This is a genomic window from Planktotalea sp. (genome assembly GCF_965659345.1).
Lineage (GTDB): Bacteria > Pseudomonadota > Alphaproteobacteria > Rhodobacterales > Rhodobacteraceae > Planktotalea.
In genome coordinates, this window is the sequence record NZ_CBFHVK010000023.1 from 861 (window position 1) to 42,085 (window position 41,225).

Sequence of the window (41,225 nt, forward strand, 5' to 3'; positions counted from 1 at the left end):
GCCTAAGACGGCGGGGAGGCTCATTCGGTTGAAAGAAGAGCGCAGGACCCAGCACGCTGGGCGGGATGCCATAAGACTGCGCAACATAGCGAGGGGTCATCCATGGCGCGAGCGTTTGATCCTGATGGCGTGGATCGTTCCAATATATCGCGGCAGTGACCGCCTTCACCCCGAAATATACCGCTACGCAGAGCGCAGAAATGAATGCCAACAAAGCTATACGGTGTTGCGACCACAGTAATTTCAATCGAGGAAGCATGAGTCTCAGGTCTTTTGTAGCGTCATTTCACTTACCTTAAGTACAGGCTGCACAGCTGACGCACTAGGCCAATATTACCAACGCTTATCTGCTCTCATCCGACCCCATCTTCCGCTCGAGCCAGCGCACGAAGAAGCTGATGATCAACACCAATACCAAATACTCCAAAATCAGCAGCGTATAAATCTCCAAAGGACGGTACTCTGTTACCACTAGCTCATTGGCGCGACGGGTTAATTCCTGCATCCCGATCACCGACGCAAAAGCTGACATTTTTACGATGTAGATGAATTGGTTCGCCAAAGGCGGCAATATGCGGCGGATCGCTTGGGGGAGGATTACATAACGCATCGTTTGGCGGTAATTCAAACCAACGGTTTTCGCCGCCTCTGTTTGCCCCTTCGCGATGGATTGGATTCCAGAGCGGTAGATTTCAGCAGTGAACGCAGAATCAGAGATGGCCAAAGTGATAATCGCGCCCCAGAAGGCGTCGATGCTGACGTTGATGCCCATGGATTTGAGCACCACAGGCAATCCATAGAACACCCAGAACAGCATCGGCAGCAAAGGAATGGCGCGCACGAATTCGATGTAGATGCGCGAGGGCAATCTGATCCAGCGGTTGCTCGACATGCCGGGCAGTGCGACCATCATGCCGATGATCATCGACATGGCCGCTGCGATCACGGACAAAAGGATCGTTGCGCCGAAGCCGTTCAGCAAGAAGCGGATGTTGTTGTAGCCAGAGGTCGTGCGCGGGTCGATGACGTACCAGCCCCATGTCCCAGGGGCTGAACTACAGCCCGCCACAAAGATCAGGCAGCCGAACAAAAAGATATTTCGTGTGTTCATAAGGGTCATCCTTAGTGCTGCAAGATTTGGCTGAGGAACTGTTTGCAGCGCTCGGTCTTGGGCGCTTCGAAAAATTCGGTGGGCGTGCCTGTCTCAATCACTTCACCGTGATCCATAAAGATCATTCGATCCGCCGCGCGTCGTGCAAATCCCATCTCGTGGGTGACAACGATCATCGTCATACCCTCCTCGGCAAGGTCGACAATCACGTCGAGCACTTCGGAAATCATTTCGGGATCAAGCGCCGATGTCGGCTCATCAAAGAGCATGATCTTGGGTTCCATACACAAGGAGCGCGCAATCGCGACGCGTTGTTGCTGGCCACCGGAAAGCTCGCTTGGCTTCTTGTGCGCTTGATCAGGAATGCGCACGCGCTCAAGGTATTTCATCGCGCGCTCTTCCGCGTCCGCTTTGCTCATTCCGCGTGCTTTCATTGGGCCAAGCATCAGATTTTGCAGGATCGTGAGATGCGGAAACAGATTGAACTGTTGAAAGACCATGCCAACCTCAGAGCGGATAGCGTTGATGGATGCGTTGTCGATCATTTCGATACCATCAACGACGATGCGGCCGCTGTCGTGCTCTTCCAACGAATTCACGCAACGGATCAAGGTGGATTTGCCAGAACCTGACGGGCCACACACAACAATACGTTCACCGTGGGCGACTTTTAGATCAATGTTTTTAAGCGCCTGATAGTCGCCGTACCACTTGTTGAGATTGCTAATTTCAATAGCATCGCCCGTTTTACTCATCCTGCGCTCCTTGAAGTTCGCGATAAACGATTTAAAACATGTCAACAGAAATTGACACTCACAAAAGCGCTTTCCGCGCGAAGGTATCGGAGAAAATGATGAACCTATTCAAAAAATTGGGCGTTGTAGCCGCCTGCATGACGGCGCTTGTCGGCGCACCTGCAAGCGCGCAATCAGCTTTGAACGAAATTCTGTCGGGCGGCGTTCTGAAAGTCGGCACAACCGGTGACTGGAACCCGATGTCTGTGCGCGACCCGGCGACAAACTCTTATGTAGGTTTCGACATCGATGTGATGACGCAGCTGGGTGCGGACCTTGGTGTTGAGGTTGAGTTCGTACCAACGGATTGGAAAACACTGGTGAACGGCGTTGTCGCGGGCAACTATCACATGACTGGATCTGCTTCGATCAGCCCTGCACGTCTCAAAGCGGCAGGTTATTCCAACAGCTATATCTCTGTTGAGATCTTGCCGTTCACAACAGCAGACAAAGCAGATCGTTTCAGCAGCTGGGACAGCATCAACATGGCGGACGTCAAGGTCGCCACAACACTGGGCACGACATTCGAAAAGCTCGTACGCGAGTGGTTCCCTGATGCGCAAATCACAGTCGTAGAAGCGCCCGCACGTGGTTATCAAGAAGTGCTGTCAGGCCGTGCGGATGTTTTCATCACATCCAACATTGAGGGCTCAACGCTGGTGAAAAAGTTCCCGAACGTGCAGCAGGTTGCTGTGGAAAGCGCGCGCGCACCAACGCCTATCGCGATGTTGTTGCCACAAGCTGACCAAGTTTGGATCAACTACGTGAACTCATGGGTTGAGCTGAAAAAGACACAAGGCTTCTTTGAAACAACAGCGGCGAAATGGGGTCTGTAAAAGACTTTCGTTTTAGCAACTGGCTAAGTTAAGTTGAACCGCGGCTCCCATTAGGGCGCTGCGGTTTTTCGCATTTAAGGGCGCGCGTATGAGCAACGATCATTTTCGCATCGATATGCATTCGCACTATTACGGCGGTGGTTTGCGAGAGGTGATTGCAGCCCGTGACAAACGACCTTTTCTGCGCGAAGCAGAGGACGGATCATTGAATATGATTGCGATGAACGGCGCGTTTCCGTTTACCGCAGATTACTATGATCACAGGGTTGGCCTTGCGCAGATGAAAGCCCAAGGACTGACCCATCGTATGCTTACTTTTCCAGGCGCATTGGGGGTTGATCTGTTACCCGCAGAAGAGATCGCAACAGCAATCTATGCATTCAACGACCATCTTGCAGATCTTGGCACAAAAACTGATGGCGCTCTCATCGGCCTCGCAGGCGTACCGCTTGCAGATATGGATCTCGCCTGTGCTGAGGTGATCCGCATTCGCCGTGACCTCGGGTTGATCGGGATCATCCTACCGTCAAATTATTTCAACACGCTCGGTGACATGGAAGAGATGCGCCCCCTGCTTGAGGCGGCCAACACATATGGTTGTCATATTATGCTGCATCCGGGCCTAAAAGTTGGAGAGGAACCCCCTGCCCGCCCAAGTGATCATATGCAATATCGCCTGTCTGCGCTTGATCTGCAAAACAGTGCCGCACAGGTGGCATTGACTGTGATCCTCTCCGACATGCTCGATGCTTATCCTCGTGTGACGTTCCAAGTGGTGAACCTTGGCGGAACGCTTCCTTTCATCTTTGAGCGGCTTGAGAGCATCGCACGCCACCGCAATGCTGACGCGCCTTTCCCGACAGAGCGTTTGCGCCGGATCTGGTACGATTGCGCCTCTCTCGGCCCTCGCGCGCTTGAGGCAGCAGTCAAACTTTTTGGCGCAGATCGCATTATGCTCGGGTCTGATTATCCGATCTTCAAGGATGATCCTTATGCCCACGCGCTCGCCCCTGCTGAGTTGAGCCCGCAAGACATTCAACAGATTGCTTGGAAGACGGCGCATGATCTTGTTACACACTTAGAGACCCTACGACAAAACAAGTAACGAATCTGTATTGCTGACCTTGCAAAGATGGTGTTTGCTGCGAGTCATAAAGTTGCGGTGCCAAAGCATGGTAAAACAGCAAACGAAATTTTCTGGGAGGAAAAACAAAATGAAACGTAGAACACTAATGAAAACCAGCTTGGTTGCCGGCGCGCTCGCGTTCAGCCTTGGTGCGACAGCGGCGTTTGCCGAAACAGTAACGCTGCGCATGTCCACATGGCTGCCACCCAAGCATCACCATACTGCGACAACCCTGCCTGCATGGATCGCAGCTGTGGAAGAAGCATCCGGCGGTACGCTTAAGATCAAGATCGACCCAGCGCCGATCGCAAAGCCACCAGGCCAGTACGACGTTGTGCGCGATGGCGCGGCAGATATGTCCTATCACGTTGTGGCGTACACACCTGGCCCGTTCGAAATTCTGCGCGGTGCAGAGCTTCCGTTCCTGTCACCAAACGGCGAAATCGGCAGCCAGGCGGCGTATGACTGGTATGACCGCAACATCGGCTTCGACAAAGAGTTCAAAGACGTCAAAATCATCACCATGTTCGTGCATGGCCCGGGTGCGATCCACTCCAAAGAGCCAATCAAAACGCTTGAAGACCTCGCAGGCGTAAAGCTGCGGGTTGGCGGTGGCGGTGTTCGCATGGGTGAAGCACTTGGCGCGACGCCAGTGGCTCTGCCAGCGACACAAGCGTATGAAGCGATCCAAAAGGGTGTTGCAGATGGTGCAATGTTCCCATTCGAGTCCATCGGTGGTTTCCGTTTGGGTGAGCTGGTGAACTATCACCTCGAAATTCCTGGTGGTCTGTACACAACACCATTCGCTGTGATGATGAACCCTGCAAAGTTTGACAGCCTGTCTGATGAGCACAAGAAAGTGCTGACAGACCTTGGTGGCGTTGCTGGTGCGAAAATCTTTGGCAAAGGCTGGGATGACGCGGACGCAGTGGGCCGTAAACTTGCAGAAGAGCAAGGTGGCGTATTCCACAAGCTTGAGGGCGAAGAGCTTCAGCGCTGGAGCGACAAGATTGCATTCATGAATGATGCATGGGTCGAAAAAGCAAACGCTGCGGGCCTTGATGGCGCAGCTCTGCTGGAAGACTTCAAAGCGACAGTTGCCAAGTACTCAGGCACTAACTAATCGCTAAAGTGAAAATATGGCGCCAGACCAGCTCTGGCGCCATTCTTTTTCGTGAGGGGCCCCCTTGGAAAATCTGTTGAAATCCTTGTCCAAAGCATTGGCCGCATTTGCTTGTGTCGTGTTGATTGCAGTGATGCTGATCACCTTTGTTGATGTTGTTGGGCGTTATTTCTTTAACGCTCCGATCACCTTTGCGGTGGAAATGATACAACTGGGCATGGGGCTTTTGGTGCTCTTTGGTCTTGCGATAACAACGCTTGATCGCGGGCATATCGCGGTAGACGTGCTTGATACTGTGGTGCCTAAAATTGTGCAGCGCATATTTGCGATGATTGCTGCGCTCAGCGCGGTGGTGTTCATCACGCTTGTAGCCTGGCGCCTTTGGGACCGTGGCATAAAATTCTATGAAGACGGGCTTGCAACAGACGTTCTGTTCCTTCCCGTCTGGCCGGTCGTGATCTTGATGGCCTGCGCCGCAAGCGTTGCTGCTTTCATCGCACTTGTGCAATTCTTCATTCCTAGCATTCAGGGCCACACACACCCGCTAGCCCCAGATTTGGAAGACTGATGGACCCGATTACAATTGGCACGCTGACGTTCATCGTTCTCTTCGTTATGCTTATTCTCACTGTACCTATTGGCTTTGCCATGGGTATTTGTGGCCTTGCGGGTATGTCGATGATTATCGGCTTTGGCCCGTCTTTATCGCTCTTTGGTACGACAGTTTACGAAACGACCGTGACCTACGATCTTTCGATCGTGCCACTGTTTGTCTTGATGGGTGCGGTTGCATCGCGCTCTGGCCTGTCCAAAGAACTCTATGGTGCGTTCAACGCTTGGATGGGCGCGTTTCGCGGTGGTCTTGCGCTCGCAACTGTTGGCGCGTGTGGAGCATTTGCAGCGATCTGCGGCTCTTCCGTCGCAACGGCTGCGACAATGTCCAAAGTCGCACTGCCTGAAATGAAACGCTACAAATATGGCGAAAGCCTTGCCACAGGGTCTGTCGCTGCGGGCGGCATCATTGGTATTCTTATTCCGCCTTCTGTTGTGCTTGTGCTTTACGGTGTTCTAACGGAAACCTCGATCGGGGATCTGTTCATCGCGGGCTTTCTACCTGGTGTTCTCACCATCCTTGGGTTCATGCTGGTCATCGTCATTGTGACACGCATTTATCCTGACATCGGCCCTGCTGGTGAAAAAGCCACGACGAAAGAAAAGTTCGAAGCACTTGGCCGCACGTGGGCGATTATTCTGCTTTTCGCTATCGTCATCGGTGGCATCTATTTCGGCGTGTTCACCCCTACTGAGGCCGCAGGGATCGGCGCTGTTGGCGCCTTTGTTATCTCCGCCCTCAGGGGCCGCATGACCTTGGCCAACACGCGCGAAGCGTTGATGGAGACGGTGACGACCACCGCGATGATCTTCACCATTCTTATCGGTGCTTTGACACTGAACAATCTGATGGTCTTCTCCGGCATCGCAGCGGCGCTGTCTGGCTTTGTCTCTGGTCTTGATATGCATCCTATGGCGATCATGGCGATCATCTTGTTGATGTATCTTGTGATGGGCTGCTTCCTTGATGCGCTTGCGATGATCCTTTTGACGGTGCCAATCTTCTTCCCGATCATCACAGACCTTGGGTTTGACCCGGTGTGGTTCGGCATCATCGTTGTGATGGTGGTAGAGCTGGGCCTGATCACACCACCGATTGGTATGAATGTTTTTGTCATCAAAGGCATGGTGCCAGACGTCAAACTCTCCTCGATTTACATCGGCGTGATCCCCTTTGTGATTGCACAATTCGTCCTGATCATTCTGGTGTTTCTTGTACCCGGCATTGCGCTCTGGTTGCCTGAAACAGCGGCGTCTTTCCGTTAGGATAAACCCATGTCTGACCCTTGCATTATCTGCGTTGCGATCACCGGCTCTGTGCCCACGCAAGCGGACAATCCGGCAGTGCCTGTTACGCTATCTGAACAGATCGAAAGCACTCATGCGGCTTACGAGGCGGGCGCAAGCATCGCCCATTGCCATGTGCGCGATGACGAGGGCAAGCCAACTGCCGACCCAGATCGCTACGCCGCGCTGATGGAAGGCATCAAGACGCATTGCCCTGATATGATTGTGCAACTCTCTACTGGCGGGCGTTCTGGTGCAGGTCGGGAACGCGGCGGTATGTTGCCCCTGCGTCCAGAGATGGCATCGCTCACCGTAGGCTCCAACAACTTCCCAACACGTGTGTATGAGAACAGCCCCGATCTGGTCGATTGGCTTTCCTCCGAGATGATCAAATACAACGTAAAGCCCGAGATCGAAGCCTTCGATCTTTCCCACATCTTTCACGCCGCTTTGATGCACAAACGCGGGCAACTTGTAGGCACGCCTTATGTGCAGTTCGTGATGGGTGTGAAAAACGCCATGCCCGCAGATCGCGCTGTGTTCGACTTCTACCGCGCGACTGTTGAGCGTCTCTTCGGCGCTGATGCGCCATGGTGCGCTGCTGGTGTCGGTCCTCAGCAAATCGTGGTGAATGAGTGGGCGATTTCCACAGGCGGCCACGCCCGTACGGGCCTAGAGGACAACATCCGCCTCGACAAAAACACCCTCGCCCCGTCCAATGCCGCTTTGGTTCAACGCACCGTTGCACTGTGCGAGAAATACGAACGCCCTGTAGCAACAACTGCTGAGGCGCGGGGTATTTTGGGGCTTTGAGCGGTACAGTTAAGACCGTCTAGGCTTACATATTAGCCATTATACTGCACAAGTCTCATTCCGCATCAATACGTCGCTGTAATGCTTGACGAAACGTCTTTGCGCCCAGATCCAAACCTAGATCAATATTAGGCGTGTGCATCGCCGCCATGCCTTTATGCACCTTCTCCAAGATCGCTTTGTCCTCTTGAAACGCCATGAGCGCGCCTGCGTTCATGACCTTTGAAATTTCAGCATCATCAGGGTCCGTGTTGCGGTGTTGGAACCAAACGTATTGCGTGTTGTTCTCATCCACAGGCGTCATGAAGTTATATGAAATGTTAAGATAGGTTTGCGCCACCTCGGGCTTGCCCGGACCGCCCGTGCCAACAGGCGTGTAGACCGACTTGTTCAAGGCAATCGCGGGGAAACACATCTCGTAGTGCTGCTTGCGATCGCAGTTGCCCTCAAAGCGCACAAGGTCTTTGTAATAAGGCGACGGGGGTTGGTCATAAATCCAGCGCGACACGATAACACCGCGCTCTGTCTTTTCCATATCAAGGGGCGCGCTATCGGTTCCACCCCCCGCGAATGAACTGACGTGCACCCACGCAACATGGCTCGGGTCCAGCAAGTTATCCACGACCCACAGATAGTTGCAGGCAATCGGTAGAACGCCACCGTCAGTGGAACCCCACTTTGGGTTGTCAAAATTCTCGATCTCGAAAATCTCGTCAGGGTCAGCCTTGTCGGGATCCCCCATCCAAATCCAAAGCAAACGGTAGCGATCCACAACAGGATAGCTGCGCACCCGCGCACGGCGCGGCGTCATCCCGCGTTGCGTCGGGCTATCAGTGCACTTGCCTGTGCAATCAAACGTCAGGCCATGATAACCACAAACGACCGTATCCCCTTCTAGCGCCCCCATAGAAAGCGGCAGTTTGCGATGTGGACATGCATCTTCCAGCGCCACAGGCGTGCCATCGGCTTGACGATAAAACACGATCTCTTCACCCAACAGCATTTGTGGCTTGAGCGTACGTTCGTAATCCTTGCTCCACCCCGCAACATACCAGCAATTGCGTAAATACATGATGCGCTCCCTGTTCCTTTTGAAGTAGCTTAATGCGCGTAGGGCGAATGCCAATCCTCAAACAGCTTTCTTTTCATTAGATTGTCTAATGGCTTGCGCGATTTCGCTTGCTCCACCCACCAGAACCCGTAGCTTTGCGGGCATGTTAAAGACCCTTCCCTACAACGCCTTGCGTACTCTTGAAGCCGTCGTGCGTTTGGAAGGATTTGGGCGCGCCGCACAAGACCTCAACGTCACTCAAAGCGCCGTCAGTCAACATGTCAAACAACTCGAAGAGTGGCTCGGTCATCCACTCTTGATCCGGCGTAGTCGCCAGACCATCCCTACAGATCAAGGCGCGCGGCTCGCGCAAGCCGTGCGCGCAGGATTTGGCACTGTGCAACAGCTTTGCGATGAGCTGCGTGACAGCAAAAACACCGAGCGCGAGGGTTTGCTTGTCGCCACACCCCCCGGTTTCGGCTTTATCTGGCTCTTACCCCGCCTGTTCCGCTTTGATGCCGCATATCCTACGATCCCAATCTCGCTCTCCAGTGATCCCACCTCTCAAGCGCCAAACACCAGCGATGCTGATGTGATCCTGTCCTACAGCGCTGGTGGGTTTCCCAAGATGCATGCGCAGACGCTGATGTCGGAAACGATGTCCCCTGTCTGTGCACCTGAACTTGCGGCACATATTCACAGCGTTGATGACATCGCCAAACATGTGATGCTGCTTGATACGATGGACATCCCCGACCATCTGTCGAGCTGGGCGTTCTGGGCAAAAGAGGTCGGCGTCAAACTGCCCCACTCCCCGCGCACTCGTAAATTTGGCCAAGCCAATATGGTGGTCCAAGCCGCAATCAGCGGCTCTGGCATCGCAATGGGACGTGGGCCCTTGGTTGCAGACGCCCTACAGGCTGGCATGTTAGTTCATCCATTTCCTGAATTTGCGCACTCACAGTTCTCCTATTGGTTTGTCTGTAAACACGAAGCGTTGGACTCCCCTTCCGTCCTCGCATTTCGCGATTGGCTACTGCAGGAGGCACGCGCTTAAGCTCAAAAAACCTGTAAAATCACGTATTTATACCTGTCACGCTGATGCACTTAAAAACATTAGCTCAGCTAATAAATATCATAACAAATGCTCGCTTAGTCCTTGCCGATGTGACATCAGGCTCTAAACTAGTGTCTATGCAAGTTGACACTTTTGATTCAGATACACCTGCGGCAGAGATGATCCACGTCTCAAAAGTCGACAAATTTTATGGCGATTTCAAAGCGCTGAGCGACGTTGATCTGACCGTGAACCAGGGCGAACGCATCGTAATTTGCGGCCCTTCCGGCTCAGGCAAGTCCACGCTTATTCGCTGCCTCAACGGGTTAGAATTCCACGATGCGGGCGAGATTATCGTTGACGGGATTTCTGTTGAAGAAGACAGCAAACATCTGAAAACCCTGCGCCAAGAAGTGGGCATGGTCTTTCAACAGTTCAATCTGTTCCCGCATCTGACGATCCTCGAAAACCTGACCATCGGTCCGATGAAAGTGCGCAAGATCGCTAAGGCAGAGGCTGAAAAGCGCGCGCGCGAGTATTTAGAGCGCGTTCACATCCCAGAGCAGGCCGACAAATATCCCGCACAGCTTTCCGGTGGTCAGCAGCAACGCGTCGCCATCGCGCGGTCGCTTTGCATGGAAACACGGATCATGCTGTTTGATGAACCGACCTCCGCCCTTGATCCTGAAATGATCAATGAAGTGCTCGATGTTATGGTCGAGCTTGCCGATACGGGCATAACGATGGTTTGCGTCACGCACGAGATGGGTTTCGCGCGCAAGGTCGCGGATCGCATGGTGTTTATGGAAGCGGGACGCATCGTTGAAACCGCCACACCAGAGAAATTCTTCACAAACCCCGATAGCGAACGCCTCAAACTCTTCCTTGGTCAGATTCTGGATCACTAACAGATGAGGACGCGCGCCAAACCTCTGACACTCAAGAAAATGCTGAACTCGGTTCCCGTCTCAGTCGCGGTTTATGCGTTTGTGATGTGGCTGATCATTTATGGCGCATACGCCGGCGCGCAAGCGATGGGCTATAATTGGCAATGGTATCGAATGCCGCAGTACTTCTACACACTCACCGATGATGGCTTCCAGCTGGGCGAGATCATGATCGGACTTGGCAAAACCATCCAGCTTTCGATCACCGCTTTCGCGCTTGCTACGCTCTTAGGCTTGCTGATCGCGCTCTTGCGCCTCTCCGATCTTGTGATCGGTCGCGGCCTTTCCATCGCGCTGCTCGAATTCCTGCGCAACATGCCACTGCTGGTTCTGCTCTATCTCTTTTACTATGTCCTTGGTCCTGTCTTTTCACTGGACCGCTACACCGCCAGCGTGCTCTGCCTTGCCGTCTTTCACGCCGCACTCATCTCGGAAATCTTCCGCGCAGGCATCAACGCGATCCCCAAGGGCCAATGGGAAGGCGCGACATCCATCGGCATGTCCAAATCCCAAGCTTACCGCTACATCATCCTGCCGCAATCGGTCCGCTTCATGCTTCCGCCTATGACGGGCGAAGTTGTGCATCTGATCAAAAGCTCTGCCATCGTCAGCGTCATTGCTGTCGCCGAACTCACAACCATTGGGCGCAACCTGATTTCCGACACGTATATGAGCTTTGAAATTTGGTTCACCATCGCGGCGGTCTACATGGTCGTGACCCTGCTTCTTTCTATCGGCGTCTCGCAAGTGGAAAAGAAATACGCCGTTCAATTGTAGTTAATACTTAGTAAACCCAACCAAGGAGAATACCCATGACATTCACCAGACGCTTCGCAGGCCTCGCGCTTGCATCAGCAGCAGCGCTCTCGCTCGCCCTGCCCGCTTCCGCGCAAAGCACGCAGCAATCGCTTTCTAGCGGCTCTGTGATTGAAAGCATCAAACAAGACGGCGTGATCAAAATCGGCCTGTCCATCTTCCGCCCTTGGTCCATGCGCGACCTCAACGGCGAACTCGTCGGTTTCGAGCTGGACGTAGGCCGTGAATTGGCCAAAGACATGGGCGTCGAAGTCGAGTTTGTTCCGACCTCTTGGGATGGCATCATCCCTGCTCTTGTATCCGGCAAATTCGACGTCATCATTTCCGGCATGTCGATCACACCCCAGCGTAACCTGACGGTCAATTTCTCTGACCCCTATGCGTACTCCGGCATGACGATCTTGGCGAACAAAGCAATGACCGATGGTTTCGCGCTTGAGGATTATAACTCCGCAGACGTGACATTCGCAGCCCGCCGTGGCGCAACGCCAGCGGCTGTAATTGCTGATATGTTCCCAGAAGCAGAACTGCTCTTGTTCGATGAGGATGGCGCAGCCACGCAAGAGGTTCTCAATGGCAACGCGCACGCGACAATGGCCTCGGAGCCAACACCGTCAGAGGGTGCGCGCCGCTACCCCGACACGCTTTATGTACCGTTTGATGAAGCGTTCCAAGCGGGCGGCGAGGCCTTTGCAATGCGCAAGGGTGATCCGGATGCAGAGAACTTCTTCAACAACTGGATCGGTACGAAAACACGTACAGGCTGGTTGAAAGAACGCCACGATTATTGGTTCCGCGGCGAAGACTGGAAAGACCAAGTCGCTGAGTAGTATCAGACCCTAACAAAGCGGATGGGCGTTAAGTCGCCCTCCGCTCCCCTCTCTCGAAAGCCCACTTAGATGCAAAAATTCCTCAAACGACTTCACTGGCTCGACTACGTTATCGTAGCGCTTGTGCTTGTTGCTGTGGTCTTTGTGATCCAACGCATTGGCGGCACGCTTAACTATAATTGGCGCTGGGAGAAAATCCCGAACTACATTTTCCGCTACCGCGAAGATCAAGAACGCTGGGTCGCCAACCTGTTGATTCAAGGCCTCGTGGCGACCATTCGCATCTCCATCTACGCCAGCATTCTTGCGCTCATTCTTGGCGTTATCCTCGGGGTTGCGCGCTGCTCTGCCAACCTTGCCGTGCGCATGCTCGCGCGGACATATCTCGAATTTCTGCGCAATGTCCCCCCTGTCGTTGTCATCTTTATCTTCTTCTTTTTCCTATCTGAACAACTGATCCAAGCCCTCAATATGGAGCGTTGGGCACGCGAAATCGCGCGCAGTGACGACAACGCAATCTGGACCTTTTTCTTCGGTGACATGCGGCGCTTCCCTGCCCTCATTTCTGGCGTCATCGTCCTTGGATTATTCCAAAGCGCATTCGTCGGGGAAATCGTGCGTGCAGGTATTCAATCTGTCGATAAAGGCCAACGCGAAGCCGCGCGCTCTATCGGGATGAGCCGCTTTCAGGAAATGCGCTACATCGTCTTACCACAAGCCATGCGCAAAGTGCTGCCGCCAATGGCGAACCAATTCATCACATTGGTCAAAGACAGCTCACTCGTCTCGCTCATTTCCGTGCCAGATTTGACGTTCAAAACCGTCGAGCTCGTCGCCTCGACACGTATGATATTCGAAGCATGGCTCGTCGCTGCTGCCTTCTACTTCGCTATCTGCTTCGGCCTTTCGATGCTGTTCAGGCGGTTGGAACAACCCTAATTGTCCACATCCTGCACAACGATCATCAACATATCACCACGCTGCACATAGCCGCGATTGGTATGGGCAAGCACCATGCCATCGTGGCTAAACCGAACCTCCTCTGAGGCACGCTCAGGTTCCAATGCAAAATGGAACCGCCCCGCAATATCGCCTACTTTGACCCGCATACCTGCACACGCGACGCGATCAAAGACACCCTCGCTCTTGGCGTTCAAGCTATGCTCCGCTGCGGTGATCTCTACCATCTCAACATCCGCACGCGGCGCAACATCGCCTTTCAATATCCCTCGACTGCGCAACATATTATACAAGCCCTGCTCGGTCAGATTGGTGATATCAGGATCGACGCCACCGCCACCGCCAAGCTCCGTGGCAATCATCGCCACCCCTGCCCGCTCCGCAGCAGAATTAAGCGAACGCGCATCGTTGAAACTGCCTAGAACCCAAATCAGCGGCAATCCAAACACGCGCGCCAATTCCAAGTTCGCTGCATATAATTCCGTATCCTTCGTGCGCGTCGCCAACGTACAAGGCGCGAAAAACGACGCTTTCCCGCCAGAATGTAAATCCACCGCAATATCCGCGCGTGGCATCAATTCCGTTTCAACATAATAAGCAATCTGCTGCGAGATACTCCCAAGCGGATCCCCTGGAAACGCGCGGTTCAAGTTCACATCATCCAGCGGCGAACACCGCTCAGACAAACGCACAGCAGGAGCATTCAAAGCTGGCACAATTATAATTTGTCCACTGATCTCTTCGGGCTTGAGATCATTCGCCAAACGCATCATTGCAGACGGCCCTTCAAACTCGTCTCCATGCGTTCCCGCAATCATCAACGCCACAGGGCCATCACCGTTCTTCAAGCTAATGATCGGCACAGGGTGATAGCCAAGCGGCACAGAATTATCCGACCACTTCACCCGCAAATCGCCCACATTTCGACCCATCGCATCCAGATCAATGCTCGCAGCTATCGCAGTTTTCATCGTGATCCCTTTACTTCGCATTGTTGCGCCTAAATTCTTCTGTAAGATCATCATCGCGAACAAACCGCCGGTCAAGGATAAGCCCAACGTGACACAAGCCGTTCTCACCCCCGTCACACAAGCGCTAAACGACGGGACCCTCACGCGCGCAGAGCTCAAAGCGCTGATGCAGCGCTCAAACACCCCTGCGTTCATCCATCTCGCCATCTGGATCGCTGCGCTTTGCGTCACCTCGACCCTTATTGCACTTGCCTACAATTTCCTATGGATCTGGCCCGCGATGTTCGTGCACGGCGTCATCCTCGTGCACCACTTTTCGCTTCAACATGAATGTTGTCATTACACAGTGTTCAAAACCCGCTGGCTCAACGATGTGGTCGGCAATATTTGCGGTTTCATCATCATGCTGCCCAGCCGCCATTTCCGCTATGAGCATTGCGACCACCACACACATACACAAATTCACGGCGATGACCCTGAGTTGATCCCCCTGCCAAAAACCCTCGCTGGGTATTTCTGGTATCTCTCCTCCATCCCCTATTGGCGCAACAAGTTCACCGAACTTTTCCTGCACACACGCGGGCATCTGAGCGATCAAGAAAAGCATTTCGTCCCCAAGGAAGAGCACGCAACAATCATTTGGGAAGCCCGCATCATGCTGATGCTCTACGCCGCCATTATTGCGACATGTGCGCTCACGAATTGGTGGGCGCCTATTTGGTTCTGGTGGCTTCCCGTTGTTCTAGGCGAACCTGTGATGCGCTTCATTCGCATGACCGAACATGTGGGCAAACCCTGCATTCGCGAGATGACAGAGAACACGCGCACCAACTATGTGATGCGCCACATGCAGTTCCTCAGTTGGAACATGAACTACCATGCGGAACATCATTATGCGTCGTCCGTTCCCTACTATGCGCTTCCAAAACTGCACGAGAAAATCAAACACGTGATCGAGGTCGAACCGCGCGGATATCTAGGCGCGCACATCGACATTTTGCGCCAACTCACAGGACGCGCAACCCGCGCTGATGCACATAATGGCGCGTGAGAAAAGCTGGCAAGACGCATTGCCGCTCGCTGACTTGCTAAAAGGTGATGCAACACCTGTGACCCTCGGCACCCGCGAACTCGCGATCTTTGACTCCGAAAATGGCATCACTGCCGCTTACGCGCGCTGCACCCATGGCGCTGCCAATCTGTGTGATGGGTATTTTGATGGCACGCATATCGAATGTCCTTTGCATCAGGGTCTTTTCGACGCGCGCACAGGGGCCGCGCGCGCTGCCCCTGCTCGTATTGCTCTGCGAATGATCGAAGCGCGCGTTCAAGGCGACATGATCCAACTACTTCTGTAGCAAACGCTACTTTCCCAAATCAGCAAAAGCATCAGGGAACAGCTCTTTCCAGAACGCCTCAATCGCATCGCGGTTCAACGCAGACATCCAACCATGTCGCGCAAAATCATCGCGCTCATTGGCTTGACTGAGCGACGCAAGAAACAACCGTTTATCTGCGTCCCGTTGCGTAGGCGTGCGCCCTTTAACAATGTCCTGCACCGCCGCCAAGGCTTGCGCCCGCGCACTGGTCACAGCGCTCTTTGCGGGTGCTTCTGGCTTAAAGTCATCGCGCAAGGCAGCCGTCAAATACCCGATGGGTGAGCGCACATCATCCTGCGCCTCTACATATGACAGCTTTTGCGCCACCACATCTTCGCCGTGCTGCGTAATCCATTGTCGCGCTAGGCGATCACTCACCCCCATTCCTCGCAATCGGTCATAAACCGGCGCACGCCGCAGGCCCGTCCCATCATCCAGATCAAGGATCGCAAGCTGCGGGTTCGGCTTAATAACAAAACGAATATCAGTCACCGCCCTGCCCCGCTTACGCGTCTCCGGGGTCACAATGATATTGCTCGACTTGTTCACTTCCGCGACCGCAGGCTTAATAATCTTCGCGTTCAGGTGTTTATAAATCTGGTAATATGCGCTGTCCTCAACCCCCATCAAACGGCGAAACGTGTCCAGCGGCCACCACCCCGTGCTGCCTGTGCGATGAAAGCGATAGCAGTTCTCATAAAGCGCCAAAGCATGGCCACTAGTGAACCTGCGCTGGATATTCAGGTTAATCAGCGCAAAAACCTTTGGGTCTGCCAGCTTTTCCGCCAGCGCGGGCGAATAGGCGTATTCGCAAACGCCCCCTTTTAACTTGGCATAACTGAGCAAACTCGACACGCCCCACTCTTGCGCCCCATCTGCACCCAACATGTCCCATTCAGCAACCGTTTCCGCCAAGCCGCGCAGCGACGCTTTCAACGTGTCAAAATCGTTCGAATTGTAGCCAACCATCATGCACAAGGTCCGCGCATCCATCTCGAAGGTTTGCGCATCGCCCAGCCGGTCATACGCATTCAGCAACAACACATTAGAAAGCTTGCGTTGCAACAGCGTCAGTTTCCCGGACACATGTATCGCAGCGACATGTTTCTTGACCGAACCACGGCGCAAAGCGCCCGTCAGTTTATCCTTGGGAATGTCATCTTGCACAGCTAAGGTACCTCTGCTCACGGTTCTCTTTGGAACCTTTTGATGACGACACTTACCAGTAAAAGCACCTCGCTTCAATTGTCTTGTAGGTGCTTTAACCGCGCCATTCACCAAACCAACGCTAACCGATAAGGTACCCAGATACAGGACGCATATCAGATGAGAGCACACTGTTTTCGCCCAACAAGACCCTAACAAGACGTTTAGACACGACATCCCGCGAATCGGTACCTTTGATCCTGATCTATGGTCCCTGTCATCCCGTAACTTGGTACCTTTTGTCCCGTGCAAAGGCACTCTAAAGAACGTAACCTATTGTTATTAGGTAATTAATAAACTCCAAAGTCTATAAAGACTCTATACATATTAAACAGTAAGGGCATTGTTTTAGGATTTCTTTAACATTCTTACATGAATATTTCCGTTTTTCGATAGGATGTGCCATTCTTTGAATGATATAACACATAAAAAAGAACATGAGACGCGCACAATGACGACAGCAGGTAAGCAGCCCCTTCCACCCTATTTCGGAATCGATCCCGAACGTTCCGCTGCGAAACTCACCCAGCCTATCGACACCGCGCGATTCGCGAAAGCAGCGGCATTTGCTGCCCGTGGGCGCGATGAACTTGCCAAGACAGGCCATGCCCCTGATGGCAAGAAACAGCTTCGCCGCTTTTCTACTTGGGAAGTGTGCCGCTATTTAATCCCTGTCGCCCCTGCTCATTTTCGCCGCGTTCTGCGGGCTAATCCTGACCTGCCTCAAGGCACGGGAGAGGGCAATTCAAAATGGTTCGATCTGTCAGAGGTGATTGAGCTGCGCGCCCACTTCGCGGCTGAAGGTGCGGCAAACCGTGAATATCAGCCTTACAAACCGAACGGTGCGCAGGCCAAAACCATCGCTGTCGCCAATTTCAAAGGTGGTGTTGGTAAAACGTCGACCTGTGCGCACCTTGCCATGTCCGCCGCACTGGATGGTTACAAAGTCTTAGTCATTGATCTGGACAGTCAGGGCTCGCTCACCAGCATCATGGGCGGCACCGTAAGTGATGAATGGCAAACCGCTTTTCCTATTCTCGCACGCGATTTTGCGCAGCACGTGCAAGCGGAAAACAAGGTGCGCAGTGCGCGCGGTGAAGCTGAAATTCCTCTCGATGAAACCCTCACAGAAGCCTTAGAGGTTTCGCCGCGAAACCTCGTTCAGGAAACCCACTGGCCAAACATTGACCTGATCGGCGCACAGCTCAATCTCTATTGGGCTGAATTTCAGATCCCTGTATGGCGTATGCAAGGGCGTGGTTGGCAGCTCTGGGATGGACTGACCAATGGATTGAATGACAGTGGCCTACTCGACGAATATGACCTCATCTTTCTCGATACCCCCCCTGCCCTTGGCTACCTCACGATCAACGCGTTGGCCGCCGCTGATATCTTGCTCGTCCCCCTTGGTGCGTCGTTTCTGGAATTTGATTCAACGGGTCGTTTCTTTGATATGCTCTACTCTACCTTCGCCAGCATCGAAGATGGTGAAAACGCGCAGCGCCGCCAACAAGGATTGCCAGAGATCAAGTTCGAATGGGACGCTGTGCGCACGCTCATCACGCGTTTCGATGCGAACCAACAGACGGATTTGGCCAACGTGATCCAAGCGTACTTTGGGGATCTGATGACCACCTTCCGACAAGATGTGACCGCGATGATTGGCCAAGCAGGTGAGCAGGTGAACGGGATTTATGAAGCGGATTATCGCGAATTCAATCGCGACACTTATGTTCGTGGCCGCGAGACTTTCGATCGGACCTGGGCTGAAGTGAAAGAGATTATTGTCGGTGCATGGTTCCAAGATGCAGCAGAACAATTGATGGAGACTGAGAATGGCCAAGCGTAGAAAAGTTGCTGTCCCCTCTGCGGACGATCTAAATCAGATCGAAGAGAGGTTTCGCCGCGAAACCTCCCCCCGTTCAGGAATGGCGCCCATCAGCCAGATCAGCGCCGACGCCGCGCTTGCCAGCAGCCCGTTAGATGTTGAAAGCCGCGCTGCCAGTGCAAAGCTCCAAGCCGATTCTGATGCGCTGCAAAGCTTGCGGTCTGAGGGACGTGAACTGCTTGCGATCCCACTTGATCAAATTGATCCGCGCGCGATGATCCGGGACCGCACGTTGATCAACGCTGATGAAATGAAAGAGCTAAAAGACTCGATTGAAGCCCATGGCATGCGCCTTCCTATCGAAGTGTTTCGTCGCGAAACGACCGAGGCGAATGATGCGCCTTACGGTCTGCTATCTGGCTTTCGCCGCTACAATGCTGTTCGTGAATTGGCGTCCAAAAGCGATGATTCAAAGTGGCTAAAAATCACAGCGATAGAGCGTGATCCAGAAGCGCTTGGTGGTGCAATCACAGCTATGGTGGAAGAGAATGAAATACGCTCCAACCTATCGCATTTTGAACGTGGTCGCATTGCCGTTGTGGCAGCTCAACAAGGTGTTTTTGCCAATACTGAAGACGGGGTGAACAAACTTTTCGCCGTCGCCTCCAAAGCCAAGCGTAGCAAAATTCGCGCGTTTGCTTTGATCTTTGAAGAGCTGGGTGATCTGCTGATTTATCCAGAAGCGCTGAAAGAACGCGATGGTTTAAGACTTGCCAATGCATTGCGAAATGGGGCGGAAGCTGATTTGCGCGATGTGCTGTCCCGCGGCACATTCGAGAATGCAGAGCATGAATGGATAGCGCTTGAGGCCATCATTGAGGCGCAAGAAGCACAGTCGCGCAAAGATCCTGCGCGCGGTGGCCGGCCCGCAGGTTTCGCGGCGAAACCTACTTGGCAGGGGGATACGCGGGTTCTTTCTTCTGGTGTGACCCTGCGCCACGCCCATGACAGCAACGGCCATATGATCCGAATTGGTGGTAAAACGCTGGACAAAGACCTGATCGAAAGCGCGATAGAACACCTCGCTTATTTGCTCGAAAAACCCAAAGACTAAGGAGATAGGTTTCGCCGCGAAACCTATCACGTCGGGTTGAAGCAGTGTTGCAGCCCTTGCATTGTCGCAGGAATCGCCCTTTCTAAGCCATAGATTTTGAAAGGGCTTCCTATGGAACTTAACGCCGATTTTGACGCAACAGTAATTGTGCATTCAGAAAAGCTCGACTGGATTGCATCGCCTATGAAAGGTGTTGATCGTCGAATGTTGGACCGTATTGGCGATGAAGTTGCCCGTGCAACCAGTATCGTTCGCTACGCCAAGGGCAGTCGCTTTTCCGCCCACACCCACACGGGCGGCGAAGAATTTATCGTCCTTGAGGGTGTGTTTCAGGATGAGCATGGTGATTATCCAGCAGGCACCTATGTGCGCAATCCGCCAACAACAGCTCATACGCCCAGCTCTGCTGAGGGCTGCACGATCTTTGTGAAGCTGTGGCAATTTGATATGGAGGATCGCACCCAATTTCGCAAAACTATGGAGGATGAGCTTGGCACTTACGTAGAGGGTGTCGCAAGCGCTGAACTGTTCCGCGACGCGCGTGAAGTGGTGCGCTACGCTTCACTGAAGGCAGGCGCAAACTTTGAGAATTCAGAACAAGGTGGCGCCGAAGTTTTGGTGCTCTCAGGCTCGGTGAGGTTTCGCGGCGAAACCTTGGGGCAGGGCAGTTGGCTGCGTTTACCTGATGGGGACTCGCTGAATTTGATTGCTGGTGACGAGGGCGCGAAACTCTGGATGAAGACTGGTCATTTGCCCTACGCCCAAGCCGCGGCAGTTTAATGTCCAACCGAACACTGATTATTGGCGGCGGGCTTTCTGGCTTGGCGCTTGCCGATATGTTGGAACGAAATGGGCACGACTATCTATTGCTAGACGCGCGCCCTCGCTTTGGGGGCCGAATAAAGACGCAGCACATAGGCGACGGGTCTTTCGATATGGGTCCAGCTTGGTTCTGGTCTGGGCAGCCAAAGATGGCTGCTTTGATCCAGCGCTTTGGCCTAAAGACGTTCGAGCAATATGCCACTGGTGATTTGATTTTTGAGGATGAGCGCGGTCAAGTTCAACGTGGTGCGGGCCTGTCTTCAATGGCGGGGTCGTGGCGTGTCAGCGGTGGGCTGTCTGCCTTGATTGATGCGCTTGTTGAGCAAATTCCGCAAAGCAAGCGGGCTTTGAATTCTGAAGTGAGCGCGCTTTCGTATGACGGTTCCAAAATCAGGGCGAGGTTTCGCGGCGAAACCTCCAGCTTTGACAAAGTCGTTTTTGCAATGCCACCACGGCTTGCGGCACAGGTCACTTTTGAGCCCCCTCTGCCCGATAGTGCTCGCAGTGCGATGGCCAATGTGCCGACTTGGATGGCGGGTCAAGCGAAGGCGGTGGCTGTCTATGACACGGCGTTTTGGCGAGAAGCGGGGTTGTCTGGGGATGCGATGAGCCGACGTGGCCCTATGGTAGAAATCCACGACGCATCGCCAAAGACCGCTGGACCCTATGCCCTGTTTGGGTTCATAGGTGTTTCGCCGCGCGATCGGGCAGATGAACATGCGCTGAGAGGTCATATTATTGCGCAATTGGTCCGCTTGTTCGGAGAGGTGGCCGCAGAGCCAAAAGCGCTTTTCATAAAAGACTGGGCGTTTGACCCGAGGACGGCGACACAGGCGGATCAGGCGCCAATGTATGCGCACCCAACCTATGGTTCGCCGCGAAACCTGAGTGGTCTTTGGGATGGTCATTTGATCTTTAGTGGAACGGAGGTTGCTGATCAATTTGGTGGGTATCTAGAGGGGGCGTTACACGCGGCAGACAGAACATTTAATTTATTATCAGATGCTTAGATACATTTTTGGCAGTCTCATTGAACCGCTTGTTGCGCTCTAGCCCGCCGTCCTCATGGATGCGCGAAATGTTCCATCCTACATAGGTTAAAGCGCGCAAAAGTATAAAGAAATCAAGGTGTTCTAAGTCTACCCCCCGTTTACTGGTGTAGCCTTGGATCAACGCGTTGCGCAGGGCAGGGTAGTCGGGGTCATCGATGTATTTGAGCAAAGCAGTTGCCAGCTCAAACAGGCGAAACCCAAAGCCGCCATCATCGAAATCGATAAACGTGAGCTGTGTGCCGTCGTACATCACATTCGTTGGAACGAGGTCTGCGTGGATCAGGCCGTAGTCTAACGCATGTTCATGTTTGCTTAAAAGCGCGTCCGCTCGGGTGCGTAGGTTGCTGAGGAACGCTTGTTCCTGCGTATCAAGATACGGGTTCTCCCAGAAGCGATCCCAGAGGGGTGTTTCACCAAGCAGACCGGCGCGATCCCAAGCGGGGCGTTCGAAGGCTTTTGGAGGGTTCCACGCGTCACTGATGGTGTGGAGCTGGGCCATGTTTTGGCCGAGCTGGTGAAAAATCGCTACGCGGTTTTGAGAGGGTAAGTGTTCGGACAGGGGCGCGCCGTTGAGCCATGTGAGAGCATCGACTTGGGTGTTGTCAATTGTCAGAAGGGTTTCGCCATTGGGGCTGGGGATGGGGCTAGGGACGTTCAATCCACTTTGTGAGAGAGCGGCCATCCAATCAAGTTCCGAATGCAGTTCTGTATCGGTGCGGTAGCCGATGCGGTGAAGGCGTAGCGCGTAGGTTTCGCCGCGAAACCTGACGCGAAAGACAGCGTTTTCGCGAGCGGCTACCAGAGAATAGTCAGCGCTGTGCCAGCCCCAAAGATGCAGCGCTTTTTCGACAATTGCGTTCATAGGGCCGTGCTGAGGACATCATCGAGCGTGTCGAACAAGAGGTCAGCGTTATCGATCGAAAAGGGCATTGGCGGGCGAATTTTGAGTGTGTTTTTATGACGCCCGAGCTTGGAGAGGATGACGCCACGGTGACGCATCGCGTTGATGATTTTGTCAGTCTGCACGCTTGCCGGAGCTTTGGTTTTGCGATCCATAACCATTTCTGCACCGAAGACGAGACCAGAGCCGCGAATGTCGCCTATGACTTCGTGCTTCTCTTTCAGCTTGGTTAGACGCGCGCGCGCATAGGCACCGACGGTCTTGGCGTTGTCCATGAGATTTTCTGCGTCCATTTCTTCCAGAACAGCCAGTGCAGCGGCGCAGGACACAGGGTTGCCGCCGAATGTGTTGAAATAGCGATACCCGTCACGAAAGCGCGCGATGATGTCAGTGTTGGTGACAACGCCGCCAACAGGGTGCCCGTTTGCCATAGGCTTGCCAAGGGTGACGATGTCAGGGACTACACCCATTTTCTCATGCGCCCACATATGTGTTCCGACGCGGCCAAAGCCTGATTGCACTTCGTCGCAGATCAACAAACCACCTGCTTTGCGCACAATATTGGCTACGGGTTTGAGCCAGCCATCTGGGTTGTCTGGAAAACCCTCGTTTAGGAAATACGGGCAGATCAGTAACGCTGCGAAACCTGTGCCTGATATTTCGTGTTCAGCGATCTGTTGGGCCACGTTGTTTGCAAAAATTGTACCGTCAGGATCGTAGGCGCGATAGCTATCGGGAGCATCGACAAAGCGGAAATATTGCTCAAGACCGAAGCCGACTGTAGGGACATTGCTTTGACTGAGTTGGCTCACAAGGGATGTGTTACCATGATAGGTCGCATCGGTTGCGATGATGCCGCGTTTGCCTGTCACGGCTTCGGCCATGCGCAAGGCGATGTCGTTGGCTTCAGAGCCTGTACAAGTCACTATTGCGCTGTTTAGAGACTGATGCATCGTCGCTGTAAGGCGTTCGATGTAGTCAAGGATGCCATCGTGTAGATAGCGTGTATGGGTGTTGAGCGTGCTGGCTTGACGATGGATCGCGTCCACGACGCGTGGATTGCAATGACCGACGTGGGGGACGTTGTTGTAGCAATCAAGGTATTTGCGCCCGTCCGCATCCCAAAGCCAAACGCCATCACCCTTAACAAAGTGAACGGGGTCATCATAAAAGGTTGCGACGTTTGGGCCCATAAGGCGGGCCCGATCTTTGATGAGTTGATCTTTGGAGCGTGTCACGCCGCTTTAAAGCCCGCTTCGATGCCATCAAGAAGGGTCTGTGCATCTGCTTCACTTAGCACCAATGAGGGCGAAAGGATCAAGTTAGGGCCTGATATGCGTACCATTGCACCGTTGTCATATGCTGTATCTTGGACGACTTGCGCGCGGCCTGCATCGACCGGCTTTTTAGTGGCACGGTCTGAAACCATTTCGATAGCGGTCATCAGGCCATGGCCGCCACGTACATCCCCGATGATGTCGTATTTCTCTTTCAGAGCGAGGCAGCCCTCATAGAGCTGTGTGCCACGCGCGGCGGCGTTTTCGATGACGTTTAAACGTTTGGTTTCTGCAAGACAAGCAAGCGCGGCGGCGGCGCCAACGGGGTGACCAGAGTAGGTATAGCCGTGACCGATTTTAGCGCTTGGATTATCTTCAAATGTTTTTACCATCCGTTCCCCAAGCATAACGGCGCCGAAAGGAAAATAGCCATTGGTGATCGCCTTGGCAGTGGCCATCATGTCAGGTTTGATCCCCCAAAGACGTGCGCCAGACCATGCGCCAGTCCGTCCATAGGCGGTGATGACTTCATCGGTGATCAAAAGGATGCCATTGCGATTGCAAATCTCTTGTACCATCGGCGCGAAGGACTTGTGTGGCGGGATAACCCCACCTGCGCCAAGGATGGGTTCTATGATCATTGCGGCGAGCGTGTTGGCACCTTGAAATGCGATTTCATCCTCAAGAGCCTGCGCGCAGAGTTGAGCGAGCTTCTCAGGGTCGGTTTCATTGAAAGGGTTGCGATATGTGTAGGGGGCCGGAATGTGGAAACAGCCAGGCAAGAGCGGTTCATACGCGGTGCGGAAATTGGCATTGCCGTTGACCGATGCACCGCCCATATGGGTGCCGTGATAGCCTTTCTTGAGGCTCAGAAACTTGGTGCGTCCGTGTTCGCCACGCAGCTTGTGATACTGTCGCGCGAGGCGCAAAGCAGTTTCGACTGAATCGGACCCACCTGAGGTAAAGAACGCGCGGCTCAACCCGTCGGGCGCAAAAAATTCACCTAGCTCATAGGCCAGTTCGATGGCCACATCATTGGTCGTGCCGCGAAACGTTGAATAGTAGGGTAAGGTGTCAAGCTGCGCTGCCATCGCGTCTTTGATGGGTTGGCAAGAGTAACCAAGATTAACGTTCCACAGGCCACCAACGCCGTCCACAACGGTGTGACCGTCGATATCTGTGATGCTGACGCCGCTTGCGCCTGTGATGATTTTGGGTGGATTGTCAGCGCTGTCCTGTGGAGAGGTCATCGGGTGCCACATCTGGCGCGCGTTGTTCTCTTTCAAAAAGTTGGAGTCTTTCATGGTGCGGTGTCCAATATATGGGGCGTTTTTCAAATTTTGACAGAGTACGTCAGTTAGGACAATATGTTTTTGAACCATCGGTTCTATATGTGAACCGATTGCGAATTAACTGTTGAACCTTAGGCACGTTCGGCGGTCTATACGCTGAAAATGCCAAAGCTCGGCCAAGGGGAAAAATATGGATCAGACCAAAATTGACGCATTGCGCGCAGAACCAGTTGCGATGCGCACGCATATTATTGCGGGCCAACACGTGTCTGCGTCTGACGGCGGTCTGATGGATATTCTGTCACCTATTGACGGGCAGGTATTGACGCAAACGGCCAAAGGCACCGTGCAAGATATGAACGCCGCGATCAAAGCGGCGCGCGACGCTTTTGAGGACAAGCGATGGGCTGGTCAATCGCCTGCTGCACGCAAGAAGGTGCTCATGAAATGGGCCGATTTGATCGAGGCGCATGCGTTGGAACTGGCCGTATTGGGCGTGCGCGACAATGGTACAGAAATCAACATGGCGATCAAAGCGGAGCCGGGCAGTGCCGCTGGCACGATCCGCTATTATGCGGAAGCTTTGGACAAGATTTATGGTGAGATCGCGGCCACGCCATCTGATATTTTAGGGATGATCCATAAGGAGCCCGTTGGCGTCGTTGGCGCGATCATTCCGTGGAACTTCCCTTTGATGATCGGCGCTTGGAAGCTGGGACCTGCGCTGGCGATGGGCAATTCTGTTGTCTTGAAACCATCTGAAACTGCATCTTTGTCGCTGATGCGCATGGTGGAGCTGGCGCATGACGCGGGATTGCCTGATGGCGTGTTGAACGCAGTGACGGGTGAGGGCGCAGTTGTCGGCGAAGCGATGGGTTTGTCGATGGACGTTGATGTGTTGGTCTTTACCGGATCGGGGGGCACGGGTCGTCGTTTGATGGAATATGCCGCGCGTTCTAACATGAAGCGGGTCTATCTGGAGCTGGGCGGAAAATCCCCAAACGTGATTTTTGCCGATGCGCCGAATTTAGCAGAAGCCGCGCAGGTCGCCGCTGGTGGCATTTTTCGCAATTCCGGACAGGTCTGTGTGGCTGGATCCCGGCTTTTGGTGGAAGCGTCTATTCATGATGAATTTGTCGCTGAGGTCGCGAAAGCGAGCAGTGCAATGAAAGTTGGGGATCCTTTAGATTTGGGAACCGCGATTGGGGCTGTGAATTCGGAAATTCAGCTTAAGCAAAACCTTGAGTTTGTTGAAACAGCGCGCGCCGAGGGCGGTGATGTTGTTTTAGGGGGAAGCCGTATTCTGCAAGAGACGGGGGGCTATTATATGGCACCGACGATTGTGACTGGGGTAACAGCAGAAGCGACGTTGACCCAAAAAGAAGTGTTTGGGCCTGTGCTGGGTGTCACGGCTTTCGATAGCGAGGAAGAGGCGGTGAGATTGGCCAACGCAACTGTATACGGGCTTGCGGGCGCTGTTTGGACGTCAAATTTGAGCCGTGCACATCGCATGGTGCGCGAGATCAAAACAGGCGTGATGCATGTAAACACTTATGGTGGTGCGGATGGGACTGTGCCGCTGGGTGGCGTGGGGCAATCGGGCAATGGCAGCGATAAATCGCTTCATGCGATTGAGAAGTACATCAATCTCAAGACGGCTTGGATCAAGCTTTAGAAGGCTTGCTGCCTGGGTCTAGCTGTTCGAGCAAATCGAGCAGTGTTTCATAGTTTTCATCCCCCAAGGTTTTGCGAAACTCCGCAACGATCTGCGCTGCTGGTTCGGCATATTCATCGATTATTTTCTGGCCCTTGTCAGTTATTTTGATGAACTGTCGCCGCCTGTCTACGCTATCTCGTGTTTGAGTGATGAGCCCTTTGCCGCGCATGGTTGTTGCGATGCGCGTTAGACTTGGGAAGAGCAGGGAGGCGCGACTGGCCAACGTTGAAGTGTCCAGCGCGCCAAATTCACTTAGCACGCGCAGAACGCGCCATTGTTGTTCCGTGATGCCGGTTTCTGCGAGCATTTCGCGAATCGGCGACATTGCGCCTTCGCGGGCGCGGATGAGCGCGATTGGAAGTGAGCGCGAGGTGCTTGGTAATTGAGATGACATAACACGCCTGTTTTGCACGAAGTTTTTGAAGCTGCCAAGTGATGCTTGACAAAGGTGCCTCAGTTTAATTAATTTAGCAATAGTTAACATGTTAAGGAATATCATGCCACATTTTCACATCGAATATTCGGCGAACCTTGAAGAGGTGGTTGATGTTGGCGCGCTGTGCGAAGCGATCCGCGCTGAAGCGGTGCAGATTGATGCGTTTCCTTTGGCCGGTGTGCGTGTACGGGCCACGCGTGTTGACCACTATGCAATTGCCGATGGCAACGCCAAGCACGGGTTTATCGATCTTTCGATCCGTCTGCGCGAAGGGCGTTCGCAGGATGTAAAGTCGGATAGCATCACGCGCATCTTCGCGACGCTTAAGAGCTTTATGTCAGATGCCCTGAGCACGCATTCCATCGCACTTTCCGCAGAGATACGTGACATTGACGCGTCTTTGTCCCCGAAATTTGGCACGATTAGAGATCATTTGGAGACCCCTTCATGAGCAGCCTTGATGACAATATTGCAAAGCTGAACGGCTTTTTAGAGCGTTTTAAAAGCGGCGGCATTCAGAACCGGATTGCGGGGCAGGATGTCACCGGTTGCGGCGGCGTCTTTCAGGCGCATTCACCTGTGGATAAATCGCTGATTTGCGATGTCGCACATGGGACAGCAGAAGATATCGATGCAGCGGCAAACGCAGCGTCTGATGCATTTGCCGAGTGGCGTGATATGCCTGCGCTTCAGCGTAAGAAGATCTTGATCAAGGTTGCTGAAGGGATCGAGGCGCGCGCAGAAGAGATTGCTTTGTGCGAATGCTGGGACACTGGCCAGGCGTTGAAATTCATGTCCAAAGCGGCGCTGCGCGGGGCGGAAAATTTCCGCTATTTCGCGGATCAGGTTGTGCAAGCGCGCGATGGACAGCATTTGCAATCTCCAACGCTGATGAATGTCACCATGCGCAAGCCGATTGGCCCTGTTGGGGTGATCACCCCTTGGAACACGCCATTTATGCTCTCTACCTGGAAGATCGCGCCAGCGCTCGCTGCGGGTTGTACTGTGGTTCATAAACCCGCCGAGGCGTCGCCGTTGACAGCGCGACTTTTGGTAGAGATCGCTGAAGAGGCAGGTTTGCCACCCGGTGTTCTGAACACGGTGAACGGATTTGGCGAAGGCGCGGGCAAAGCGCTGTGCGAACATCCCAAGATCAAAGCGATTGCCTTTGTTGGAGAGAGTTCGACAGGATCGCTGATCACCAAGCAAGGTGCGGATACATTGAAGCGCAATCACTTGGAGCTGGGCGGCAAGAACCCTGTGATTGTCTTTGATGATGCGGATCTTGAGCGCGCTTTGGATGCTGTCATTTTCATGATCTATTCGATCAATGGCGAGCGTTGCACATCGTCGTCACGGCTTTTGGTTCAGGACACAATTCGCGAAGAGTTTGAGGCGAAGTTGGTCGAGCGTGTGAACAATATCAAGGTTGGTCATCCGTTGGATCCGGCGACTGAAATTGGCCCGCTTGTGACGGAAGAGCACTTCAACAAGGTGACCAGTTATTTCGATATTGCGAAAGAGGATGGCGCAAAGGTTGCGGCAGGCGGTGAGGTTGTTGGTGATGAGGGGTATTTCGTGCGTCCGACGCTTTTCACCAATGCAAACAACGATATGCGGATTGCTCAGGAAGAGATCTTTGGCCCTGTGCTAACGTCGATTCCGTTCAACACTGAGGAAGAGGCGCTGCAAATCGCGAATGACACAAACTACGGTTTGACCGGGTATGTGTGGACCAATGATTTAACCCGTGCGCTACGCTTTACCGACGCGTTAGAGGCAGGCATGATCTGGGTGAATTCCGAGAATGTGCGCCATCTGCCGACACCGTTTGGCGGTGTCAAAGCCAGCGGTATTGGACGCGATGGCGGCGACTGGTCTTTCGAATTCTACATGGAGCAAAAGCACATTGGCTTTGCGACAGGTCAACATAAAATCACAAAACTAGGAGCGCTCTGATGCCAGTTCCAGCACCCAATCTTTATCCTGATTTCAACACTATCCGTTTGAGCCATGCGTGCCTGAATGTGAAAGACCTTGCCGCGTCCAAGGAGTTTTACACCAATATTTTGGGTCTTCAGGTCACAGATGAAAGTGACACGCACGTGTATCTGCGCGCCATGGAAGAGCGTGGTCATCACTGCGTCATTTTGCAAAAATCTGACCAGCCCGGCACGGTTGAGGTGATGGGTTTCAAGACGTTTGATGAGGATGACCTTGATAAGGCCGAGGTCTATTTCAAAGGCAAGGGGCGCCCCACGGCTTGGGTGGATCGTCCCTATCAGGGCCGCACTTTGCTGACGTCAGACAACATGGGAATTCCGCTGGAGTTTTACCACAAGATGGATCGTCTTGAGCCAATTCACCAGAAATACGCGCTTTATCGTGGGGTAAAGCCGCTTCGGATTGATCACTTTAATTGCTTCAGCCATGATGTTGACGAGTCTGTCGCGTTCTATTCTGATTTCGGTTTTCGTGTGACGGAATATACTGAGGATGATGAAAGCAAAAAGGTTTGGGCAGCATGGATGCACCGCAAAGGTGGCGTGCATGATATGGCCTTTACCAATGGCACTGGTCCGCGGATGCACCACATTGCGTTTTGGGTGCCCACACCGCTCAACATCATTGATTTACTCGATCTGATGGCGACGACAGGACATGTGGATAACATTGAGCGTGGTCCCGGGCGGCACGGCATTTCCAATGCTTTCTTCCTCTACATTTTGGACCCGGATGGACACCGCATTGAGATTTATTGCTCTGATTACCAAACGGTCGATCCGGATATGGAGCCGATCAAATGGGATCTGCAAGACCCACAGCGTCAAACGCTTTGGGGGGCCGCCGCGCCGCGCAGTTGGTTTGAACACGGCACTAAATTTGTTGGCGTGGAAACGAAAGATTCCCAGATCGCGGCTAGCCCGATCATAGCGCCATAGGGTAGGGCAGAGCGATGGATTGGGACGAATACGCCCATTGGGGCAAGAAAATTGCTGATTGGAGTGCGGAGTACCATAAGGGACTTCGTGACCAGCCGGTGCGTGCGCAAACTGCTTATGGTGAGATTGCTGCGCAACTTCCTAAAGCGCCACCTGAGGGTGGTGAGCAGATGGAAGCGATCATGGCGGACTTTGAGGATATCGTGATGCCAGGGATCACCCATTGGCAACATCCGCGTTTCTTCGCCTATTTTAATTCCAACGCTGCGGCACCCTCGATGCTTGCAGAGCTGTTGGTCACGACCATCGCCGCGCAGTGCATGCTATGGCAGACGTCACCCGCCGCAACCGAAGTTGAAGGCGTGATGATCGACTGGCTGCGCCAAGCGATGGGTCTGCAAGAGGGCTATACAGGCGTTATTCAAGATAGCGCGTCTTCTGCAACGTTGTCTGCGGTGCTGACCATGCGTGAACGTGCGCTTGGCTACACGGGCAATCAGGATGGGTTGAACGGGAAAGGCAACTTGCGGATTTATTGTTCCGAGCAGGTACATTCCTCGATTGATCGTGCTTGTTGGGTTGCGGGCATTGGTCAGGCGAATTTGGTAAAGATCGCGGGCACCGGTGAGCGGTTCAGCATGGAGGCAGATGCCCTTCAGGCGGCGATTGATGCAGACCGCGCAGCTGGGCATACGCCCGCTGGCATTATTGCGATAACGGGTGGCACTGGCATTGGTGCGTGCGATGATCTGGGCGCGATTTTGCGCGTTGCACAGGCTGAGGATCTTTACACACATCTTGATGCCGCATGGGCGGGCGCTGCGATGATTGTGCCGGAGTTTCAGCAAGACTTTTGGGCTGATGTGAATGGCTACGACAGTATTGTATTCAACCCGCACAAATGGCTTGGTGCGAATTTCGATTGTTCCGTTCAGTTCTTGCGTGATGCGCAGCCGCAGCTCAACACGTTGAAAATCGAACCGGAGTATCTCAAGACTACGGGTGAAACTGTGGTGAACTATTCCGAATGGACAATCCCGCTGGGGCGCCGTTTTCGCGCGCTTAAACTGTGGTTCTTGATCCGCTCTTACGGGCTTGAAGGGCTGCGAACGCGTATCCGCAACCATGTGCTTTGGGCAGGTGAGCTGTGTGACGCGTTACGCGGTTTAGACGGGTTTGAAATTGTGACGGAACCCATTCTGAGCCTGTTTTCATTCCGCTGCCCGGGCGATGATAACATGCAACAGCGCCTTGTTGATGCGATCAATGATGATGGCCGAATCTACATCACCCAAGGGGCATTTGACGGGCGGAAAATCATCCGATTTACAGTGGGTCAATTCGATACGACGCGCGACGATGTTATGATGGCGCACAGCGTTATTAAAGAAGTGTGGGAGACACTGTCATGAATTTTGCGAGCTTTTCATCTGGTGGAGAGAGTTTTTACGGCGTCGTTGCTGACGGCGGTATGGTCGCGCTGAACGCGGTTTGCCCACAATGGCCAACGCTGTTGGACGTGATTGAAGCGGGTGCCTTGAGTGAGCTGGAAAGCGTTGCCAAAGGGCGACCTGTCACGCATGAAGATTTCGAATTTGAGATGGTACTTCCCAATGCCAAGCGCATTCTTTGTGTGGGTGTCAATTTTCCAGACCGCAACGCAGAATATAAAGACGGCACCACAGAAGCGCCGAAATATATGTCGCTGTTTCCGCGTTTCGTCAGCGGTTTTACAGGGCATAATCGCCCCCTGATCCGGCCACCTGAAAACGAAACGCTCGATTACGAGGGCGAAGTCGCGATTGTTATTGGCAAAGGCGGACGGCGCATTGCGCAAGCAGATGCGTATGATCACATCGCGGCGATTACGATCTGTAATGAAGGTACAATTCGCGATTGGGTGCGCCATGCGAAGTTCAACGTCACGCAAGGCAAGAACTGGGATCGCTCTGCTGCGATGGGCCCTTGGCTGGTGCCGTTCAAAGATGCGAGCCAGCTTGACGATGCGCGCATTATCACGCGCGTTAACGGTGAGGTGCGCCAAGATGATGTGCTTAGCCGAATGATGCATCCGATCCGTCGTGAGATTGAATATATTTCAACCTTTATGACACTTCAGCCGGGCGATGTTATCGTCACGGGAACGCCCACTGGAGCAGGTGCGCGTTTTGATCCGCCACGCTATCTCAAGCCCGGTGATGTGGTTGAGGTTGAAGTCAACGGTATCGGCACGCTCGTGAATACTGTGGAAGATGAAGTGCTATGAACGAAAGCGATCATGCACAAGCAGCGACAGACTTGTTAGCTGCAGAGAGCTCTGGCGCGCAGATTGGTTTGCTCACGCTTAAGCATCCTGAGATGGGCATGGATGACGCCTATGCGGTGCAAAATGCGATCTATCGTGCAAAGCTCGCGCAGGGGCGTAAGGTGGTTGGTTGGAAGATCGGACTGACCTCCAAAGCGATGCAATATGCGCTAAACATTGATATTCCCGACAGCGGTATTTTGTTTGACGATATGGTCTTTGAACATAGTGCAACTGTACCCAAAGGGCGCTTTATCCAACCTCGGATCGAAGCGGAGATTGCTTTTGTCATGAAGTCCTCCATCGGAGGTGCAGATGTGACGCGCGATGATGTTTTGGCCGCAACGGACTATGTTGCCCCGTCGATCGAGATCCTTGATACACGTATCTTGCGTGCTGATCCTGATACGGGCGTAACGCGCAAAGTCTATGATACGATTTCCGACAATGCGGCGAATGCGGGTGTTGTTCTGGGGGACAAGAAACATGCGCCTGACGCATTTGATCTGCGTTGGGTTGGGGCGATTACGTCGCGCAATGATGAAGTTGAAGAGACAGGGCTTGGGGCAGGCGTCTTGAATGATCCTGTGGAAAGCGTCGTCTGGCTCGCGCGGCGCATGGCGCAATATGGGCAGAGCATTGAACCCGGTCAGATTATTCTGTCTGGCAGTTTCATTCGCCCCGTTGAGTGCCCCAGTGGCACAGATATTCATGCAGACTTCGGCGCGTTTGGATGCGTTGATATTTCATTCGCTTAGGGAGATCCGCTTATGCCTGCACCACACAATCCGTTCAAACATGCCATCAACAAAGGGGAGCTACAGGTGGGCTGTTGGCTAGGCCTTGCGGATGCTTACGTGGCAGAGATCAGCGCGAGTGCTGGATTCGATTGGGTCTGTGTGGATGGGGAACATTCGCCCAATGACCTACGCTCGATCATGGCGCAATTGCAGGTGCTGAAAGGCAGCGACACACATGCGATGGTGCGTCCGCCGGTGGGCGATACGGCGCTGATCAAACAGTATTTGGACGCAGGCGCACAGTCGCTTTTGATCCCGATGGTGGAAAGCGGCGCGCAGGCGCAGGCGATGGTGGATGCGGTGACCTATCCGCCGCATGGCGTGCGCGGTGTTGGCTCTGCGCTTGCGCGTGCATCTGAGTTTTCGGGGATTGCAGACTACCTCACGACAGCGCGGGATGAGATTTGCTTGATCGTGCAAGTGGAGAACCGCCTTGGCATGGACGCGCTGGATGACATTCTCGCGGTTGAGGGGATCGATGGTGTGTTCATCGGCCCTGCGGATTTGGCGGCTGACATGGGCTTCATCGGTCAAGCGGGCGCGCCAGAGGTGAAGGCGGCTGTGCTTTCGGCGATTGAGCGGATTGTCAAAGGTGGCAAAGCAGCAGGAATTCTAACGCTTGATAAAGAGCTGCAAACCCAGTGCCGCGCGCTGGGGGCGAGCTTTATCGCGACGGAGATTGACGTGACTTTGTTTGCTGGCGGTATGCGCCGTGCGGCTTCGGGGGCGAAGGCGCATTTGGCGGGGTAGGAGAAACAACATCGGGTTGTTTTTAGCGTTTCAACAAAAATAGAACATCGTGTAACGGGTTTTATGTGATGCATGTTTGAGGCGAGTTAGGCCAGCTCAACCAACCACTTCGAGGCCTGCAATGCTTCCCCAGAATAGTTGTACAAGAAGGATAAGAACGAACAAAGAAAACAATGAAAAAGGTATTGACCACGTCAAAATCCCGAGAGCCAAGAACATCCAAAGAAATGTAAGTTTAAGAGATAGAAAAAATACCCAATAGGTGCCTTTCAATCTAATCTTATTTTGGCAATTTGGACATTTTACACGCCTTCTAGAAGCTGAAGCTCGTCGCCAGAAACCAAAGGTTTCCGCGCCACAGCTAGGGCATTCTTCGTTTATTTTTGTTGGCAGGAACGGCATAAGTAAGACCTAGCAAGCAAAATATGGAGTACTATGAGACTAGGAAAACAACGTAGCTCATAACGGGAAACGATGCAAAAATCCGATAAGGGCTGATATGTTATGTTTGAAAATCAGGCATCCAAGGTCTGCTGTGAGCCCGCGTTGCCGATTTTCTACATTGCGGCCAATGTTTGCTGCGCACGGTTTAACGTGTCAGTCCTATTGTTTCTCCACTCATATCTTATCACAATGGAAAGTTTCCTTTACATCTACTTACGCGCCCAGTATGTAAAGGAAGCTTTCCATATCCGGAGTTTTTGACATGACAACAGAGCAAGCAACCTATCGATACTTCAAAGCCTTTATCCCGTCGGTAGCCGTCTACGGAGTGGGAACGGTAAGCATATTTTGGCTCGCCGAAAATGCGGCAGTCTCATCAATTACCCAGTACGTATTGGCTCTTATACCGATTGTTGCGATTTTCTTTGCATTTTGGGCGCATTGGCGCTTCGCGAACGATGTTGATGAATTTATGCGTTTGATTCAGATAAAGGGGGTCATTTTTGGCATCGCTTGCGTGATGATCGTCGCGGCCGGCTGGGGTACTCTGGAGACACTGGCCGATGCGCCAAGACTTCCAGTGTTTTGGCTTTTGCCGATCTTTTGGGTGGCGCAATCCGCAGCCCTAGCAATCATTTCGAAACGCGAAGGTGTGTTCTAATGAAGAACCACCTAAAGGAACTCCGAGCCCAACGGGGTTGGTCTCAAACCGTCCTTGGTGTCCATCTCGATGTATCTCGACAGACGATCAATGCCATTGAAGCGGGGCGCTACGACCCTTCACTACCGCTTGCATTCAAAATCGCTCGGCTGTTCGGGCAAGCTATTGAAAATATCTTTGAAGATGGAGAAGCGGCCATTCAAGCTTCTAAGCTGAACGACAACTAAGTCCGCACACCCGACATTGGGCATTTACGAGTTCTGGGCGGTGTTTCACGCGTAAGAACTGCTATGTAATGCTCGTTTGAGTAGAATGACGCGCTAAAGATAGTGCTCTACGGCGTTGACTTATTCGGGGTGAATTCCACCCTGATATAACGATTGTAACGTGGAGAACTTATAGATGAAAAAATCAATTTTAATCGCTTGAGTTTTCGCCCTGACAACCGGTTTTGGGGTGGTTCAAGCGCAAGCTGACCAGACAGAAAAAGTTCGAGAAGCCATTGCTGGCAAGACACTTGTTTATGGAAAATTCAAAGTCAAAGCGCACCGGAATGGACGTTTGACCGGCAGCGATGGATCGAGGAAATTCAAAGGTGCATGGACGATAAAAGAGGGTCATTGGTGCCGCACGCTTACCGAGCCGAAAGAAGCAGCAGGTACACTGTGCCAAATAACAAAACTTGGCGACGGCACGATAACGATTACTGGCGGAAATGGCCCAACTGTTTGGGAAATTAGGTAACGCCTATTTTTCGCGTGTTGCCAGTTCATTGCTTTCGTTGATCAAATCACCAATCTTTTCGACGCTTTCGCGCATCGGCGAGGCTTTGCGCCAAACAAGGCCAATTGTACGGGTAGGTTCGGGCGTCGCAAATCGGGCGACATCGACATCAGCAGACCGCGCTTCCAGTGCAACGGCCATCTGGGGAATAAGGGTCACGCCAAGACCGCTGGCAACCATCTGTACAAGCGTCGAAAGGGAGCTGCCTTCCATGCTTTCTTTCGGAGTGCTGCTGGGCATTCGGCAAAACGAAAGGGCTTGGTCACGAAAGCAATGACCTTCCTCAAGCAGGAGTAATTTCATCTTTGACAGCGCAGATCCATCTGGGACAGGCTTGCCAGCATCCCGCGCGCTACGAAGCAAAACAAAGCGTTCATCAAACAGTGGAAGTTCTGTCAATTCGGGTTCTGAAATGGGCAGGGCGACAAGTGCCAAATCAAGCGCACCCCCAAGAAGATCACTTATCAAATTATGCGTTTGCGTCTCTCTGATATGCAGATCGACCTGCGGATAAGCGGTGTTCATTTGCGCAACGATACGCGGGAGCAGGTAAGGGCCGATTGTGGGAATAACGCCGAGGCGCAGTTTACCAACCAGCCCTTCATGAGACGTGCGCGCCAAGTCAGAAAGATCATCGACCGCGCGCAGAATGGGACGCACACGGATAGCAAATTGCTCACCGAAGGAGGTTAGACAAATCTGGCGTGCGCGCCGCTCAAACAGGGTTTGCCCGAGAGTTTCTTCCAGCTCTTTGATCTGAACGGAAATGGCGGGTTGAGAGATATTGCAGACTTGTGCTGCGCGACCAAAATGCTTTTGATTGGCGACGGCCTCAAAATATCTGAGCTGTTTGAGCGTTAAGTTGTTCATAGGCTGTCATTATCACATTGCCTTTGAGGCACAAATTTTTCTAATCCAAGGCGGCGACAGGTTCCAAAGCTCACGCGCGCCGCTACGGCGCGTTAGGGTTTCTGTGAACGTCGGATCGTCCTTATCCGCGCCATGCGACAAGCGGTAGCTTTCGCTTGAGCCACCCTGGACCTGCACGTGAGCCAAGCATTCCTTCAGGGACGTCGATGATGGGACCCACATTGGCTTGCGCAAGCGCGAAAGCCACGCGCCGTGAACGCACACCGCGCGCACAAATCAGCGCAACAGGCAAACCATCCCGTTTCATTTGTTCGGCGAGAAGCGCATCAACGAAGTCTTTGCGCCGCATATCAATTGGGACAGCCCCTTGTCCAAGACCTGTGCGCTGCCACTCATCCGGACGGCGTATATCCACGAGAAGAATATCGCCATTCAGCGCCTGTCGATGCGCTTCCACAGGATCAAGAAGCGCGCTTTCGTCAGCGCCGGAACGGGTAGGGGCCAGCAGGTAGCCTGCGCCAACAAGTCCAGCGGCCCCAGTAAGACCAAGCAACATATGTCTGCGTGTGATTTGCATAGTTTCTTTCACCGGTTTGGGGGATGCGAAGCTTAACGTCACATTACTTGATGTAGCGGCTGGTTCAAGTGACGTCCAATTGCCATCGACCAGAGAAACGTTCCCGAGGATGGCTTGTGCATGTGGTGTGTGGCTCGCTGTCTGTGGCGAACTGATATATGCGGGGACGTTATCGTTATATAACAGTGATAGGGAAAAATTATGACGACTATAAGAAAAAGTGAATTTTATTTATGATTTCACCCTGTTAGAACCATTCTAATCACGCGAGTCATTCGTGTGCTTCACACCGCTTAATTCAATTTCTTCCGGAGGTATCATGGACGGTAATAATATTGGCAAATGCCCAGTTATGCATGGCACAGCAGTGCACGCGCGCAACGATGTACGTGGCAATCGCGATTGGTGGCCAAATGCGCTGAACCTGAAAATCCTTAACCAGAACACCAAACAGACCGACCCGTTTGGTGGTGAGATTGACTATAAGAAAGAGTTCGAAAAGCTCGATCTGGACGCGTTGAAAGCGGACTTGACGGCTTTGATGACGGACAGCCAGGACTGGTGGCCAGCAGACTATGGTCACTATGGCCCAATGTTCGTGCGCATGACATGGCACGCGGCTGGTACATATCGTACAGCAGATGGTCGCGGTGGTGGTTCTACAGGTCAACAGCGTTTCGCGCCGCTCAACAGCTGGCCTGATAACGGCAACCTCGACAAAGCGCGTCGTTTGCTATGGCCGATCAAGCAGAAATACGGCAACCAAATCTCTTGGGCCGACCTGTTTATCCTAACGGGCAACGTCGCGATGGAATCCATGGGGTTCAAAACCTTCGGTTTCGGCGGTGGTCGCGCGGATGTTTGGGAGCCTGAAGAGGATACGTACTGGGGGTCTGAGGAAGAGTGGCTCCAAAACTCTGGTGGTGAAAACAGCCGTTACTCTGGTGAGCGCGATCTTGAGAACCCGTTGGCTGCTGTGCAGATGGGTCTGATTTACGTCAACCCAGAGGGTCCGGATGGCAACCCTGATCCGCTCGCATCTGCGTATGACATCCGCGATACATTCGCGCGCATGGGCATGGATGATCGCGAAACTGTGGCGCTTGTTGCAGGTGGTCACACCTTTGGTAAAGCACATGGTAACGGTGATGCAGCACTTGTCGGCGTTGAGCCTGAAGGCGCGCCTTTGCAGCAGATGGGTCTTGGCTGGAAGAACGCCAATGGCACAGGCAAAGGCTATGACACAGTCACGTCTGGTATCGAGGGCGCATGGACACCAACACCAACGCAGTGGGATCATTCCTACTGGGAGACGCTCTTTGGTTGGGAGTGGGAGCTGACGAAAAGCCCCGCAGGTGCGAACCAGTGGACGGCTGTTGGCGCAGATGGCACGGTGCCAGACGCGCATGATCCGTCCAAATCACACGCACCTATGATGACAACTGCTGACATGGCACTGCGTATGTTCCCAGATTACGAAGTGATCTCTCGTGAGTTCATGGCTGATCCCGATGCGTTTGCCGATGCCTATGCACGTGCTTGGTTCAAACTGCTGCACCGCGATATGGGTCCAAAAGTGCGCTACTTGGGTAAAGAAGTGCCAAGCGAAGATCTGATTTGGCAAGACCCGCTTCCAGCGGCGTCTGGTAAAGCTTTGAGCGATGCGGATGTTGCTGCGCTGAAAGAGGCGATTGCTGCTTCTGATCTGTCAGTTGCGGATATGGTGTCAACGGCTTGGGCGTCCGCGTCTACGTTCCGTGGTTCTGACAATCGCGGTGGTGCCAATGGTGCGCGTATCCGCCTTGAGCCACAGCGCTCTTGGGCAGTGAACGAGCCTGCGAAACTTGAACGCGTGCTTGGTGTGTTGGAAGGCATTCAGAGCGCGTCTTCCAGCGATGTGTCCATGGCTGACCTGATCGTGCTTGCGGGTAACGTAGGTGTCGAGCAGGCGGCGAAAGCGGCGGGTCACGACGTGGCTGTACCGTTCACACAAGGCCGTGTGGATGCAACGCAAGAGCAGACGGATGTCGAAGGCTTCGCCGTTCTTGAGCCGCAAATCGATGGCTTCCGCAACTATGCGCCAAAAGAATTCTCTGTGTCCGCAGAAGAGCTTTTGGTGGATCGCGCGCAGCTTTTGACACTGAGCGCACCTGAGATGACAGCGCTTGTTGGCGGTCTGCGTGTGTTGGGTGCGAATGTCGATGGCGCAAACCACGGCGTGTTCACAGAGCGTGCAGGCCAGCTCACGAACGACTTCTTCACAGGTATCACTGATATGAGTGTAGAATGGTCAGCGGTAGACGACAGCGAAACTGTGTATGAAGCACGTGATCGCGCAACGGGCGAGGTCCGCTGGACAGGCACACGCGTCGATCTGGTGTTCGGTGCAAACTCACAACTGCGCGCGATGGCGGAAGCCTATGCACAAAACGATGCATCAGAAGCTTTCGTGAAATCCTTCGTGGCCGCTTGGGCTAAAGTGATGGATGCAGACCGCTTCGACGTTGCCTAAGATTTACGTGAAATAATTGAAGAAACGCCGGCTCCACTAGGGGTCGGCGTTTTTTTTGTTCTTATCGCTTCCGGCATAATGAGGATTATGTTGCGTTATGACTTACTAAATTCATCAAACGCCTCGAGCGCCTTGGCCCCATAAGCAATCGACGGACCTCCGCCCATGTAGCCGATCATCTCCAAAGCTTCGCAAAGCTCTTCGCGGGTCGTTTTCAGGCGCACCAAAGATTTCACGTGAAAGCCAATACAACTATCACAACGCGTGGAAATACCGATGCCAAGCGCGATAAACTCTTTGGTCTTCTCATCGAGCACGCCGTTCTTTTTCGCAGCCTTTGACATCGCATTGAAGCCTGCGAACATCTGAGGCGTTTCTTTTTGCAAAGCGCCAATGCGGCCCATTGTGTCGTTTAGAAATGTGGTCCAGCTCATGGTGGTGTCCTTTTTAAAAAGATAATTTAGGCCTTGGGTTTACTGACACTCCAAAGCCAGCGACCAAGAAAAATGACAGCAAAAAGAGCGACTAAAAAGCCGCTCGCATTGCCAAGCATGGTGCCAAGCGCAGTGATTTGATCTGAAAAACTATAACCTAATCCAACGTAGAGTCCGACCCAAAATATTTCGCCTAATGCACCCCAAAGAGCGAACTTAGGCCAATTGTAACGGGTGAGACCGCTGACCAAATTTACATAGGGACCGAGCGGCGCGACGAGCCAGCGGGAAAGAAACACGCTGATAGGTCCTTTACCATCCATATAGGCCTTGGCGCTGTCGCGCAGTTTGGTGCGTTTAGGGTTCGCATCGAGCCAGCCCGTGATCAGATTGCCAAATGTACGAGCTAGAAAATAACCGACATTATCGCCGGTGATCGCACCCAAATAGGCGGCCGCCAACGTGGAAACTAGTGCTAGATCGCCCGTTGCCACAAAACTACCGCCGGTGAGCATCACAAGCGACGATGGTATTGGGATACAAAGGCAGGAAAAAAAGGTCACTAAAAACAAAATCGCGATGCTGTAGTTGGTCATGAGATCAAGGACAGCGTCAATCATTGCCATTGCCCCGATACGCAGACGATGCTTTGGTCACTCTTTGTTGCAGCTCCTCGAGCGTGACCCCGTTGATCGCTGCGATCTCTTCTAGCCTAAGACGGCGGGGAGGCTCATTCGGTTGAAAGAAGAGCGCAGGACCCAGCACGCTGGGCGGGATGCCATAAGACTG

The 41,225-nt window shown here is 53.2% G+C and carries 41 protein-coding genes; 28 read left to right on the plus strand and 13 right to left on the minus strand.

Going from position 1 to position 41,225, the window contains the following annotated elements:
- Nucleotides 1-343: 343 nt before the first annotated feature.
- Nucleotides 344-1,111 (minus strand): amino acid ABC transporter permease, encoded by a 768-nt coding sequence (locus tag ACTG3Z_RS15300; RefSeq protein WP_439143898.1) that lies wholly within the window; start codon nt 1,109-1,111, stop codon nt 344-346.
- A gap of 11 nt (nt 1,112-1,122) precedes the next feature.
- On the minus strand, nt 1,123-1,866 hold the full coding sequence (locus tag ACTG3Z_RS15305) for an amino acid ABC transporter ATP-binding protein (protein WP_439143899.1): 744 nt from the start codon (nt 1,864-1,866) through the stop codon (nt 1,123-1,125).
- Between the two features lie 98 nt (nt 1,867-1,964).
- Here ACTG3Z_RS15305 and ACTG3Z_RS15310 point away from each other — a divergent pair, with 98 nt between their 5' ends.
- From ACTG3Z_RS15310 to ACTG3Z_RS15335, 6 genes are all read left to right on the plus strand, one after another.
- Nucleotides 1,965-2,741, plus strand: a complete 777-nt coding sequence (locus ACTG3Z_RS15310; RefSeq protein ID WP_439143900.1) for a transporter substrate-binding domain-containing protein — start codon at nt 1,965-1,967, stop codon at nt 2,739-2,741.
- 88 nt (nt 2,742-2,829) lie between these two features.
- Nucleotides 2,830-3,846, plus strand: coding sequence for an amidohydrolase family protein (locus ACTG3Z_RS15315; protein WP_439143901.1), 1,017 nt, complete (start codon nt 2,830-2,832; stop codon nt 3,844-3,846).
- A gap of 109 nt (nt 3,847-3,955) precedes the next feature.
- A complete protein-coding gene (locus ACTG3Z_RS15320) occupies nt 3,956-4,990 on the plus strand; it encodes a TRAP transporter substrate-binding protein (protein WP_375267068.1) in 1,035 nt (344 codons plus the stop codon).
- A gap of 64 nt (nt 4,991-5,054) precedes the next feature.
- Nucleotides 5,055-5,558: a TRAP transporter small permease gene (locus ACTG3Z_RS15325; protein WP_439143902.1), complete on the plus strand. Its 504-nt coding sequence runs from the start codon at nt 5,055-5,057 to the stop codon at nt 5,556-5,558.
- Complete coding sequence (locus ACTG3Z_RS15330) at nt 5,558-6,868, plus strand: TRAP transporter large permease (protein WP_439143903.1); 1,311 nt, start codon at nt 5,558-5,560, stop codon at nt 6,866-6,868. The genes ACTG3Z_RS15325 and ACTG3Z_RS15330 overlap by 1 nt, the downstream gene beginning before the upstream one ends.
- Before the next feature lie 9 nt (nt 6,869-6,877).
- Nucleotides 6,878-7,702 carry a 3-keto-5-aminohexanoate cleavage protein gene (locus ACTG3Z_RS15335; RefSeq protein ID WP_439143904.1) on the plus strand — a complete coding sequence of 275 codons (825 nt, stop codon included), beginning with the start codon at nt 6,878-6,880 and terminating at the stop codon, nt 7,700-7,702.
- 55 nt (nt 7,703-7,757) lie between these two features.
- On the opposite strand, the gene ACTG3Z_RS15340 is transcribed toward ACTG3Z_RS15335, so the two are convergent.
- A complete protein-coding gene (locus ACTG3Z_RS15340; protein ID WP_439143905.1) occupies nt 7,758-8,774 on the minus strand; it encodes an aromatic ring-hydroxylating dioxygenase subunit alpha in 1,017 nt (338 codons plus the stop codon).
- A gap of 142 nt (nt 8,775-8,916) precedes the next feature.
- On the opposite strand from ACTG3Z_RS15340, the gene ACTG3Z_RS15345 reads away from it, so the two are divergent.
- The 5 genes from ACTG3Z_RS15345 to ACTG3Z_RS15365 all read left to right on the plus strand — a co-directional run bounded on the left by ACTG3Z_RS15345 (nt 8,917) and on the right by ACTG3Z_RS15365 (nt 13,342).
- Complete coding sequence (locus tag ACTG3Z_RS15345) at nt 8,917-9,810, plus strand: LysR substrate-binding domain-containing protein (RefSeq protein WP_439143906.1); 894 nt, start codon at nt 8,917-8,919, stop codon at nt 9,808-9,810.
- Nucleotides 9,811-9,989: 179 nt separating this feature from the next.
- The gene (locus ACTG3Z_RS15350; RefSeq protein ID WP_439143934.1) at nt 9,990-10,718 is read left to right on the plus strand and encodes an amino acid ABC transporter ATP-binding protein; all 729 of its coding nucleotides are present in this window, start codon (nt 9,990-9,992) and stop codon (nt 10,716-10,718) included.
- Between the two features lie 3 nt (nt 10,719-10,721).
- A complete protein-coding gene (locus ACTG3Z_RS15355; RefSeq protein ID WP_439143907.1) occupies nt 10,722-11,534 on the plus strand; it encodes an amino acid ABC transporter permease in 813 nt (270 codons plus the stop codon).
- Nucleotides 11,535-11,569: 35 nt separating this feature from the next.
- The gene (locus tag ACTG3Z_RS15360; protein WP_439143908.1) at nt 11,570-12,403 is read left to right on the plus strand and encodes a transporter substrate-binding domain-containing protein; all 834 of its coding nucleotides are present in this window, start codon (nt 11,570-11,572) and stop codon (nt 12,401-12,403) included.
- Between the two features lie 69 nt (nt 12,404-12,472).
- The gene (locus ACTG3Z_RS15365; RefSeq protein ID WP_439143909.1) at nt 12,473-13,342 is read left to right on the plus strand and encodes an amino acid ABC transporter permease; all 870 of its coding nucleotides are present in this window, start codon (nt 12,473-12,475) and stop codon (nt 13,340-13,342) included.
- Here ACTG3Z_RS15365 and ACTG3Z_RS15370 read toward each other — a convergent pair.
- Entirely contained in the window at nt 13,339-14,334 is a 996-nt protein-coding gene (locus ACTG3Z_RS15370; RefSeq protein WP_439143910.1) for a succinylglutamate desuccinylase/aspartoacylase family protein, read from the minus strand. The genes ACTG3Z_RS15365 and ACTG3Z_RS15370 overlap by 4 nt on opposite strands.
- A gap of 88 nt (nt 14,335-14,422) precedes the next feature.
- Between ACTG3Z_RS15370 and ACTG3Z_RS15375 the strand changes: the two genes are divergently transcribed.
- Nucleotides 14,423-15,385 (plus strand): fatty acid desaturase family protein, encoded by a 963-nt coding sequence (locus ACTG3Z_RS15375; RefSeq protein WP_439143911.1) that lies wholly within the window; start codon nt 14,423-14,425, stop codon nt 15,383-15,385.
- Nucleotides 15,375-15,692 carry a Rieske 2Fe-2S domain-containing protein gene (locus ACTG3Z_RS15380; protein ID WP_439143912.1) on the plus strand — a complete coding sequence of 106 codons (318 nt, stop codon included), beginning with the start codon at nt 15,375-15,377 and terminating at the stop codon, nt 15,690-15,692. The genes ACTG3Z_RS15375 and ACTG3Z_RS15380 overlap by 11 nt, the downstream gene beginning before the upstream one ends.
- 6 nt (nt 15,693-15,698) lie before the next feature.
- Here ACTG3Z_RS15380 and ACTG3Z_RS15385 read toward each other — a convergent pair whose 3' ends face one another.
- Entirely contained in the window at nt 15,699-16,901 is a 1,203-nt protein-coding gene (locus ACTG3Z_RS15385) for a replication initiation protein (protein ID WP_439143913.1), read from the minus strand.
- A gap of 469 nt (nt 16,902-17,370) precedes the next feature.
- Between ACTG3Z_RS15385 and ACTG3Z_RS15390 the strand changes: the two genes are divergently transcribed.
- From ACTG3Z_RS15390 to ACTG3Z_RS15405, 4 genes are all read left to right on the plus strand, one after another.
- Entirely contained in the window at nt 17,371-18,768 is a 1,398-nt protein-coding gene (locus ACTG3Z_RS15390) for an AAA family ATPase (RefSeq protein WP_439143914.1), read from the plus strand.
- The gene (locus ACTG3Z_RS15395; RefSeq protein WP_439143915.1) at nt 18,755-19,861 is read left to right on the plus strand and encodes a ParB/RepB/Spo0J family partition protein; all 1,107 of its coding nucleotides are present in this window, start codon (nt 18,755-18,757) and stop codon (nt 19,859-19,861) included. The genes ACTG3Z_RS15390 and ACTG3Z_RS15395 overlap by 14 nt, the downstream gene beginning before the upstream one ends.
- A 111-nt stretch (nt 19,862-19,972) precedes the next feature.
- A complete protein-coding gene (locus tag ACTG3Z_RS15400; RefSeq protein ID WP_439143916.1) occupies nt 19,973-20,641 on the plus strand; it encodes a cupin domain-containing protein in 669 nt (222 codons plus the stop codon).
- On the plus strand, nt 20,641-21,693 hold the full coding sequence (locus tag ACTG3Z_RS15405) for a flavin monoamine oxidase family protein (protein WP_439143917.1): 1,053 nt from the start codon (nt 20,641-20,643) through the stop codon (nt 21,691-21,693). Before ACTG3Z_RS15400 ends, ACTG3Z_RS15405 begins: the two co-directional genes overlap by 1 nt.
- Here ACTG3Z_RS15405 and ACTG3Z_RS15410 read toward each other — a convergent pair.
- Genes ACTG3Z_RS15410 through ACTG3Z_RS15420 form a run of 3 tightly spaced genes read right to left on the minus strand, consistent with a single transcriptional unit; the run spans nt 21,671 to nt 25,217 of the window.
- A complete protein-coding gene (locus ACTG3Z_RS15410; protein WP_439143918.1) occupies nt 21,671-22,597 on the minus strand; it encodes a homoserine kinase in 927 nt (308 codons plus the stop codon). The two genes, ACTG3Z_RS15405 and ACTG3Z_RS15410, sit on opposite strands and share 23 nt — an antisense overlap.
- Nucleotides 22,594-23,874 carry an aspartate aminotransferase family protein gene (locus ACTG3Z_RS15415; RefSeq protein WP_439143919.1) on the minus strand — a complete coding sequence of 427 codons (1,281 nt, stop codon included), beginning with the start codon at nt 23,872-23,874 and terminating at the stop codon, nt 22,594-22,596. Before ACTG3Z_RS15415 ends, ACTG3Z_RS15410 begins: the two co-directional genes overlap by 4 nt.
- Nucleotides 23,871-25,217: an aminotransferase class III-fold pyridoxal phosphate-dependent enzyme gene (locus ACTG3Z_RS15420; protein ID WP_439143920.1), complete on the minus strand. Its 1,347-nt coding sequence runs from the start codon at nt 25,215-25,217 to the stop codon at nt 23,871-23,873. The genes ACTG3Z_RS15415 and ACTG3Z_RS15420 overlap by 4 nt, the downstream gene beginning before the upstream one ends.
- Before the next feature lie 178 nt (nt 25,218-25,395).
- On the opposite strand from ACTG3Z_RS15420, the gene ACTG3Z_RS15425 reads away from it, so the two are divergent.
- Complete coding sequence (locus ACTG3Z_RS15425; protein ID WP_439143921.1) at nt 25,396-26,880, plus strand: aldehyde dehydrogenase; 1,485 nt, start codon at nt 25,396-25,398, stop codon at nt 26,878-26,880.
- Here ACTG3Z_RS15425 and hpaR read toward each other — a convergent pair.
- Nucleotides 26,870-27,316 (minus strand): homoprotocatechuate degradation operon regulator HpaR, encoded by a 447-nt coding sequence (hpaR, locus tag ACTG3Z_RS15430; protein WP_375267523.1) that lies wholly within the window; start codon nt 27,314-27,316, stop codon nt 26,870-26,872. The two genes, ACTG3Z_RS15425 and hpaR, sit on opposite strands and share 11 nt — an antisense overlap.
- Before the next feature lie 103 nt (nt 27,317-27,419).
- Here hpaR and ACTG3Z_RS15435 point away from each other — a divergent pair, with 103 nt between their 5' ends.
- From ACTG3Z_RS15435 to ACTG3Z_RS15475, 9 genes are all read left to right on the plus strand, one after another.
- The gene (locus ACTG3Z_RS15435) at nt 27,420-27,809 is read left to right on the plus strand and encodes a 5-carboxymethyl-2-hydroxymuconate isomerase (protein WP_375267522.1); all 390 of its coding nucleotides are present in this window, start codon (nt 27,420-27,422) and stop codon (nt 27,807-27,809) included.
- Nucleotides 27,806-29,317: a 5-carboxymethyl-2-hydroxymuconate semialdehyde dehydrogenase gene (gene hpaE / locus ACTG3Z_RS15440; protein ID WP_439143922.1), complete on the plus strand. Its 1,512-nt coding sequence runs from the start codon at nt 27,806-27,808 to the stop codon at nt 29,315-29,317. The genes ACTG3Z_RS15435 and hpaE overlap by 4 nt, the downstream gene beginning before the upstream one ends.
- Nucleotides 29,317-30,300 carry a 3,4-dihydroxyphenylacetate 2,3-dioxygenase gene (gene hpaD / locus ACTG3Z_RS15445; RefSeq protein WP_439143923.1) on the plus strand — a complete coding sequence of 328 codons (984 nt, stop codon included), beginning with the start codon at nt 29,317-29,319 and terminating at the stop codon, nt 30,298-30,300. The genes hpaE and hpaD overlap by 1 nt, the downstream gene beginning before the upstream one ends.
- A gap of 14 nt (nt 30,301-30,314) precedes the next feature.
- A complete protein-coding gene (locus ACTG3Z_RS15450) occupies nt 30,315-31,712 on the plus strand; it encodes a pyridoxal phosphate-dependent decarboxylase family protein (protein WP_439143924.1) in 1,398 nt (465 codons plus the stop codon).
- Nucleotides 31,709-32,566, plus strand: coding sequence for a fumarylacetoacetate hydrolase family protein (locus ACTG3Z_RS15455; RefSeq protein WP_439143925.1), 858 nt, complete (start codon nt 31,709-31,711; stop codon nt 32,564-32,566). Before ACTG3Z_RS15450 ends, ACTG3Z_RS15455 begins: the two co-directional genes overlap by 4 nt.
- Nucleotides 32,563-33,363: a 2-oxo-hept-4-ene-1,7-dioate hydratase gene (gene hpaH, locus ACTG3Z_RS15460; protein ID WP_439143926.1), complete on the plus strand. Its 801-nt coding sequence runs from the start codon at nt 32,563-32,565 to the stop codon at nt 33,361-33,363. The genes ACTG3Z_RS15455 and hpaH overlap by 4 nt, the downstream gene beginning before the upstream one ends.
- Nucleotides 33,364-33,375: 12 nt before the next feature.
- On the plus strand, nt 33,376-34,155 hold the full coding sequence (locus tag ACTG3Z_RS15465) for an aldolase/citrate lyase family protein (protein WP_439143927.1): 780 nt from the start codon (nt 33,376-33,378) through the stop codon (nt 34,153-34,155).
- Nucleotides 34,156-34,861: 706 nt separating this feature from the next.
- Entirely contained in the window at nt 34,862-35,260 is a 399-nt protein-coding gene (locus tag ACTG3Z_RS15470) for a hypothetical protein (RefSeq protein WP_439143928.1), read from the plus strand.
- Complete coding sequence (locus tag ACTG3Z_RS15475; protein WP_439143929.1) at nt 35,260-35,487, plus strand: helix-turn-helix transcriptional regulator; 228 nt, start codon at nt 35,260-35,262, stop codon at nt 35,485-35,487. Before ACTG3Z_RS15470 ends, ACTG3Z_RS15475 begins: the two co-directional genes overlap by 1 nt.
- A 520-nt stretch (nt 35,488-36,007) precedes the next feature.
- Here ACTG3Z_RS15475 and ACTG3Z_RS15480 read toward each other — a convergent pair.
- Complete coding sequence (locus tag ACTG3Z_RS15480; RefSeq protein ID WP_439143930.1) at nt 36,008-36,913, minus strand: LysR substrate-binding domain-containing protein; 906 nt, start codon at nt 36,911-36,913, stop codon at nt 36,008-36,010.
- A 121-nt stretch (nt 36,914-37,034) separates the two neighbouring features.
- Entirely contained in the window at nt 37,035-37,490 is a 456-nt protein-coding gene (locus ACTG3Z_RS15485; protein ID WP_439143931.1) for a rhodanese-like domain-containing protein, read from the minus strand.
- A gap of 319 nt (nt 37,491-37,809) precedes the next feature.
- On the opposite strand from ACTG3Z_RS15485, the gene katG reads away from it, so the two are divergent.
- A complete protein-coding gene (gene katG / locus ACTG3Z_RS15490) occupies nt 37,810-40,002 on the plus strand; it encodes a catalase/peroxidase HPI (protein ID WP_439143932.1) in 2,193 nt (730 codons plus the stop codon).
- Between the two features lie 95 nt (nt 40,003-40,097).
- Here the strand turns inward: katG and ACTG3Z_RS15495 are convergent, their stop codons facing one another.
- Together ACTG3Z_RS15495 and ACTG3Z_RS15500 are read right to left on the minus strand one after the other, a co-directional pair.
- On the minus strand, nt 40,098-40,436 hold the full coding sequence (locus ACTG3Z_RS15495; protein WP_439143933.1) for a carboxymuconolactone decarboxylase family protein: 339 nt from the start codon (nt 40,434-40,436) through the stop codon (nt 40,098-40,100).
- A gap of 26 nt (nt 40,437-40,462) precedes the next feature.
- Nucleotides 40,463-41,056, minus strand: a complete 594-nt coding sequence (locus ACTG3Z_RS15500; RefSeq protein ID WP_439143897.1) for a DedA family protein — start codon at nt 41,054-41,056, stop codon at nt 40,463-40,465.
- Nucleotides 41,057-41,225 lie beyond the last annotated feature (169 nt).

Bases quoted from the DNA above. Each gene is read 5' to 3' on its own strand.
- ACTG3Z_RS15300 (WP_439143898.1), bottom strand. From the start codon at position 1,111: ATGAACACACGAAATATCTTTTTGTTCGGCTGCCTGATCTTTGTGGCG.
- ACTG3Z_RS15305 (WP_439143899.1), bottom strand. From the start codon at position 1,866: ATGAGTAAAACGGGCGATGCTATTGAAATTAGCAATCTCAACAAGTGG.
- ACTG3Z_RS15310 (WP_439143900.1), top strand. From the start codon at position 1,965: ATGAACCTATTCAAAAAATTGGGCGTTGTAGCCGCCTGCATGACGGCG.
- ACTG3Z_RS15315 (WP_439143901.1), top strand. From the start codon at position 2,830: ATGAGCAACGATCATTTTCGCATCGATATGCATTCGCACTATTACGGC.
- ACTG3Z_RS15320 (WP_375267068.1), top strand. From the start codon at position 3,956: ATGAAACGTAGAACACTAATGAAAACCAGCTTGGTTGCCGGCGCGCTC.
- ACTG3Z_RS15330 (WP_439143903.1), top strand. From the start codon at position 5,558: ATGGACCCGATTACAATTGGCACGCTGACGTTCATCGTTCTCTTCGTT.
- ACTG3Z_RS15335 (WP_439143904.1), top strand. From the start codon at position 6,878: ATGTCTGACCCTTGCATTATCTGCGTTGCGATCACCGGCTCTGTGCCC.
- ACTG3Z_RS15340 (WP_439143905.1), bottom strand. From the start codon at position 8,774: ATGTATTTACGCAATTGCTGGTATGTTGCGGGGTGGAGCAAGGATTAC.
- ACTG3Z_RS15345 (WP_439143906.1), top strand. From the start codon at position 8,917: ATGTTAAAGACCCTTCCCTACAACGCCTTGCGTACTCTTGAAGCCGTC.
- ACTG3Z_RS15350 (WP_439143934.1), top strand. From the start codon at position 9,990: ATGATCCACGTCTCAAAAGTCGACAAATTTTATGGCGATTTCAAAGCG.
- ACTG3Z_RS15355 (WP_439143907.1), top strand. From the start codon at position 10,722: ATGAGGACGCGCGCCAAACCTCTGACACTCAAGAAAATGCTGAACTCG.
- ACTG3Z_RS15360 (WP_439143908.1), top strand. From the start codon at position 11,570: ATGACATTCACCAGACGCTTCGCAGGCCTCGCGCTTGCATCAGCAGCA.
- ACTG3Z_RS15365 (WP_439143909.1), top strand. From the start codon at position 12,473: ATGCAAAAATTCCTCAAACGACTTCACTGGCTCGACTACGTTATCGTA.
- ACTG3Z_RS15370 (WP_439143910.1), bottom strand. From the start codon at position 14,334: ATGAAAACTGCGATAGCTGCGAGCATTGATCTGGATGCGATGGGTCGA.
- ACTG3Z_RS15380 (WP_439143912.1), top strand. From the start codon at position 15,375: ATGGCGCGTGAGAAAAGCTGGCAAGACGCATTGCCGCTCGCTGACTTG.
- ACTG3Z_RS15390 (WP_439143914.1), top strand. From the start codon at position 17,371: ATGACGACAGCAGGTAAGCAGCCCCTTCCACCCTATTTCGGAATCGAT.
- ACTG3Z_RS15395 (WP_439143915.1), top strand. From the start codon at position 18,755: ATGGCCAAGCGTAGAAAAGTTGCTGTCCCCTCTGCGGACGATCTAAAT.
- ACTG3Z_RS15400 (WP_439143916.1), top strand. From the start codon at position 19,973: ATGGAACTTAACGCCGATTTTGACGCAACAGTAATTGTGCATTCAGAA.
- ACTG3Z_RS15405 (WP_439143917.1), top strand. From the start codon at position 20,641: ATGTCCAACCGAACACTGATTATTGGCGGCGGGCTTTCTGGCTTGGCG.
- ACTG3Z_RS15410 (WP_439143918.1), bottom strand. From the start codon at position 22,597: ATGAACGCAATTGTCGAAAAAGCGCTGCATCTTTGGGGCTGGCACAGC.
- ACTG3Z_RS15420 (WP_439143920.1), bottom strand. From the start codon at position 25,217: ATGAAAGACTCCAACTTTTTGAAAGAGAACAACGCGCGCCAGATGTGG.
- ACTG3Z_RS15425 (WP_439143921.1), top strand. From the start codon at position 25,396: ATGGATCAGACCAAAATTGACGCATTGCGCGCAGAACCAGTTGCGATG.
- hpaR (WP_375267523.1), bottom strand. From the start codon at position 27,316: ATGTCATCTCAATTACCAAGCACCTCGCGCTCACTTCCAATCGCGCTC.
- ACTG3Z_RS15435 (WP_375267522.1), top strand. From the start codon at position 27,420: ATGCCACATTTTCACATCGAATATTCGGCGAACCTTGAAGAGGTGGTT.
- hpaE (WP_439143922.1), top strand. From the start codon at position 27,806: ATGAGCAGCCTTGATGACAATATTGCAAAGCTGAACGGCTTTTTAGAG.
- hpaD (WP_439143923.1), top strand. From the start codon at position 29,317: ATGCCAGTTCCAGCACCCAATCTTTATCCTGATTTCAACACTATCCGT.
- ACTG3Z_RS15450 (WP_439143924.1), top strand. From the start codon at position 30,315: ATGGATTGGGACGAATACGCCCATTGGGGCAAGAAAATTGCTGATTGG.
- ACTG3Z_RS15455 (WP_439143925.1), top strand. From the start codon at position 31,709: ATGAATTTTGCGAGCTTTTCATCTGGTGGAGAGAGTTTTTACGGCGTC.
- hpaH (WP_439143926.1), top strand. From the start codon at position 32,563: ATGAACGAAAGCGATCATGCACAAGCAGCGACAGACTTGTTAGCTGCA.
- ACTG3Z_RS15465 (WP_439143927.1), top strand. From the start codon at position 33,376: ATGCCTGCACCACACAATCCGTTCAAACATGCCATCAACAAAGGGGAG.
- ACTG3Z_RS15470 (WP_439143928.1), top strand. From the start codon at position 34,862: ATGACAACAGAGCAAGCAACCTATCGATACTTCAAAGCCTTTATCCCG.
- ACTG3Z_RS15475 (WP_439143929.1), top strand. From the start codon at position 35,260: ATGAAGAACCACCTAAAGGAACTCCGAGCCCAACGGGGTTGGTCTCAA.
- ACTG3Z_RS15480 (WP_439143930.1), bottom strand. From the start codon at position 36,913: ATGAACAACTTAACGCTCAAACAGCTCAGATATTTTGAGGCCGTCGCC.
- ACTG3Z_RS15485 (WP_439143931.1), bottom strand. From the start codon at position 37,490: ATGCAAATCACACGCAGACATATGTTGCTTGGTCTTACTGGGGCCGCT.
- katG (WP_439143932.1), top strand. From the start codon at position 37,810: ATGGACGGTAATAATATTGGCAAATGCCCAGTTATGCATGGCACAGCA.
- ACTG3Z_RS15495 (WP_439143933.1), bottom strand. From the start codon at position 40,436: ATGAGCTGGACCACATTTCTAAACGACACAATGGGCCGCATTGGCGCT.
- ACTG3Z_RS15500 (WP_439143897.1), bottom strand. From the start codon at position 41,056: ATGATTGACGCTGTCCTTGATCTCATGACCAACTACAGCATCGCGATT.